This is a genomic window from Quisquiliibacterium transsilvanicum, from assembly GCF_014202215.1.
GTDB classification, from domain to species: domain Bacteria; phylum Pseudomonadota; class Gammaproteobacteria; order Burkholderiales; family Burkholderiaceae_E; genus Quisquiliibacterium; species Quisquiliibacterium transsilvanicum.
Genome location: NZ_JACHGB010000001.1, coordinates 684,845 through 742,200 on the forward strand (window position 1 = coordinate 684,845; position 57,356 = coordinate 742,200).

Annotated in this window: 47 protein-coding genes and 2 tRNA genes (1 of these 49 cut by a window edge); 14 read left to right on the forward strand and 35 right to left on the reverse strand. The window is 70.6% G+C overall.

What is annotated here, in order from left to right:
• From pheT to HNQ70_RS03110, 7 genes are all read right to left on the reverse strand, one after another.
• On the reverse strand, positions 1-1,821 hold the 5' portion of the coding sequence (pheT, locus tag HNQ70_RS03080) for a phenylalanine--tRNA ligase subunit beta (RefSeq protein ID WP_183964101.1). Its footprint begins 585 nt before the window's first position; only the first 1,821 of its 2,406 coding nucleotides appear in the window; its start codon is at positions 1,819-1,821; its stop codon lies off the left edge, out of view.
• An 85-nt stretch (positions 1,822-1,906) separates the two neighbouring features.
• The gene (pheS, locus tag HNQ70_RS03085) at positions 1,907-2,926 is read right to left on the reverse strand and encodes a phenylalanine--tRNA ligase subunit alpha (protein WP_183964103.1); all 1,020 of its coding nucleotides are present in this window, start codon (positions 2,924-2,926) and stop codon (positions 1,907-1,909) included.
• Positions 2,927-3,038: 112 nt separating this feature from the next.
• On the reverse strand, positions 3,039-3,401 hold the full coding sequence (rplT, locus tag HNQ70_RS03090; RefSeq protein ID WP_183964105.1) for a 50S ribosomal protein L20: 363 nt from the start codon (positions 3,399-3,401) through the stop codon (positions 3,039-3,041).
• A gap of 12 nt (positions 3,402-3,413) precedes the next feature.
• Positions 3,414-3,611 carry a 50S ribosomal protein L35 gene (gene rpmI / locus HNQ70_RS03095; protein WP_183964108.1) on the reverse strand — a complete coding sequence of 66 codons (198 nt, stop codon included), beginning with the start codon at positions 3,609-3,611 and terminating at the stop codon, positions 3,414-3,416.
• A 126-nt stretch (positions 3,612-3,737) separates the two neighbouring features.
• Entirely contained in the window at positions 3,738-4,286 is a 549-nt protein-coding gene (infC, locus tag HNQ70_RS03100; protein ID WP_221302628.1) for a translation initiation factor IF-3, read from the reverse strand.
• A gap of 19 nt (positions 4,287-4,305) precedes the next feature.
• Entirely contained in the window at positions 4,306-6,264 is a 1,959-nt protein-coding gene (thrS, locus tag HNQ70_RS03105; RefSeq protein ID WP_183964110.1) for a threonine--tRNA ligase, read from the reverse strand.
• A 338-nt stretch (positions 6,265-6,602) separates the two neighbouring features.
• Positions 6,603-6,679: transfer RNA gene (locus HNQ70_RS03110), tRNA-Val, on the reverse strand.
• A 234-nt stretch (positions 6,680-6,913) separates the two neighbouring features.
• On the opposite strand from HNQ70_RS03110, the gene HNQ70_RS03115 reads away from it, so the two are divergent.
• Complete coding sequence (locus HNQ70_RS03115) at positions 6,914-8,188, forward strand: NAD(P)/FAD-dependent oxidoreductase (protein WP_183964112.1); 1,275 nt, start codon at positions 6,914-6,916, stop codon at positions 8,186-8,188.
• Here the strand turns inward: HNQ70_RS03115 and HNQ70_RS03120 are convergent.
• A complete protein-coding gene (locus HNQ70_RS03120) occupies positions 8,178-9,764 on the reverse strand; it encodes an ABC transporter permease (RefSeq protein WP_183964114.1) in 1,587 nt (528 codons plus the stop codon). The two genes, HNQ70_RS03115 and HNQ70_RS03120, sit on opposite strands and share 11 nt — an antisense overlap.
• 10 nt (positions 9,765-9,774) lie before the next feature.
• Here HNQ70_RS03120 and HNQ70_RS03125 point away from each other — a divergent pair, with 10 nt between their 5' ends.
• Positions 9,775-11,112 carry an ABC transporter ATP-binding protein gene (locus HNQ70_RS03125; RefSeq protein WP_246434567.1) on the forward strand — a complete coding sequence of 446 codons (1,338 nt, stop codon included), beginning with the start codon at positions 9,775-9,777 and terminating at the stop codon, positions 11,110-11,112.
• A 33-nt stretch (positions 11,113-11,145) separates the two neighbouring features.
• Here the strand turns inward: HNQ70_RS03125 and HNQ70_RS03130 are convergent, their stop codons facing one another.
• Both HNQ70_RS03130 and HNQ70_RS03135 read right to left on the reverse strand, forming a co-directional pair.
• Positions 11,146-13,536, reverse strand: coding sequence for a DUF1631 family protein (locus HNQ70_RS03130; RefSeq protein ID WP_183964116.1), 2,391 nt, complete (start codon positions 13,534-13,536; stop codon positions 11,146-11,148).
• Between the two features lie 137 nt (positions 13,537-13,673).
• Positions 13,674-13,949, reverse strand: a complete 276-nt coding sequence (locus HNQ70_RS03135; RefSeq protein WP_183964117.1) for a hypothetical protein — start codon at positions 13,947-13,949, stop codon at positions 13,674-13,676.
• A 700-nt stretch (positions 13,950-14,649) separates the two neighbouring features.
• Between HNQ70_RS03135 and HNQ70_RS20065 the strand changes: the two genes are divergently transcribed.
• The 4 genes from HNQ70_RS20065 (at position 14,650) to HNQ70_RS03155 (ending at position 19,098) form a co-directional block, all read left to right on the forward strand.
• Complete coding sequence (locus HNQ70_RS20065) at positions 14,650-15,354, forward strand: pseudouridine synthase (protein WP_246434569.1); 705 nt, start codon at positions 14,650-14,652, stop codon at positions 15,352-15,354.
• Between the two features lie 50 nt (positions 15,355-15,404).
• Complete coding sequence (locus tag HNQ70_RS03145; protein WP_183964121.1) at positions 15,405-16,544, forward strand: methyltransferase; 1,140 nt, start codon at positions 15,405-15,407, stop codon at positions 16,542-16,544.
• Positions 16,545-16,653: 109 nt separating this feature from the next.
• Positions 16,654-17,358: an FCD domain-containing protein gene (locus HNQ70_RS03150; RefSeq protein ID WP_183964123.1), complete on the forward strand. Its 705-nt coding sequence runs from the start codon at positions 16,654-16,656 to the stop codon at positions 17,356-17,358.
• A 3-nt stretch (positions 17,359-17,361) separates the two neighbouring features.
• The gene (locus HNQ70_RS03155) at positions 17,362-19,098 is read left to right on the forward strand and encodes an N-acyl-D-amino-acid deacylase family protein (protein WP_183964125.1); all 1,737 of its coding nucleotides are present in this window, start codon (positions 17,362-17,364) and stop codon (positions 19,096-19,098) included.
• Positions 19,099-19,159: 61 nt separating this feature from the next.
• On the opposite strand, the gene HNQ70_RS03160 is transcribed toward HNQ70_RS03155, so the two are convergent.
• The gene (locus HNQ70_RS03160; protein ID WP_183964127.1) at positions 19,160-19,867 is read right to left on the reverse strand and encodes an SIMPL domain-containing protein; all 708 of its coding nucleotides are present in this window, start codon (positions 19,865-19,867) and stop codon (positions 19,160-19,162) included.
• A 12-nt stretch (positions 19,868-19,879) separates the two neighbouring features.
• Positions 19,880-21,445, reverse strand: a complete 1,566-nt coding sequence (locus tag HNQ70_RS03165) for a protein adenylyltransferase SelO (protein WP_183964128.1) — start codon at positions 21,443-21,445, stop codon at positions 19,880-19,882.
• Positions 21,446-21,549: 104 nt separating this feature from the next.
• On the opposite strand from HNQ70_RS03165, the gene HNQ70_RS03170 reads away from it, so the two are divergent.
• Positions 21,550-22,422, forward strand: coding sequence for an enoyl-CoA hydratase (locus tag HNQ70_RS03170; RefSeq protein ID WP_183964130.1), 873 nt, complete (start codon positions 21,550-21,552; stop codon positions 22,420-22,422).
• Positions 22,423-22,608: 186 nt separating this feature from the next.
• Positions 22,609-24,780, forward strand: a complete 2,172-nt coding sequence (katG, locus tag HNQ70_RS03175) for a catalase/peroxidase HPI (RefSeq protein ID WP_183964132.1) — start codon at positions 22,609-22,611, stop codon at positions 24,778-24,780.
• Between the two features lie 114 nt (positions 24,781-24,894).
• Here katG and HNQ70_RS03180 read toward each other — a convergent pair whose 3' ends face one another.
• Positions 24,895-25,722 (reverse strand): PEP-CTERM sorting domain-containing protein, encoded by an 828-nt coding sequence (locus tag HNQ70_RS03180; protein WP_183964134.1) that lies wholly within the window; start codon positions 25,720-25,722, stop codon positions 24,895-24,897.
• A gap of 376 nt (positions 25,723-26,098) precedes the next feature.
• A tRNA-Ser gene (locus HNQ70_RS03185) sits at positions 26,099-26,188 on the reverse strand.
• Positions 26,189-26,350: 162 nt separating this feature from the next.
• On the opposite strand from HNQ70_RS03185, the gene pncA reads away from it, so the two are divergent.
• The gene (gene pncA, locus HNQ70_RS03190; RefSeq protein WP_183964320.1) at positions 26,351-27,004 is read left to right on the forward strand and encodes a bifunctional nicotinamidase/pyrazinamidase; all 654 of its coding nucleotides are present in this window, start codon (positions 26,351-26,353) and stop codon (positions 27,002-27,004) included.
• Here pncA and serS read toward each other — a convergent pair.
• From serS to HNQ70_RS03220, 6 genes are all read right to left on the reverse strand, one after another.
• Positions 26,968-28,260: a serine--tRNA ligase gene (gene serS, locus HNQ70_RS03195; RefSeq protein ID WP_183964136.1), complete on the reverse strand. Its 1,293-nt coding sequence runs from the start codon at positions 28,258-28,260 to the stop codon at positions 26,968-26,970. The two genes, pncA and serS, sit on opposite strands and share 37 nt — an antisense overlap.
• A 137-nt stretch (positions 28,261-28,397) precedes the next feature.
• Positions 28,398-29,756: a replication-associated recombination protein A gene (locus tag HNQ70_RS03200; RefSeq protein ID WP_246434658.1), complete on the reverse strand. Its 1,359-nt coding sequence runs from the start codon at positions 29,754-29,756 to the stop codon at positions 28,398-28,400.
• 309 nt (positions 29,757-30,065) lie between these two features.
• On the reverse strand, positions 30,066-31,181 hold the full coding sequence (locus HNQ70_RS03205) for an alanine racemase (protein WP_183964140.1): 1,116 nt from the start codon (positions 31,179-31,181) through the stop codon (positions 30,066-30,068).
• The gene (gene lolA / locus HNQ70_RS03210) at positions 31,178-31,876 is read right to left on the reverse strand and encodes an outer membrane lipoprotein chaperone LolA (protein WP_183964142.1); all 699 of its coding nucleotides are present in this window, start codon (positions 31,874-31,876) and stop codon (positions 31,178-31,180) included. Before lolA ends, HNQ70_RS03205 begins: the two co-directional genes overlap by 4 nt.
• 97 nt (positions 31,877-31,973) lie before the next feature.
• Entirely contained in the window at positions 31,974-34,349 is a 2,376-nt protein-coding gene (locus HNQ70_RS03215) for a DNA translocase FtsK (protein ID WP_425504325.1), read from the reverse strand.
• 13 nt (positions 34,350-34,362) lie between these two features.
• Positions 34,363-35,037: a Crp/Fnr family transcriptional regulator gene (locus HNQ70_RS03220; protein WP_183964146.1), complete on the reverse strand. Its 675-nt coding sequence runs from the start codon at positions 35,035-35,037 to the stop codon at positions 34,363-34,365.
• 127 nt (positions 35,038-35,164) lie between these two features.
• Here HNQ70_RS03220 and trxB point away from each other — a divergent pair, with 127 nt between their 5' ends.
• Both trxB and HNQ70_RS03230 read left to right on the forward strand, forming a co-directional pair.
• Positions 35,165-36,127, forward strand: coding sequence for a thioredoxin-disulfide reductase (gene trxB / locus HNQ70_RS03225; RefSeq protein ID WP_183964149.1), 963 nt, complete (start codon positions 35,165-35,167; stop codon positions 36,125-36,127).
• A gap of 74 nt (positions 36,128-36,201) precedes the next feature.
• Positions 36,202-36,876, forward strand: coding sequence for a Smr/MutS family protein (locus HNQ70_RS03230; protein ID WP_183964151.1), 675 nt, complete (start codon positions 36,202-36,204; stop codon positions 36,874-36,876).
• A 56-nt stretch (positions 36,877-36,932) separates the two neighbouring features.
• Here the strand turns inward: HNQ70_RS03230 and HNQ70_RS03235 are convergent, their stop codons facing one another.
• The 4 genes from HNQ70_RS03235 to HNQ70_RS03250 are packed head-to-tail and all read right to left on the reverse strand — an operon-like array spanning position 36,933 to position 40,705.
• On the reverse strand, positions 36,933-37,730 hold the full coding sequence (locus HNQ70_RS03235; RefSeq protein ID WP_183964153.1) for a sulfite exporter TauE/SafE family protein: 798 nt from the start codon (positions 37,728-37,730) through the stop codon (positions 36,933-36,935).
• 11 nt (positions 37,731-37,741) lie between these two features.
• Positions 37,742-38,662, reverse strand: a complete 921-nt coding sequence (locus HNQ70_RS03240; RefSeq protein ID WP_246434571.1) for an MBL fold metallo-hydrolase — start codon at positions 38,660-38,662, stop codon at positions 37,742-37,744.
• A gap of 7 nt (positions 38,663-38,669) precedes the next feature.
• Complete coding sequence (locus tag HNQ70_RS03245; RefSeq protein ID WP_183964154.1) at positions 38,670-39,446, reverse strand: nucleotidyltransferase family protein; 777 nt, start codon at positions 39,444-39,446, stop codon at positions 38,670-38,672.
• Positions 39,443-40,705, reverse strand: a complete 1,263-nt coding sequence (locus HNQ70_RS03250; protein WP_183964156.1) for a BaiN/RdsA family NAD(P)/FAD-dependent oxidoreductase — start codon at positions 40,703-40,705, stop codon at positions 39,443-39,445. Before HNQ70_RS03250 ends, HNQ70_RS03245 begins: the two co-directional genes overlap by 4 nt.
• A gap of 80 nt (positions 40,706-40,785) precedes the next feature.
• Between HNQ70_RS03250 and HNQ70_RS03255 the strand changes: the two genes are divergently transcribed.
• A complete protein-coding gene (locus HNQ70_RS03255) occupies positions 40,786-41,469 on the forward strand; it encodes a DUF4126 domain-containing protein (protein WP_183964158.1) in 684 nt (227 codons plus the stop codon).
• Here the strand turns inward: HNQ70_RS03255 and HNQ70_RS03260 are convergent.
• Entirely contained in the window at positions 41,420-42,157 is a 738-nt protein-coding gene (locus HNQ70_RS03260; protein ID WP_183964160.1) for an alpha/beta fold hydrolase, read from the reverse strand. The two genes, HNQ70_RS03255 and HNQ70_RS03260, sit on opposite strands and share 50 nt — an antisense overlap.
• 10 nt (positions 42,158-42,167) lie before the next feature.
• A complete protein-coding gene (locus HNQ70_RS03265) occupies positions 42,168-42,506 on the reverse strand; it encodes a P-II family nitrogen regulator (RefSeq protein WP_183964162.1) in 339 nt (112 codons plus the stop codon).
• A gap of 207 nt (positions 42,507-42,713) precedes the next feature.
• Between HNQ70_RS03265 and HNQ70_RS03270 the strand changes: the two genes are divergently transcribed.
• Positions 42,714-43,910, forward strand: a complete 1,197-nt coding sequence (locus tag HNQ70_RS03270; RefSeq protein ID WP_343060609.1) for a GNAT family N-acetyltransferase — start codon at positions 42,714-42,716, stop codon at positions 43,908-43,910.
• A 122-nt stretch (positions 43,911-44,032) separates the two neighbouring features.
• Here the strand turns inward: HNQ70_RS03270 and HNQ70_RS03275 are convergent, their stop codons facing one another.
• The 3 genes from HNQ70_RS03275 to ppa all read right to left on the reverse strand — a co-directional run bounded on the left by HNQ70_RS03275 (position 44,033) and on the right by ppa (position 49,087).
• Positions 44,033-47,167 (reverse strand): efflux RND transporter permease subunit, encoded by a 3,135-nt coding sequence (locus HNQ70_RS03275; RefSeq protein ID WP_183964164.1) that lies wholly within the window; start codon positions 47,165-47,167, stop codon positions 44,033-44,035.
• A gap of 9 nt (positions 47,168-47,176) precedes the next feature.
• Positions 47,177-48,409 (reverse strand): efflux RND transporter periplasmic adaptor subunit, encoded by a 1,233-nt coding sequence (locus HNQ70_RS03280; RefSeq protein WP_183964166.1) that lies wholly within the window; start codon positions 48,407-48,409, stop codon positions 47,177-47,179.
• A 129-nt stretch (positions 48,410-48,538) separates the two neighbouring features.
• A complete protein-coding gene (gene ppa, locus HNQ70_RS03285) occupies positions 48,539-49,087 on the reverse strand; it encodes an inorganic diphosphatase (RefSeq protein WP_183964167.1) in 549 nt (182 codons plus the stop codon).
• A gap of 190 nt (positions 49,088-49,277) precedes the next feature.
• Between ppa and HNQ70_RS03290 the strand changes: the two genes are divergently transcribed.
• Positions 49,278-51,206: a diguanylate cyclase gene (locus tag HNQ70_RS03290; protein ID WP_246434664.1), complete on the forward strand. Its 1,929-nt coding sequence runs from the start codon at positions 49,278-49,280 to the stop codon at positions 51,204-51,206.
• 7 nt (positions 51,207-51,213) lie between these two features.
• Here HNQ70_RS03290 and HNQ70_RS03295 read toward each other — a convergent pair whose 3' ends face one another.
• The 6 genes from HNQ70_RS03295 to HNQ70_RS03320 are packed head-to-tail and all read right to left on the reverse strand — an operon-like array spanning position 51,214 to position 57,237.
• Positions 51,214-52,440 carry a heme biosynthesis HemY N-terminal domain-containing protein gene (locus HNQ70_RS03295; RefSeq protein WP_183964177.1) on the reverse strand — a complete coding sequence of 409 codons (1,227 nt, stop codon included), beginning with the start codon at positions 52,438-52,440 and terminating at the stop codon, positions 51,214-51,216.
• A gap of 21 nt (positions 52,441-52,461) precedes the next feature.
• A complete protein-coding gene (locus tag HNQ70_RS20495) occupies positions 52,462-53,646 on the reverse strand; it encodes a uroporphyrinogen-III C-methyltransferase (protein ID WP_183964179.1) in 1,185 nt (394 codons plus the stop codon).
• A 23-nt stretch (positions 53,647-53,669) separates the two neighbouring features.
• Positions 53,670-54,443, reverse strand: coding sequence for a uroporphyrinogen-III synthase (locus tag HNQ70_RS03305; RefSeq protein ID WP_183964181.1), 774 nt, complete (start codon positions 54,441-54,443; stop codon positions 53,670-53,672).
• Entirely contained in the window at positions 54,440-55,405 is a 966-nt protein-coding gene (gene hemC / locus HNQ70_RS03310; protein ID WP_281381476.1) for a hydroxymethylbilane synthase, read from the reverse strand. Before hemC ends, HNQ70_RS03305 begins: the two co-directional genes overlap by 4 nt.
• Positions 55,406-55,454: 49 nt before the next feature.
• On the reverse strand, positions 55,455-56,255 hold the full coding sequence (locus tag HNQ70_RS03315; protein ID WP_183964183.1) for a LytR/AlgR family response regulator transcription factor: 801 nt from the start codon (positions 56,253-56,255) through the stop codon (positions 55,455-55,457).
• Positions 56,224-57,237 (reverse strand): sensor histidine kinase, encoded by a 1,014-nt coding sequence (locus HNQ70_RS03320; protein ID WP_183964185.1) that lies wholly within the window; start codon positions 57,235-57,237, stop codon positions 56,224-56,226. The genes HNQ70_RS03315 and HNQ70_RS03320 overlap by 32 nt, the downstream gene beginning before the upstream one ends.
• Positions 57,238-57,356 lie beyond the last annotated feature (119 nt).

Sequence of the window (57,356 nt, forward strand, 5' to 3'; positions counted from 1 at the left end):
CTGCTCGTCGGCCGCCGGACCGTAGGCGATTCCGCCGAGCATCTCGGGCTGGCGTACTCCGTTGACCGCCAGCGGCCCCGGCTGCACCGATGGGTCGGCAGCGAACACCCTGCCCGCCTCGAACAGACGCACGCGCGTGGCGCGGCGGTTGAGGTTGGCGCGCAGGGTCTCGATGAGGCCGCCCCACAGCGTGGTGCGCATCACGTCCATCTGCGCGGCGATCGGGTTCAGCAGGCGGATCGGCTCGTGCGTGCCCAGCATGCGGTCGAGCTCCGAGCCGACGAAGCTGTAGCCGATCACTTCCTGGTAATCGCGGGCGGCGATCGCGCGGCGCACGGCGAAGCGGCTGCGGCGGGCTTCGGGCTGCGCAAGCATCGGCAGAGATGCCCGCGGCGGGCGCACCGGCAGGCGCTCGTAGCCCCACAGCCGCACCACCTCCTCGATCAGGTCCTCCTCGATCTGGAGGTCGAAGCGGTAGGACGGCGGAGTCACCACGAAGTGGTCGCCCTCGCGCCGCGCGGGCAGCTGCAGACGCTGGAAGGCCTGTGCGATCTCGGCCTCGGAGATCTCGATGCCGATCACCTTGCGCGCGCGGGCGATGCGCATCGACACCGGCTTGCGCTCGGGAAGCCCGGTGATCGTGTCGTCCACCGGCGCGGCCTGCCCGCCGCAGATCTCGAGGATCAGGCGCGACAGGTACTCCAGGTGATCCACGGTGCTCGCCGGATCGACCCCGCGCTCGAAACGCTGTGCCGCATCGGTGGAGAAGTTGTACCGGCGCGCACGGCCGGCGATCGCCGCCGGCCACCAGAAGGCCGCTTCGACGTAGATGGCGGTGGTGTCCAGCGACACCGCGGTGCTGGCGCCGCCCATGATTCCGGCCAGGCTCTCGACCTGACCGGATGCGTCGGCGATCACGCCCACCTGCGGGTCGAGCTCGATGACCTGCCCGTTCAGCAGCTCGAGCTGTTCGCCATCGCGGCCCCAGCGCACCTGCAGCCCGCCGGCGATCTTGTGCAGGTCGAAGATGTGCGAAGGCCGGCCCAGCTCGAGCATCACGTAGTTGGAGATGTCGACCAGCGCGGAGATGGGGCGCTGCCCTGCCCGCTCGAGGCGGCGCTTCATCCAGTCGGGCGTCGCCGCCCTGGCATCGACACCTCGGATCACGCGGCCGGAGAAGCGCCCGCACAGGTCGGGCGCCTCGATGCTCACGGGCAGCTTCTCGGCAAGCGTCACCGCCACCGGCGCGAACGAGGGCACCGAGAGCGCCGCGCCGCTGAGCGCAGCCACCTCGCGGGCGATGCCCTGCACCCCGAAGCAGTGCGCGAGATTGGGCGTGAGCTTCAGCAGGAAGACCTGGTCCTCGAGCTGCAGGTACTTGCGGATGTCGGCGCCCACCGGCGCATCTGCCGGCAGCAGCAGCAGGCCGCCGTGGTCCTCGGACAGGCCAAGCTCGCGCGCCGAGCACAGCATGCCGTTGCTGTCGACGCCACGCATCGTCACCGGCCTGATCGCGAAGCCCCCGGGCAGCACTGCGCCGGGCAGCGCGCACGGCACGCGCACGCCGGGCGCCACGTTGGGCGCGCCGCAGACGATCGACTGGACGCCGGAGCCGGTGTCCACCTCGCAGACGTTGAGCTTGTCGGCGTTCGGGTGCCGGGTCACCGACAGCACGTGCCCGACCACCACGCCGCTGAACGGCGGCGCCGCAGGAGTCACCTCCTCGACCTCGAGCCCGGCCATCGTCAGGCGCTCGGCCAGCTGTTCGGTGGACCACTCCGGGTTGCAGAAGCTGCGCAGCCAGCTCTCGGGAAACTTCATCGCTCGGTCTCGATTCGAAAGGTTCGTCCGGGGCGCCCGCGCACGCAGGCGCGGGCCGATGGCGGCGTCGCCGCCGAAGCGTCGGTCAGGGGTTGAACTGCGCGAGGAAGCGCAGGTCGTTCTCGTAGAAGAGGCGCAGATCGCCGACGCCGTAGCGCAGCATCGCGAGGCGCTCGACCCCCGAGCCAAAGGCGAAGCCGATGTAGCGCTCAGGGTCGAGCCCGTAGTTGCGCATCACGGTGGGGTGCACCTGTCCGGAACCCGACACCTCGAGCCAGCGCCCGGCCAGCGGGCCGGTATGGAAGCGCATGTCGATTTCGGCCGAGGGCTCGGTGAACGGGAAGTAGGACGGACGGAAGCGCACGTCGAGCTCGTCAGTTTCGAAGAACTTGCGCAGGAAGTCGGTGTAGACGCTCTTGAGGTCGGTGAAGCTGATGTCCTCGTCGACCCACAGCCCCTCGAACTGGTGGAACATCGGCGAGTGGGTCGCGTCCGAGTCCACGCGGTAGGTCTTGCCGGGGGCGATCACCTTGATCGGCGGCGCATGCATGCGCGCATAGCGGATCTGCACCGGGCTGGTGTGCGTGCGCAGCACCAGTCCCTGTCCCTGGGCGTCGGTGCCCTCGACGTAGAAGGTGTCGTGCATCGAGCGCGCCGGATGATTCTCCGGCGTGTTCAGCGCGGTGAAGTTGTAGAAATCCTCCTCGATCTCCGGGCCATCAGCGACGTCGAAGCCGATGGAACGGAAGATCGCCTCGATGCGCTCGATGGTCAGCGTGATCGGGTGCAATCCGCCGCGCCCGCTGCCGCGCCCCGGCAGCGTTACGTCGATCGCCTCCTGAGCGAGCCGGGCGTCGAGCTCGGCCTTGGCCAGCGCCGCCTCGCGCTCGTTCAGCAGCGCCTCGATCGCCTGCTTGGCCTGGTTGAGCTCCTTGCCCAGGCGCGCGCGTTCCTCGGGCGAGAGCTTGCCCAGCGTCTTCATCCGCTGGGTCAGCAGGCCCTCCTTGCCGAGGAAGCGCGCCTTGACGTTGGCCAGCGCGGCTGAATCGGCGGCTGCGATCGCGCTGCGCGCCTCGTCGACGATGTTCTGGAGGGATGCGTCCATCGGCTCGGATCCGGGGAGGGGTACGGTGAAATGAAAACGGGGCCACCAAGGCCCCGTCCGCTTCCGGCTGGCCGCGGCAGCCAGGCCGCCGCGGCAGTGTGCCGGAGTGTGCTCAGGCGGCGCCGAGCGAAGCCTTGACCTTGCCGACGATCGCGGCAAAGCCCGGCTTGTCATTGACGGCGAGCTCGGCCAGCACCTTGCGGTCCAGGCCGATCGCAGCCTTGTTCAGGCCGTTGATGAACACGCTGTACGTGATGCCGTGCTCACGCGCCGCGGCATTGATCCGGGCGATCCAGAGCGAGCGGAACACGCGCTTCTTGGTGCGGCGGTCGCGGTAGGCGTACTGGCCAGCGCGCATGACCGCCTGGACGGCGATGCGATAGACGTTGCCGCGGCGGCCGCGGTAACCCTTGGCCCGCTCGAGAACCTTCTTGTGACGCGCCCGCGCCGTTACTCCACGTTTGACTCTAGGCATTCAAGTTCTCCGTCAGGCGTACGGCAGCATCGAGCGAACGGACTCGACGTTGGTCGAATGGACCTCGGTCGTGCCGCGCAGCTGGCGCTTGTTCTTCGTGGTCTTCTTCGTGAGGATGTGACGCTTGAACGCCTGTCCCCGCTTGACGGTACCGCCTGCGCGCACGCGGAATCTCTTCGCTGCGCCTTTCTTGGTTTTCATCTTGGGCATGTGGGCCCTGCTCTTCCTTCTAATGCCTTGTCGGGTGTCCGGATCACCGCCCGGAACTTCAACGACCCGCTCGGCTTCTTTCGTCGGGGCAAGCCCCGCTCGAATCCAACAGCCTCCCCGGAAGAATCACTTCTTCTTCTTGGGGGAGACCACCATGATCATCTGCCTGCCTTCCAGCTTGGGCATCTGCTCGACCTGGCCGATCTCCTCGAGATCGTCCCGGACGCGCTCCAGCAGGCGATAACCGAATTCCTGGTGGGCCATCTCGCGGCCCCGGAAACGCAGCGTGATCTTCGCCTTGTCGCCTTCTTCGAGGAACCGGATCAGGTTGCGCAACTTGATCTGGTAGTCGCCTTCGTCGGTACCGGGCCGGAACTTGACTTCCTTGACCTGGATGATCTTCTGCTTCTGGCGTGCGTCATGGGCCCGCTTCTGCTCCTGATACTTGAACTTTCCATAGTCCATCAGGCGGCAGACCGGCGGCTGGGCAGTCGGCGCGATCTCGACGAGATCGACGTCGGCTTCCTCGGCCATGCGCATGGCGTCGCGATAAGTGACGACTCCGATCGGCTCGTTGTCGATGCCGACGAGGCGGACCTCTGAAGCGGTGATTTCACCGTTGAGGCGATGCGAACGTTCGGTAGCTATGCTGCGTTCTCCATTGGTTTGGTTCAGGGCAACGCCGCCCCAGGGTTCAGGCCTGCCTGGGCAGGGGCATGGCGCGCCTCGCGTCCACGTCCTGCGCGAGGCGCGCGGCGAACTCCTCCACCGTCATCACCCCGAGATCCAGACCGCCGCGCGCACGCACGGCAACCTTGCCCGCCTGCTTCTCCTTGTCGCCCACCACGAGGATGTACGGCAGCTTCTGCAGGCTCAACTCGCGGATTTTATAGTTGATCTTCTCGTTGCGCAAATCGGTCTGAACCCTAAACCCTTGTTTTCTCAGCGTTTGTGCAACGGATTGCGCATAGTCGGCCTGGGCGTCGGTGATGCAGGCCACCGCAGCCTGCACCGGCGCGAGCCACATGGGCATGGCGCCGGCGTGATTCTCGATCAGGATGCCGATGAAACGCTCGAGCGACCCGACGATTGCGCGATGGAGCATCACTGGCGTGCGCCGGGAGTTGTCCTCGGCGACGTACTCGGCGCCCAGGCGCTCCGCCATGTTGAAGTCGACCTGGATCGTGCCGCACTGCCATTGGCGGCCGAGGGCGTCCTTCAGCGTGTACTCGATCTTCGGGCCATAGAAGGCACCCTCGCCCGGCGACACGGTGAAGTCCAGGCCGGAACGGCGCAGCGACTCCATCAGCGCCTGCTCCGCCCTGCCCCACAACTCGTCGCTGCCCACGCGCTTGTCGGGGCGGGTGGCCACCTTGTAGAGGATGTCGGTGAAGCCGAAGTCGGTGTAGACCTGCTGCAGCTGCTCGGTGAAGGCGACGCACTCGTCGAGGATCTGGTCCTCGGTGCAGAACACGTGGCCGTCGTCCTGCGTGAAGCCGCGCACCCGCAGGATGCCGTGCAGCGCGCCGGAGGGCTCGTTGCGATGGCACTGCCCGAACTCCCCATAGCGCAGCGGCAGCTCTCGGTAGGAGCGCAGACCGGTCTTGAAGATCTGGACGTGACCGGGGCAGTTCATCGGCTTGAGCGCGTAGTGCCTGTTCTCCGACTCGGTCGTGAACATGTTCTCGCGATAGTTGTCCCAGTGGCCGGTGCGTTCCCAAAGGCTGCGGTCGAGGATCTGCGGACCCTTCACCTCCTGGTATCCGCTGTCGCGGTAGACGCCGCGCATGTACTGCTCGACCGCCTGCCAGATCGCCCAGCCCTTCGGATGCCAGAACACCAGCCCGGGCGCCTCGTCCTGCATGTGGAAGAGGTCGAGCTCGCGGCCCAGCCGGCGGTGGTCGCGCTTCTCCGCCTCTTCGAGCATGTGCAGGTAGGCATCCTGGTCCTTCTGGCTGATCCAGGCGGTGCCGTAGATGCGCTGGAGCATCTCGTTCTTCGAGTCACCACGCCAGTAGGCGCCGGCCAGCTTCATCAGCTTGAAGACCTTCAGGCGGCCGGTGGCCGGAACGTGCGGTCCGCGGCAGAGATCGATGAACCCGCCCTCGCGATACAGCGAGATGCGCTCGCCCGCGGGAATCGACCCGATGATCTCGGCCTTGTACTTCTCGCCGATGCCCTCGAAGAAACGCACCGCCTCGTCGCGGTCCCACTCCTCGCGCACCACCGGCTCGTCCCTGGCTGCGAGCTCGCGCATCTTCTCCTCGATGGCAGCGAGATCCTCGGGCGTGAACGGGCGCTTGTAGGAGAAGTCGTAGTAGAAGCCGTTGTCGATCACCGGGCCGATCGTGACCTGGGCGTCGGGGAACAGCGTCTTCACCGCGTAGGCCAGCAGGTGGGCAGTGGAGTGGCGGATGATCTCCAGCCCTTCGGAGTCGCGCTCGGTGACGATCGCGAGCTGCGCGTCGCGCGCGATCCGGTGGCTGGTGTCCACCAGCTCGCCGTCGACCCGGCCGGCGAGCGCTGCCTTGGCCAGCCCCGGCCCGATGGAGCGCGCCACCTCGGCCACCGTCACGGGACCGGGGAATTCGCGCACCGACCCGTCGGGAAGCGTGACCTTGACCGGTGCATCGACAACTGCGTTCTCGCCCATCTGCTGCATCCTCGGAGACCCGGCCTTGCGTGCGTGGCGCCGGCCGGCGGTGTGAACCCGATCACGATCGGATCACGATCGGATCACGGGACTGGAAAAACAAAAAGCGCGGCCGGGGCCGCGCTTTTCGATTGGGGACAAAAGGAAGCTCGACCTGGCGTCAGGACTCCGGCGACGGCTGAGTTCGCGGTGTCATAACCGACATGATCGACGGGCCCTTTCTCTCGCCCTCGCGGCGCCCAGGTCGTTGCCGCCCTGATGCCACGTTGTTGCCACACTGCTGCAGGTTCAGATCGGGAGAACCCGGTCCCGGGAAGCGCGAGGCTTCCCGGGGTATCTGGTAGGCGCGATTGGACTCGAACCAACGACCCCCACCATGTCAAGGTGGTGCTCTAACCAGCTGAGCTACGCGCCTGCAAACCGAGAATATAGCACATCTTTGCAGCCGGTTTTCAAGCCCCACTGCGAGTCACGACGATGGCCGAATGCCCCGGTCCGGCAGCATTGACGGCCCGCGCCGGCGGGCATAAGCTCGTGCGACAGGTATATCGCTTCATAACGATGTAGCGATTTGCACGCCTGGCGCCGATGCATCGGCCGACGCGACGCAGGGCGCCGTCACCCGCAAGGGCTCAAAGGAGCAGCACAGATGGCTCATATCGTGATTCTGGGCGCCGGACTCGGCGGAATGTCGATGGCCTACGAGATGAAGGCGATGGCGCGGCCCGATGACAAGGTCACCGTGATCTCGCGCGACGCGAGCTTTCATTTCGTGCCCTCGAATCCCTGGGTGGCGGTCGACTGGCGCAAGCGCAAGGACATCGAGATCGACCCCGCCGGTCCGCTTGCGCGCAAGGGCATCGACTTCATCGCCGTGGGCGCGAAGCGCGTGGACCCGGAAGGCAACCGCATCGTCCTCGAAGACGACCGGATCGTCGAGTACGACTACCTCGTGATCGCAACGGGACCGAAGCTCGCATTCGACGAGATCCCCGGCCTCGGTCCGCACGAAGGATTCACGCAGTCGATCTGCCACGTCGATCACGCCGAGACGGCCGAGCGGACCTGGCAGCGCTTCGTCGCCGATCCCGGCCCGATCGTCGTCGGCGCAGTACAGGGCGCATCGTGCTTCGGCCCCGCCTACGAGTTCGCAATGATCATGGAGACCGACCTGCGCCGCCGCAAGATCCGCGACCGCGTGCCGATGACCTTCGTGACCTCCGAGCCGTACGTGGGCCACCTGGGACTTGGCGGCGTCGGGGACTCGAAGGGCATGCTCGAATCGATCTTCCGCGAGCGCCATATCCGCTGGATCTGCAACGCCAAGGTCGACAGGGTCGAGGACGGCGTGATGCACGTGATCGAGCACGATGAGGACGGCAAGGAGAAGAAACGCCACGAGCTCCCCTTCAAGTATTCGATGATGCTGCCGGCCTTCAAGGGAATCGACGCCGTCTTCGGGATCGATGGGCTGACCAACCCGCGCGGCTTCATCACCATCGACGCGCACCAGCGCAACGCGAAATACCGCAACGTGTTCGCCATCGGCGTGTGCGTCGCGATTCCGCCGGTGGAGTCGACGCCGGTTCCAGTGGGCACGCCGAAGACCGGCTACATGATCGAGTCGATGGTCACCGCGACCGCGCACAACATCCGCGCGCTGCTCGACGGCGCCGAGCCGCGCGAGCGCGCCACCTGGAACGCGGTATGCCTTGCGGACTTCGGCGACACGGGAGCCGCCTTCGTCGCGCTGCCTCAGATCCCGCCGCGCAACGTCAACTGGTTCTCGCAGGGCAAGTGGGTGCACCTGGCCAAGATCGGCTTCGAGAAGTACTTCATGCACAAGATGCGCAACGGGACCACCGAGCCGGTCTACGAGCGCGTGGTGATGAAGGCCGTCGGGCTGGCGAAGCTCAAGCCCTAGGATCGGGGGCGATGGCGCGGCGCCCCGGACTGTCGCCTGCGGCGCTGCGCCCCGCGAACCGCGACAGCAGGAGCACCGGCAGCAGTCCTGCCAGGACCATCAGCAGCGAAGGCAGCGCGGCCTCGGCCAGGCGCTCGTCGGCAGCGAAGTGATAGGCGCTGACGGCCAGGGTGTCGAAATCGAAGGGGCGCAGCACCAGCGTGGCCGGGAGTTCCTTCAGGCAGTCGACCACCACCAGCAGTGCGGCGCCCGCCAGGCTGGGCCGCAGCAGCGGCCAGTGCACCTCGCGCAGCACCTCCACCGGCGTGAGCCCCAGGCTGCGCGCGCTGTTATCCATCGACGGGCTGATCCGCGCAAGCGCCGCCTCCATGCCCTGGTAGGCGATCGAGAAGAAGCGCACCCCATAGGCGTAGACCACCGCGACGATGGTCCCGCCGAGCAGCAGCATCCCGAGCATCCGGTCGATGCTGCCGATCCAGACCATCAGGCCGACGCCGATGACCACGCCCGGCATCGCGTACCCGGCGCAGGCAAGCGTCACCGCGAGGCCGACGAAGCGGTTGCGCACCAGGCGGGCGGCGTAGGCGGTGACCAGCGCAACGGGCAGGATCAACGCCGCGGCGATCGAGGCAAGCAGCACCGAGTTCAGCACCCACTCGAACATCCGCGGATCGGTCGGCGCGCCGGCCGAGAGCCAGGCACGCAGCAGCAGCAGCGTCGGCAGCACGAAGCCGAGCAGCACCGGCAGCGAGCAGAGCGCGAAGGCCTGCCAGCCCGCGGCGCCCTCGAGCCGCGTGCGGGGGGCCGGCTTGGCGCCGCGGGCGTAGAAGCGCATGCGCTGGCGCTGGCGGCGCTCCAGCAGCACCAGGAAACCGACCATGGCCAGCAGAACGAAGGCGAGGCGGGCCGCCGCGACCCGGTCGCCGAGGCCCTGCCAGGAGCGGTAGATGGCGGCAGTCAGCGTATCCACCCCGAAATAGGTGACGGTGCCGAAATCGGCCAGCGTCTCCATCAGCACCAGCGCGCAGCCAGCCGCCACCGCTGGACGCGCCACCGGCCAGGTCACCCGCCACCAGGCGAGGCGCCCGTGCATTCCCAGTGAGCGCGCCGCCTCGGCAAGCGAGGGGCTGCGCTCGGCAAAGGCATTGCGCGCCAGCATGTAGACGTAGGGATAGAGCGCGAGCCCGAGGACGAAGCCCGCACCGGGCAGCGAGCGGATGTCCGGGAACCAGTATTCGCGCACCGCCCAGCCGGTGATGCCGCGCAGCCAGGACTGGAACGGGCCGGAAGTGTCGAAGAAATCGGTGTAGGCGTAGGCAAGCACGAAGGCCGGCATCGACAGCGGGAGCACCAGCGCCCACGCCAGCCACCTGCGCCCCGGGAAGTCGTAGGCCGCCACCAGCCAGCCCGAACCGACGCCGACCACCAGCACCACTGCAAGCACCACCGCCGCCAGCATCAGCGTGCTGGCGATCGTCGAGGGCAGCACCGTGGCTGCGAGGTGCGCCAGGGTGTCCCAGCCTGCGGAGGGGGATGCGGCCAGCCAGAGCAGCACCACGATCGGCGCAGCCGCCATCAGCGCACCGATGCCGGCCAGCGTCGCGAGGGTGGTCGACGAGGCCCGCTCGATCGTCAGAAATGACGACTTCGGCGCCGGAACGGATGCGGTGGATTCGATGATGCGCTTCGGTAGAATGCGTCTGAACGCGAATTATATGCATTCATCCCCCACTCCCAGTTCCGACGATCCGCAGCGCGGCGCAGCCGTCCAGAGCCCCCCGCAGGGCGATGCAGCGCCCGGTGCGCCCGCTCCGGGGCCCGCACTCGAGGTCCGGGACCTCGCCGTGGCCTTCGACGGCCCAGCCGGCCGGACCCGCGTCATCGAAGGTCTGCGCTTCGAACTGAAACGCGGCCAGATCGGGTGCCTGCTGGGGCCCTCTGGCTGCGGCAAGACCACTGCGCTGCGCACCATCGCCGGTTTCGTGCGGCCGGATGCGGGCGAGGTGCTCATCGACGGCAAGGTGATCGCGTCGCCGCGGGAGTGGGTGGAACCGGAGCACCGGGGCGTGGGCGTGGTGTTCCAGGACTACGCGCTGTTCCCGCATCTCGACGTGGAGGCCAACGTCGGTTTCGGCCTGCGGCGGGTGTCCGCGGCGCAACGACGCGAGCGCGTGGCCAGGATGCTCGCGCTGGTGGGCATGGGCGACTATCGCAGCCGCTACCCGCATGAGCTCTCGGGAGGTCAGCAGCAGCGGGTGGCGCTGGCGCGGGCGCTGGCCCCGGGCCCTGCGCTGCTGCTGCTGGACGAACCCTTCTCCAACCTGGACCCCGACCTGCGCGAGCGGCTGGCGATGGAGCTCCGGGAGATCCTGAACGAGGCCCGCACCACTGCGCTGCTCGTCACCCACGACCAGAACGAGGCCTTCGCCATGGCCGACGTGGTCGGCGTGATGACCGCCGGCTCGATCGCGCAGTGGGACACGCCGTATCGCCTCTACCATCGCCCCTTGACCCGCGAGGTGGCGGACTTCGTCGGGCTCGGCTCCTTCCTGCAGGGCAGGCTGCGCGAGCGCGACGGCATCTCCAGCGTGGAGTTCGAGCTGGGCGTGCTGCCGATCCGTTCGCGCACCGACCAGGCGATCGCGAGCGCGAGCGCGGACGCGCACGGCGAGGTGGTGATCCTGCTGCGGCCGGACGACGTCATCCACGACGACCACAGCCCGCTGATGGCCGAGGTGGTGCGAAAGGCCTTCCGGGGCGCGCAGTTCCTCTACTCGCTGAGGCTGCCCAGCGGCGCGGAACTGCTGGCGCTGGTTCCAAGCCATCACAACCATGCGATCGGCGAGCACATCGGGATCCGCTTCGACGCGGACCATGTGGTCACCTTCCCGGCGCGCGAGCGCGCCAGGGCCGTCCGCGCCTAGAAACCCGGGCGGCAGAGCGCCGCGCAGGCGCTCCTAGAAGAGCCTCACCGCCCTGCCCTGCCGCACCCGCTCGAGCAGCTCGGCGGATCGCAGCGACAGCGCCCGCCGGTCCGGATGGCGAACCAGCAGCACCACGGTGCGCCGGGCGTTGATCCAGGCCACCTTCGCGTGCACCGGGGCGTCCCCGTCGCCGCTCAGGCGCAGCCAGTCGCCACGGCGCAGCGACGCCAGTGCCTGCTCCGCATCCTCGACGCGTTCCCGCGGCGCCTGCGGCAGGTCGCCCAGATCGAGCGAGGACAGCACCTCCAGCAGGCGGCCGCCGTCGGACTCGGCGCGGGCGCCCTCGGCAGCCGCGCCGTCGGCGTGCGCGCCCTCGCCCCGCGCGGCATCGGCGTCTGCTCCGATGCGCGCAGCGGCGTCCGGCACAAGCGCCCCCGCCGCGGTCGGCTTCGGCCCGGCCGGCATTCCCTGCATCGGATGCGCGCCCCCGTCCTCCCCGGCCGCGGTGACGGGCGCCCCGGTCATCGTGTCGCCCCGGATCCGGGTGCGGCGACCGCCGCGGGTACGTGGAGCTTCGCCCGTCCGGGTGTCGCCGCTTCGGCGCCGCCGCTGCATCTTGCGCAGATGGATCAGGAACAGCTCGTCGAAGAAGGGCTTGAACTCGTCGTCGCGCGCACCGATCGCACGCAGACCCTGCGCCAGCAGTCGGATCAGCGGCGGGATCTTCTGCGCGAGCTGGCTGCGGCTCTGCCTCTCCTTGCCCTCGTCGAGGCTCCAGAGCAGATCGTCGACCACCTGCAGCGACACCGTGTACTCGGAGCTCTCCTCGCCGTCGCGCAGGATCGCGGTGCGCAGGTGGCGCAGCCAGACGTTCAGCACGAAGTCGCGCACCGACTCCGGCACCTCGTGCCTGCCCAGCCGCTCGGCGAGCAGCGACGAAAGGCGCTCGGTCACCTCCTGCTCCCGCGCCCGGTCCGGACGGTTCCGATAGTCGCGGCGATTGCGGCGCCCCGGCGTCTCCTCCAGGCTGGTGCGCTCCTGCACGACGCGCTCGATCAGCTGGGACACGTTGCGGGCGGCGCGCTCGTATTCCTGCTCCACCTGGCGCGCCATCACCGCCGAGCGTGTCTGCAGCGCGCCGGCCACGATCTCCACCGCCCGCACCACGGTGTCGAGCCGCCGGTAAAGCTCGCTGCCCCGCGCCAGATCGTCGGCGAAGGCGTTGACGATGGCGCCGACGTTCTCGACGAGCCTGCGCAGCGAGCGGGGCTCGTCGCCCAGGTACGCGGGATCGAGAAGCGACAGCGCCACCGACGGCTGCTGCAGCCGCCAGACCAGCGGCTTTGCCGCTTCCGGGATCCGCTGGTCATCGATGACGTAGTCGAACATCGCGGCGACCAGGTCGACCACCGCGGTCTGGGCGGGCGGAACCCCCGCCCCGTGAAGCCGCGCGCGGGCCTTGCCGAAGAACGCGGCGCGCGCCTCCCGGCTGTAGGGCACCACCCCGATCGAGTGGGCGAAGGCGAGCGCATCGCGCTCGATTTCGACCACCGGCTGCAGCGTGGGGACGACCGAGAGTTTCGGGCGTGCCGAGGGCGCAGCGAACGGCGAGCTGCCGAGCATGGCCGCGGTCCTGGCCGCCTGCTCGGTCGCCAGCAGCTGGTGCGGGGGGTCCCCGACGGACTGAGCGTCCGGCGCAGCGGGCAGGGAGCCGCCGCCACGTGCCGCGTCGTGCGTCTGCACCGGAGCCGGCGACGCGCTTGCTTCGGCGCCGGCCTTCTGCTCGGCGCCCGCCAGCGGCGCCTCGATACCGCGCGACCGCAGCCAGCGGTCCGTCTCTTCGACGACACCGACCAGCGCTGGCGGCAGGTGCGCGGCGAGCGCAGTGCGCATGCCGGCTGCGACAGCCCCGGCTTCGCCGAGCCCGACAAAGGCCGCCTGAGCCGCCGCCGCCAGCGTGCGCGCGCCGAGGGGATTAACCTCGTCGTCCTCCCACAGACCTTGCCTGAGCGCCCGGGTGCGCGCCGCGTATCCGAGGTAATCGTCCGCGCCGAGCTGGCGGACCGCGCGGGCAAGCTCGGCGGCGAGGATCTGCACGCGCAGCTCCTCCTCCTCGATCAGCTCCAGCGCCGCACCTTCGTCGCCTGCCCGCTCGAGCGACTCGATGCACCTGCGCGCACGCTCGCGCAGCATCCGGGAGGCTGCCTGGATCCGCGCGCGCGCCTCGATGCGCAGCATCGCGGCGACCGCATAGAGCGACTGGCGCCCCGCATGGTCACGCTCCAGCTCGCCGAGACGCTCCAGCTCCGCGGCCACGGACGGAATCGCAGCCCGGAGCGCGCGCGCGAACGCCGCCTCCAGGCTGGCGAGTGCCTGGTGGAGCAGCGCGTTGCGATCTGCGGGCGTTTCCGCTGGTGTAGTCATTCCCGGCCATCCATCTTGACCGGGCGATGCTAAGCGATCCGGGGAACGGCTGATGTGACCGTTTGCCCGTCGGAGCGACCGGCACGCCGACCCAGAGGATCCGGAATCCGCCCCGGAGGGCGCATCCGGGCCGGCGCTCAGCCCGGCTTGCCAGCCTCTTCAGCCGGGGCCAGGACGGCGTCGTCAGGCCAGTCGTCGCCATTGCCGTAGCAGGCACGGAACGCGGCGTCTTCCGCGTCGTCCCAGGCCTTGGCGGCGCGGCGGTCGAAACGCTCCCGGCCGGCACGCGCAAGCACGGCGGCGTACGCGGCCTCGACGGTGAGTCCACGGGAGGTGATCAATGCCTCGGCGGCACGGCAGCCCGCCTCGATGTCGGCGTCGGACGCGTCGGCGTCCAGGATCCATAGCTTCATGGGGGCGCACTGTAGCAGCGTCGGGCGCCGGCGTATACCCGTCGCGCCGCTTTCGACTACCCGAGGCCGGGGCGCGGCATCCGCGTGATCCCCTTGGCCGCGCATGGGGCCGGAGGCCATCCAACCGCTATCATGTGCAGGGGCGCCCGTCCGGGCGCCAGGCACTCGCTCCATGAACCGACCCACCCTCAAGCTTCCCAAGCGGCCCGACCGCGCCGCGCCGCAGAAGGCGCCATCTTCCCGCGCCCGGCGCGCACAGCGTGCGAAACCGGTGCAAGCCAACCCGCAGCCGCCGGCGGCGGAAGCGCGGGCCGAGGCGGGAGCGCGGGCCCAGACGGCGGCGGCCCAGACGGAGCCACCCGAATCGGTGCCGGCCCAGGCGATGCCGCGCCAGGACTCTCCTGGACTGACCGCGCCGCGCCAAACTGCGCCGCGCCAGGACTCATCGGGACGGACCGCGCCGCGCCAGGCTGCGCCGCGCGAGGCTGTGCATGGGAGCACGACGCCGGGCCGGACCGCACCCCAGCGGGCAGGGCCTGCCCGGGGGGTACAGCCCTCGCCTGCTGCGTCCACGCTCCCTCAGGCCACGCCCCGTCACGCCACGCCCGCGCAGGCCGCGCCTGCCCGCACGCCTGCCGACCTGCCCGCCACACGCATCCCCCCGCACGAGAACCCCGGCGATCCCCGCCTGTCCAAGCGGATGAGCGAGCTGGGTCTGTGCTCGCGGCGCGAGGCCGACGAGTGGATCGTCAATGGCTGGGTGAAGGTGGACGGCGAGGTGGTCGACGTGCTGGGCGCGCGGGTGCCGCCGCAGGCGCGCATCGAAATCGATCCCGCTGCCCTCGAGCACCAGGGCGAGAAAGTGACGATCCTGCTGCACAAGCCGCTGGGCTATGTGTCCGGCCAGGCCGAGGACGGCTACCAGCCTGCGGTGGTGCTGATCCGGCCCGAGAACCGATGGGCCGATGATCCGACGCCGCTGCGCTTCACGCCGGGGCACCTGCGCGGGCTGGCGCCTGCGGGTCGCCTGGACATCGACTCGACCGGGCTGCTGGTGTTCACGCAGGACGGGCGCGTGGCGCGGCACCTGATCGGCCAGGACTCCGAAGTGGAGAAGGAGTACCTGGTGCGCGTGGAGGGCGAGCTGAACGACGAGGGCCTAGAGCGGCTGCGGCATGGCCTGGAACTCGACGGCGTGAAGCTAAGGCCGGCGCGCGTGTCCTGGCAGAACGAGCACCAGCTGCGCTTCGTGCTGCGCGAGGGACGCAAGCGGCAGATCCGCCGGATGTGCGAGCTGGTGGGCCTGACCGTCACCGGGCTCAAGCGCGTGCGCAGCGGCAGCGTGCCGCTGGGCCGCCTGCCCGTTGGGCAGTGGCGCTACCTCGGGCGGAACGAGAAATTCTGAACGCGCCGCCAGCACCCGGGGCGCCCGACGCCCGGCCGCCGGCGCCGCCGATGGCCCGCTGGACCGAGAACGGCGAGGAGCGCTCGGCGCTCTGGCGCTCCGAGCGCGGCGCCCCTCCGCCCGTGCGCATACTGGTCGTGGACGACCGTAGCCGGGCGGACGACGCCTATGGCGCCGCCTGCCAGGGCACCGCGCTGCTCTGGCGCGGCGACTTCCAGAACGCGCGGCAGCTGCTCAAGGCCCTGGCCAGCCGCGTCGACCGCAAGCCACGCGTCGCAGCCGGCGCCGGCGCCAGGCGCCCGGCCGGATCGCTGGCGGATGCCTTCAACCGCGAGCGCCAGTCCCGCGCGCAGCGCGCCCGCACCCTCGGCATGTTGCTGATTCCCCTCGATGCCGACTACGCGATTCCCTTGCGGCGCGCGCCCGACCTGCGGCAGGCCTGCCAGGAGGCATGGGGACCGGCGCAGGCTGCTTCCGTGGTGCCACTGCGCGAGCTCCTCGGAGTGATCGGCGCACACGAATGGCGCAAGCGCGGCATCGAGACGCCTGCCGCGGGCGGACGAATCCACCCGCACTACGGCGTGTTCGCGCCGGTCCGCAGCGAATACGTCGGCCTGGTGGCGCAGGCGCCGCTGCCGGCCGCTGCTGCCACGCTCACCGCCTTCGACATCGGCACCGGCACCGGCGTGCTGGCCGCGGTGCTCGCGCGGCGCGGTGTTGCCCGCGTCATCGCCACCGACCTGAATCCGCGTGCGCTGGCCTGCGCGCGCGACAACATCGGGCGCCTGGGCCTCGCCGAGCGCGTCGAGGTGCTGCAGGCAGATCTCTTCCCGCCGGGCCGCGCGGGACTGATCGTCTGCAACCCGCCCTGGCTGCCGGCGCGCCCGGGCTCGGCCCTCGAGGAGGCGGTCTACGATCCTGGCAGCCGGATGCTGCTCGGCTTCCTGGCCGGGCTCGCAGCGCACCTGGAGCCCGGCGGCGAAGGCTGGCTGATCCTGTCGGACCTCGCCGAGCATCTGGGACTGCGCAGCCGCGAGGAGCTCCTCGCCGCCTTCGAAGCGGCCGGCCTCGCGGTCCTGGGGCGGCTGGACGTGCGTCCCACCCATCCCCGGGCATCCGATCCGGCGGATCCGCTGCACGCGGCCCGCAGGGCAGAACTGACCTCGCTCTGGCGACTGTCGGCACGCTGAAACCCGCGAACCGGAACGACGTGCCAGCGCAATTCTTGCCCTGGCAAGGAGCTCCGTACACAATCTTGTCGACAATCCTGGCGACGATCGCTCGTCGCCGCGCATCTCCGTGACCATCGAAGCCCTCTCCCTTCGCCCCCAGTCCGCCCCGGCCCAGCCAGGCGACGCCCGCACCTGCGCTTCCGCGCAGCTCGCCCGCGCCATCGTCGATGGTCTCGAGGCAGGCGGCTTCGCCCCCGGCCAGCGCCTCGTCGAGGCCGACCTGTGCGAACGCTTCGGTGTAGGCCGCAGCGCGGTACGCGATGCGCTGCAACGGCTTGCCGCGCGCGGCGTGGTCACGCTGAGCCCGAACAAGGGCGCGCGGATCAGCGAAGTGACGCTCGCGGACGCGCTCGACACGCTGGAGCTCACCGAGCTGCTGCTCGGGCTCGCGGCGCGTACCGCGGCGCGCTCAGTCAGCGGCCAGGGCGTGGCCGAAGCGGTCGGCAACGCATTGCGGCAGCTCGAACAGGCGCGCGAACTGGACGACCCTCGGCGCTTCGCCGCCGCGCGCAAGGCCTTCTACGCAACGCTGATCAGGGCCGGCGGCAACCAGGCGCTGCGCCGGGTCCTGCCCAGCGTGCAGGTGCATGTGCTGCGCGCCCGGTTCGGCTTCAGCACGATGCAGGCCGAAGTCTTCGACGAGTTCCGCGCGATCGGCGCCGCGGTGCTCGCGGGCGATCCGGAGCGCGCGGAGCGGCTGGGACGCGAACACGTGCGCCGCATCCGCGAGCGCATGGAACAGAACACCACAACGATACGCACCAGGGAGTGACGCATGGCTGACTACGACCTCATCATTCGCGGCGGAACCGTCCACGATGGACTCGGCGGCGCGCCCCGCATCGCCGACGTCGCCGTCAAGGACGGCCGCATCGCCGCCATCGGCAACGTGTCCGGCGCTGCCGCCGAGGAGATCGACGCGCGCGGCCTGCTGGTCACGCCGGGCTTCGTCGACGTCCACACCCACTTCGACGGCCAGTGCACCTGGGAGAACCGCCTCGCGCCCTCCTCCAGCCACGGCGTCACCTCGGTCGTGATGGGCAACTGCGGCGTCGGCTTCGCCCCCTGCAGGCCCGAGCAGCGCGACATGCTGGTCAAGGTGATGGAAGGCGTCGAGGACGTGCCCGAAGTGGTGATGACCGAGGGCCTGCCCTGGAACTGGGAGACCTTCCCCGAATACCTGAACGCGCTCGAGGCGCGCCGCTTCGACGTCGACGTGGCCGCGCAGCTGCCGCACTCGGCGCTGCGCGTCTACGTGATGGGCGAGCGCGCCGCGGCCCACGAGCCGCCGTCTGCCCAAGACCTCGCGACGATGCGCGCACTCACCGCCGAGGCGGTGCGCGCCGGCGCGCTGGGCGTCACCACCTCGCGCAACATGCTGCACCGGACCAAGGCCGGCGAACTCGCGCCCAGCCTGTTCTCCGAGGAGGACGAGCTGGCCGCCCTCGCCGACGGCCTGAAGGACGCGGGCCGCGGCGTGTTCCAGATCATTCCGGCGCCGATGGGCGACGCCGCCTCGGAGTTCGCACTGATGCGCCGCCTGGCCGAGCGCAGCGGCGCGCCGCTGTCCTACACGCTGATCCAGATGCCCACCGGCGACGAGAACGCCTACCGCACCTCGCTGGCCGCGCTCGACGAGGCGGCCGAAGCCGGCCTGCAGATGCGCGCGCAGGTGGCGCCCCGGCCCGTGGGCATGTTCTACGGGCTGGACCTGAGCTTCCACCCCTTCGCCTTCCACCCGAGCTACAAGGCCATCAAGGACCTGCCGCTCGCCGAGCGCGTCGCCCGGATGAAGGACCCGGTCTTCCGCGCCCAGCTGCTGTCCGAGCAGCCCGAGGACGGCAACCCGATCAACGTGAAGACCGCGCGGGCCTTCCAGTTCTCCTTCCCGTGGAGCGACGAGCCCGACTACGAGCCGGACCTGGCCGAAACCATCGGCAAGCGCGCCCGCGCGGCGGACCTCCCGGTGGAGGAGTACGCGTACGACCTGCTGCTGGCGAACGACGGCAAGGCGGTCTTCTACCAGCCGGCGGCCAACTACCGGGAAGGCAACCTGCGCGCAGTGCGCGAGATGCTCGGCCATCCGCACACCGTGGTGGGCCTCGCCGATGGCGGGGCGCACTACGGCATGATCTGCGACGCCAGCTTCCCCACCTACTTCCTGCAGCGCTGGGCGCGTGACGCCGCGCCCGCGGAGCGGATCCCGCTGCCGCAGGCGATCGCGGCGCTTACCAGCGAGCCGGCCGCACTGGCGGGCCTGCAGGACCGCGGCCGCCTGGTGCCCGGCTGCAAGGCGGACCTCAACCTGATCGACCTCGAGCGGCTCAGGCTGCACGTCCCCACGGTGCGCCACGACCTGCCTGCGGGCGGACGCCGGATGTACCAGGGAGCGGACGGCTACGTCGCCACCATCGTCTCCGGCATGGTGACCTACCGCAACGGCGAGCCCACCGGCGCGCTGCCGGGCCAGCTCGTGCGCGGGCAGCGCGAGGCGTCGCTGCTCGCCGCCTGATACCGGCGGACGCCGGGCGCCGGGCGGGCACCCGCAGCCTCGGCGCCCGGCGTTCGCCGGATCAGCGCAGTTCGTACTCGAAAGTGCTCACGACGCGCAGCCGCTTGACGCGCGCGCTGCCGTCGTCAAAGTCTCCGCCGTCGTCGCCCGAGATGCGGATCACACCCTGGTTGGCGCTCTTGAGGGCCCCAAGCGTGGCGCCGGCCTCGGCCGCGAACTTCGCCGCCTGCTCGCGCGCATTGCGCGTCGCCTCGGCCAGCAGCGGCGCCTTCACCTCGTTGAAGCCGCGCAGCTGGTAGCGCGGACCGCTGCCGCCTTCGATGATCAGCCCGGCCTGGATCAGCGGGTCGATCGCAAGCGCCGCCTTCCCCACCACCGCCACCCGGGCGGACTTCACCAGCACCTGACCGCTGCCGGTGAAGCGCACCGGCTGGTTGGGCTGCGCGTACTCGCGCGAGTAGACGTCGACGACCTGCAGCGGCCTCACCTCCACCTCGGAGTCCTCGATGCCGGCCTTGCGCAGGAACTCGGCGACCCGGTCGCGGTCACCGGCGAGCGCCTGCTGCACCTCGCCGAAGACATTGCCGGCCCTGCGGAAGGTGAGCGTCCAGACCACGAAGTCGCTCTCCACCTCCCGCTCGGCCAGGCCCTTGACGCTGACCGTCCGGTCGGACATCCGGAAGCGCTCCAGGCCCTGGGACACGGCCCAGCCCGCGGCTGCCAGGCCGGCAGCGACCAGCAGCGCGGCGATGACGCGATCGATCGACATGGTTTGCTCCGGTCAGGTGCCGCAGAAGGTGCGGTAGCAGGCGGTGAGTTCGCGCGGCGCCGGCTGCGCGAAGCGATCGAGCGACGGGTCGTCGTCGAAGGGCCGGCGCAGCGCGGCGAGAAGTTGCGTGAACGGGGCGAGGTCGCCATGGTCGGACGCCGCGTCCAGCGCGGCCTCCACCTGGTGATGGCGCGGGATGATCCTGGGGCTGGCGCGGCGCATGGCGCCGGCGCGCGCGCGCATCGAAGCGTCGGTGGCACCGCCGGCCTGTGCATCCTCGCGCCCGCAGCGCGCGCGCCAGCGGGCCAGCCAGGCCTGCGGCGCCTGCGGATCAGTGAACAGCGCGCGCAGCGCGCCGTCGCGTCCTTCGGCGGCGTCCGCCAGGAAACGCCACGCCAGCGTGAAGTCGACGCCTTCGCGGTGCAGCAGCGCGAGCCAGTCGTCCGCGAGGGCGGCATCCCCTGCGTCGTCCGCGAGCGCGGCAGCCTTGGCGTCGTCGGCCGCAGCCTGAGCATCGTCGGCGACAGCCGCGCTGCGCAGCCCCAGCCTGGCGCGCTGTCCCTGCAGCAGGCAGGCGCGATGCAGGTCCGCAAAACGCCCGAGCACCTCGGTGGCCAGCGCCGCCGCACGCTCGGGCTCGTCGGCGATCAGCGGAAGCAGGCATTCGGCGAGCCGCGCCAGGTTCCAGCGCGCGATCTGCGGCTGCCGGCCGAACGCGTAGCGGCCGCCCTGGTCGATCGAGCTGAACACCGCATCGGGGTCGTAGGCCTCGAGGAAGGCGCAGGGGCCGTAGTCGATGGTCTCGCCGGAGATCGTCATGTTGTCGGTGTTCATCACCCCGTGGATGAAGCCGACGTTCATCCATTGCGCGAGCAGCGATGCCTGCCGCCGCGAAACCGCGTCCAGCAGTGCCAGGAAGCGGCCGGGCTCGCCGGCCAGCGCCGAGTCATGCCGCGCGATCGCGTACTCGGCGAGCTGGCGCACCCGCTCCTGCTCGCCGCGCGCCGCGAAGAACTGGAAGGTGCCGACCCGCAGGTGGCTGGCCGCCACCCGCGTGAGCACCGCGCCGGGCAGCGCGGTCTCGCGCAGCACCTGCTCGCCGGTGGCGACCACCGCGAGCGCCCGCGTGGTCGGGATGCCCAGCGCATGCATCGCCTCGCCGATCAGCACCTCGCGCAGCATCGGGCCCACCGCGGCCTTGCCGTCGCCGCCGCGCGAGAACGGCGTGCGCCCGGATCCCTTGAATGCCAGGTCCCGCCTGCGGCCCTGCGGGTCGATCAGCTCGCCGATCAGCAGCGCCCGGCCGTCGCCGAGCTGCGGCGAGAAGCCGCCGAACTGATGACCGGCGTAGGCCTGCGCGATCGGCTGCGCGCCCTCCGGCAGCGCATTGCCCGCGAACAGCGCCGCCCCTTGCGGGCCGGACAATGCCGCTGCGTCCAGGCCGAGCTCGCCGGCGAGGGCCTCGTTCAGGAACAGCATCCGCGGCGCGGGCGCCCGGTCCGGCTGCCAGGAAACGTAGAAACCCTCCAGCTCGCGGGCATAGCTGTTGTCGAAGCGGAAAGCGGGCAAGGCGGTCATGGGCGGCGCGGTATCCTCTGATGAGCCCTTCAGTGTGCACCGAGTCCGCGGAGCGTGCAGCGCAGCCGCTCCACCGTCCCTGCCCCTTCCCCGCCGGAGAACCCATGGCCGACACCGCCTTCGAGACCCTGATCTACGAGATCCCCGAGCCGGGCATCGCCCGCATCCGACTGAACCGCCCGGAGCGCGCCAACGCGCAGGACACCCAGCTGCTCTACGAGCTGAACGAGGCCTTCGACCGCGCCGCGCACGACGAGGAGGTGCGCGTGATCGTGCTGGCCGCCGAAGGCAAGCACTTCTCCGCCGGACACGACCTCTCCGAAACCGACAGCGCGGGCAACATGAAGCGCTACCGCACCGTCAGCACCACCTGCGGCTTCGGCTGCGCCGGCGCCGAGGCGCAGATGTCGCGCGAGGAAGAGGTCTACATCGGCTTCAGCGAACGCTGGCGCAACATTCCCAAGCCCACCATCGCCGCGGTGCAGGGCAAGTGCATCGCCGGCGGCCTGATGCTCGCCTGGCCCTGCGACCTGATCGTCGCCAGCGACGACGCTTCCTTCGCCGACCCCGTCGTCAGCTTCGGCGTCGGCGGCATCGAGTGGTTCCATCACGTGCACGAAGTCGGCATGCGCAAGGCCAAGGAGATGCTGTTCACGAGCGAGGCGATCGGCGCGGCCGACGCGCTGCAGCTGGGAATGGTGAACAAGGTGGTGCCGCGCGCCGAGCTGCAGGAAGCCGCGATGGAGATGGCCCGCAAGATCGCCACCAAATCCCGCTTCGCGCTGAAGATGACCAAGCTGGCGCTCAACGGCGTGGCCGATGCCGGCGGCCGCGACATCGCGATGCGCAACGCCTTCCACCTGCACCAGCTCGCGCACACCCACAACCTGAAGGTATTCGGGATGCTGATGGACCCGACCGGGCTGCCCGAAGCCACGCGCAAGGCGATGGCGGCGCGCGCCGCCGCGCAGGAGTAGCGCAAGGGCCGGCCGCCCCGAGAGACTCACCCTATCGGACGTATCGGAAGAAGGAATTGGCCATCCAGGCGCCGCGCACCTACAGTGGGCCTGCGCGGTGAGTGCTTCCTGCCGCACGGCCGCCTCCGGGCGCCCGCGGCGGAAGGCCGACCAGCCCCAGACACGAAGGCAGCACAGGAGATGAACATGGACCAGAACACCACGAATTCCGCCGGCAAGTGCCCGGTGATGCACGGAGGCGCGACCTCGGCCGGGTCCAACAAGGACTGGTGGCCGAAGTCGCTGAACCTCGACATCCTCCACCAGCACGACACCAAGACCAACCCGCTGGGCCCGGACTTCGACTACCGGAAGGAGCTCGCGAAGCTCGACGTCGAAGCGCTGAAAAAGGACCTCGTCGCCCTGATGACCGACAGCCAGGACTGGTGGCCGGCGGACTGGGGCCACTACGGCGGTCTGATGATTCGGCTCGCCTGGCACGCCGCCGGCACCTACCGGATCGCCGACGGCCGTGGCGGCGGCGGCAGCGGCAACCAGCGCTTCGCCCCGCTCAATTCCTGGCCCGACAACGGCAACCTCGACAAGGCGCGCCGGCTGCTGTGGCCGATCAAGAAGAAGTACGGCAACAAGGTCAGCTGGGCCGACCTGATCATCCTCGCCGGCAACATGGCCTACGAGTCGATGGGACTGAAAACCTTCGGCTTCGGCTTCGGCCGCGATGACATCTGGCAGCCGGAAAAGGACGTCTACTGGGGCTCCGAGAAAGAGTGGCTCGCCCCCAGCGGCGGCGAGGGCAGCCGCTACTCGGGTGAGCGCGACCTCGAGAACCCGCTGGCCGCGGTGATGATGGGCCTGATCTACGTGAACCCGGAAGGCGTGGACGGCAAACCGGACCCGTTCAAGACCGCGCGCGACATGCGCGTGACCTTCGCCCGCATGGCGATGAACGACGAGGAAACCGCAGCCCTGACCGCTGGCGGCCATACGGTCGGCAAGGCCCACGGCAACGGCAGCGCCGCCAATCTCGGCCCGGCTCCCGAAGGCGCCGACGTCGAGGAGCAGGGCCTGGGCTGGATCAACCACAGCAGCCGCGGCATCGGCCGCGACACCGTCACCAGCGGCATCGAAGGCGCCTGGACCACCCACCCCACGAAATGGGACAACGGCTACTTCGAGATGCTCTTCAAGCACGACTGGTGGCTGCAGAAGTCGCCGGCCGGAGCCTGGCAGTGGGAGCCGGTCGCCATCAAGGAAGAGGACATGCCGGTCGACGTCGAGGATCCCTCGATCCGTTGCAAGCCGATCATGACCGACGCCGACATGGCGCTGAAGTTCGACCCCGAGTACCGCAAGATCGCCGAGCGCTTCCGCGACGACCAGGCCTACTTCACGGAAGTCTTCGCGCGTGCCTGGTTCAAGCTGACCCACCGCGACATGGGACCGAAGGCTCGCTACTTCGGCCCGGACGTCCCCCAGGAAGACCTGATCTGGCAGGACCCGGTGCCCGCCGGACGCAAGGACTACGACGTCACTGCGGTCAAGGCGAAGATCGCGGCCAGCGGGCTGGGCATCGGCGAAATGGTGTCGACCGCCTGGGACAGCGCCCGCACCTTCCGCGGTTCCGACATGCGCGGCGGGGCCAACGGCGCGCGCATCCGGCTGGCCCCGCAGAAGGACTGGGAAGGCAATGAGCCGGCGCGCCTGGCCAAGGTGCTCGGCGTGCTCGGGAAGATCGCCGCCGACACCGGCGCCAGCGTGGCCGACGTGATCGTGCTGGCAGGCAACCTGGGCGTCGAACAGGCGGTCAAGGCCGCGGGCTTCGACGTCGCCGTTCCATTCGCGCCGGGCCGCGGCGATGCCACGCAGGAGATGACCGACGTCGAGTCCTTCGAGCCGCTCGAGCCGCTGGCCGACGGCTATCGCAACTGGCTCAAGAAGGACTACGTGGTCAGCGCCGAGGAACTGCTGCTCGACCGCACCCAGCTGATGGGGCTCACCGCGCACGAGATGACCGTGCTGGTGGGCGGCATGCGCGTGCTGGGCACCAACCACGGCGGCACGAAGCACGGCGTGCTCACCGACCGCGTAGGCGCACTGACCAACGACTTCTTCGTCAACCTGACCGACATGTCCTGCACCTGGAATCCTGCCGGTCGGAACCTGTACGAGATCCGTGACCGGAAGTCCGGCCAGCTCAGGTGGACCGCCACCCGGGTGGACCTGGTGTTCGGGTCGAACTCCGTGCTGCGCGCCTATGCGGAGGTCTATGCGCAGGACGACAGCAAGGAGAAGTTCGTGCGCGACTTCGTCGCCGCGTGGACCAAGGTGATGAACGCGGATCGGTTCGACTTGGTCTGATTGTGCTGCAGCGGCCTGGCGGGCGCTCAGCCTCGCCTGGCCGTGACAGGGCCGGGCGCAGGCCCCGCACGCCAGAAACCCGCCGCAGCGGGCCTGTCGTGCGGTGGTTATTGGCTACCGCTCGCGGCGCCATGCTGCAGCGAATCCCGCGAGGCCGAGGCCGAGCAGCGCGAGGGTGCCGGGTGCGGGCACGGCGGCCAGAGGCTCGCCGTAGATGAAGTCGTCCATCGCCACGACGTCGACCCCGACGCCGTCGTTGGGTCCGAGCGCCGAATTTCCGGTCGTGATCCGGGCGCGGGCGATGCGCTCGCCCCCGTTGAACACCACCCCGAGAAATGAAAGACTGCCGTCGGCGACCGTGCCCGCTTCGACCGATGCGCTGTACAAGGAATTTCCGTATGCGTCGAACAGGGCGATGGTCGTGCTGTTCGCGAGATCCACGTCGGTGAATACCGCGCCGAAGCCGCTCACCGTTGCCGCCACGGCGCCGTTGCTGCCGGGCAGGAAGAACAGGACGTCGGTGATGTTGCTGCCAACCGGCACCAGCAGGCGAGCCGAGCTGAACGGGCCGAACGTCTCGCCGTAGGTCGGATTGCTGAAGAGCCCCTCCAGCCCGTCGGGCGTAGCCTGGGAGAGGCCGGTCCCCGGTGTGCTGAGCTGCACGCCGCGCGTATCCAGGAACGTGTTGAATGGCGTGATCGCGGCAGTGGTGTTGGTACTCCCGCCACCGTCCCAGTTGATCTCGCGGCGACCGCCGGCAAGCGGCCCCGGCGCGTCGCCGTTGCTGGGAGTGCCCAGCGCCAGCCGGAAGGAATCGACCGTGGACTGGATGGAGGCTGCACTGCCGTCGCCACCCGCCGAGAACGTGATGGGCGCCGCAGCAGCCAGGGTCGACAGGGAGATGGCAGCGAATGAGAAAACGAGCCTGACAGGTAGCAGCATTTCTTCACCCCCCGAGTCCGTCGCTCCGCCGAAACAGCGCCTTGAGGCACACGTGGGGCATGCAAGCGATGTGCCCGTCGAGGAATGTTTCGCGGAATCAGCGACATCCGTTCGACCGCGCGTGCGCGCCGACTCCGGGATGTAAAGCCAGCCGACACTTCGGCAGCCGCCCGCGGGAGTTGCGACGGGGATCGACGCGTGTTCCGGCAGGGCTCTCCGACAGAAACGGGAGGCTCCTGCGCGCTTCACCTGCCGTAAGGAATCTCCACTTCGGCATCCTTCGACCGAGCCAGTAGCGAAACTGGAATGCCCGGGAGGTGCCAGGAGAGCCTTCGATGGGCGGCTTTCCTTGAGAATCAGCTGCGGGGGGTGCAGCTGGCGGAGAGGGTGGGATTCGAACCCACGTTAGGGTTGCCCCTAAACCAGATTTCGAGTCTGGCGCATTCGACCACTCTGCCACCTCTCCGCGATCGAAGCTCGAAACTATATCAGAACTCGGCCGCGCGTTCATCGGGACCCGCCACGCGCGGCTCGTTGTACCCTGGAGCGTGGGCCTCGAGGAGACGATTTTGTGACAACGTTGCGTGGAGCGCGGGCGACCGTGCCGGGGGAGGATCGGCCGGTCTTTCTGGTCGGACCGAAGGACTGCCTGCTCGTGGTCGATGTGCAAAAGGACTTCACCAGGGGCGGCAGCCTTGAGGTGCCCGACGCCGACGCCGTGGTGCCGCTGATCAATCTGCTCGCGCGTCGCTTCGTCAACGTGGTGATCACGCAGGACTGGCATACCCCCGGGCATTCCTCCTTCGCGTCCTCGCACGCGGGCCGCAAGCCCTTCGACACCATCGAACTTTCCTATGGCACCCAGGTGCTGTGGCCGGATCATTGCGTGCAGGACACGCCAGGCGCCGCGCTGCACGAGCGGCTGGACGTGCCGCATGCGCAGCTCACGCTGCGCAAGGGCTTCCATCCGCAGATCGACAGCTACTCGGTGTTCCTGGAGGCCGACCGCCGCACGTACACGGGGCTGTCAGGCTACCTTGCGCTGCGCGGCATCGACCGGGTGTTCCTCGCCGGGCTGACCACCGACTTCTGCGTCGCCTGGAGCGCGCTGGACGCGCGCCGTTTCGGCTTCGCCGCCGTGGTGCTGGAGGACGCCTGCCGGGCAATCGACACCAACGGCTCGCTGGCGAGCGCCTGGGCGGCGATGAAGGCGGCGGGCGTCGAGCGCGCCCGTACCTTCCAGGTTCAGGCCGAGCCGATGAACTCCGCGCCGCCCATGTAGGCACGCAGCGCCTCGGGAACGCGCACCGTGCCGTTGGGCTGCTGGAAGTTCTCGAGCACCGCCACCAGGGTGCGGCCCACGGCGAGGCCGGAACCGTTGAGGGTGTGCACCAGCTCGGGCTTGCCCTGTGCGTTGCGGAAGCGCGCCTGCATGCGGCGCGCCTGGAAGGCCTCGCAGTTGGAGCAGGACGAGATCTCCCGGTAGGCGTTCTGCGCGGGCAGCCAGACCTCGAGGTCGTAGGTCCTGGCGGCGCCGAAGCCCATGTCGCCGGTGCACAGCAGCATCACGCGGTACGGCAGCCGCAGCTTGCGCAGGATGTTCTCGGCGTGGCCCACCATCTCCTCGAGCGCCTCGGTGGAGCGCTCCGGGTGCTCGATGCGCACCATCTCGACCTTGTCGAACTGGTGCTGGCGGATCATCCCGCGGGTGTCGCGGCCATAGGAGCCGGCTTCCGAGCGGAAGCACGGCGTGTGCGCGGTGAGCTTCACCGGCAGCGCGTCGGCGGCGAGGATCTCGCCGCGCACCACGTTGGTCAGCGGAACCTCGGAGGTGGGGATCAGGTAGAGCGCCTCGCCATCGCCTTCCTGGCCGCCTTTCTTGGTGGCGAACAGGTCGGCCTCGAACTTCGGCAGCTGGCCGGTGCCGCGCAGGGTTTCGGCGTTGACGATGTAGGGCGTGTAGCACTCGGTGTAGCCATGCTCGACGGTCTGGACGTCGAGCATGAACTGCGCAAGCGCGCGGTGCAGCCGCGCGATGGGGCCGCGCAGCATCGAGAAGCGCGATCCGGACAGCTTGGCGGCGGTCTCGAAGTCGAGCCCGAGCGGCCCGCCGATGTCGACGTGGTCGCGCGGCTCGTACTCGAAGCGCGTGGGCTCGCCCCAGCGGCGCACCTCGACGTTGTCCGCTTCGGAGCGCCCCTCGGGAACCTCCGCCTGCGGCAGGTTGGGCAGGGCCAGCAGCCACTCGTTCAGCTCGGCCTGCACTGCGTCGTTGCGCTCGGCGGCGCGCGCGAGTTCGTCACCCAGCCCGGCCACCTCGGCCATCACCGCGGAGACGTCGCCGCCCTTGCCCTTGATCGCGCCGATCTGCTTGGAGAGCGCGTTGCGCTTCGCCTGCAGCTCCTCGGAGTGCGTCTGCACTTCCTTGCGGCGCGCCTCGAGCGCGCGGAAGGCCGCGGTGTCGAGGGTGAAGCCGCGCGCCGCGAGCCTGGCGGCGACGTGGTCGAGGTCCTTGCGGAGAAGCTGGATGTCGAGCATTTGAGCGCTTGGGGGCGGCTGCGCGGGCTGGTCGGCTGCCGCGCGGGGGCGCCCCGGTTCGGTTTGGGACAGCCTGCGATGTTAGCAGGCGACAGGCCCGCGAAGATGTCCGCCCCGGCAGGCGCCCGGGGCCTGTCTCAATCGCCCTTGCCGGCCTGTTCGTCCAGCGAGCGCAGCCAGTCGAGCTTCTCGCGGATCTTCGCCTCCATGCCGCGCGCCACCGGCCGGTAGAAGCCGGGCTCCGGGACGCCCTCGGGCATGTAGGTCTCGCCGGCGGCATAGCCATGCGGCTCGTCCTGCGCGTAGCGGTAGGCGCGGCCGTAGCCGAGTTCCTTCATCAGCCGCGTGGGCGCATTGCGCAGGTGGATCGGCACCGGCGCCGAACCGTGCGACTTCACGAACTCGCGCGCCTCGTTGTAGGCCTTGTAGACCGCGTTGGACTTGGCCGCGCATGCCATGTAGACCACCGCCTCGGCCAGCGCGAGCTCGCCCTCTGGCGAGCCGAGGCGCTCGTAGACCTCGGCGGCGTCGAGCGCGATGCGCAGCGCGCGAGGATCGGCCAGGCCGACGTCCTCGCTGGCCATCCGCAGGATGCGGCGCGCCAGGTAGCGCGGGTCGGCGCCGCCGTCGAGCATGCGGCAGAACCAGTACAGCGCGGCATCCGGGTGCGAGCCGCGCACCGTCTTGTGCAGCGCCGAGATCTGGTCGTAGAAGGCCTCGCCGCCCTTGTCGAAGCGGCGCAGGTTCTGGCTGAGCGCCTGTTCGAGATAGGCCGCGTCGACCGCCGTGCGGCCCTGCGCCCGCGCGGCCTCGACCACCACCTCGATCGCGTTGATCAGCCGGCGCGCATCGCCGTCGGCCCAGCCGACCAGGCGCTCGCGGGCGGCCGGATCGAAGCTGGGCACGGCTTCGACGGCGGAATCGGGCGTGCCGGCGCCGGCGGTGGCCGGCGGCGCGAGATGCCCCGGCGCCCCCCGGGACGGGGCGCCCGGTTCCTGTCCGGGCTCGGCCAGCCGCTCCAGCGCGCGCTCGAACAGCGCGCCCATCTCCTCGGCGCTGAGCGGCTGCAGCACGTAGACCCGGGCGCGCGACAGCAGCGCGCCGTTGACCTCGAAGGACGGGTTCTCGGTGGTGGCGCCGATGAAGGTGAACAGACCGCTCTCGACGTGCGGCAGGAAGGCGTCCTGCTGCGCCTTGTTGAAGCGGTGCACCTCGTCGACGAAAAGGATCGTCGCCCTGCCCTGCTCGCGCGCGACCTGCGCCGCGACAACGGCTTCGCGGATGTCCTTGACGCCGCCAAGCACGGCCGAGATCACGATGAACTGGGCGTCGAAGGCGTCGGCCATCAGCCGGGCCAGCGTGGTCTTGCCAACGCCTGGCGGGCCCCAGAAGATCATCGAGTGCGGCCGGCCGGTCTCGAACGCGACCCGCAGCGGCTTGCCCGGACCCACCAGGTGAGCCTGGCCCACCACCTCGTCCAGCGTGCGCGGCCGCATGCGCTCGGCCAGCGGCGCACCCGCCGTCACGTGCTGGGCCGCGCCGCGTGGGGTGGCGCCATGTGCGGCAGCGCCGTAGGCGCCGGCCGCGGGTTCCGGCGTGTCGGCACCGGCGTCGGAGAGGAGGTCCGCCTGGCGGGGTTCGGTAGGGTTCATCGGATCCTGGTCGCGCCGCGATCGTCGCGGCAGCCCTGCGATGTTGCCATAGCGGCAACAGGGGCGACCGGCACGGCTGGCGCGGCCAGCGGCACGACTGGAACGACTGGAACGACTGGAACGGCTGGAACGGCTGGAGCTGCCATCGTCAGGCTAGAACAGCGCGCCGCGCGCCTCGATCGGCCAGGCCTGCTCCACGCGGCCGCCCCGGTGAGCGACGATCCAGTCGTGCAGGTTGACCGTGGGGTCGCAGTGCCCGGGCACCGACCGCAGCTTGTCGCCGACCGCGAGCGCTCGCGCATCGTCGCCGGGGACGATCACCGCATGCTCGTCCGACAGCCCGCGCACCCGCCAGCCGCTGCCCGGCAGCACCGGCAGGCCGCTGTCCACCGCGAAGGCCTTCAGCCCGCCGTCGAGCACCGCGTGGGTGTCGCGCGCGGTGATCACCGTGCACAGAACTTCCAGCGCCTGGCGCAGCGCAGGCGCGCCGTGCGCGGGCAGGTTGGCTGCGTAGTCCGCGTCCATCAGCACGTAGGAGCCGGGCTGCACCTCGGTCCACGCGCCGCCGGCCAGCTCCAGCGGATAGGTGCCGGTGCCGCCGCCGGTGACCTCCGCGCAGCGATGGCCCGCGGCCTCAAGCGCCGCGCGGAACAGCGCGACACGCGCGCCGGCCCGCGCGATCGCGTCGGCGCGCTCCTCGGGCGAGCGCAGGTGCTGCGCCCTGCCCTGGTAGGCCTGCAGGCCGCGCAGCGACAGCCAGGGGCGGTGGGTGTCGATGGCACGCGCCAGCTCGAGCGCCTCCGAAGTGTCGCGCACGCCGCAGCGCATCATCCCGGTGTCGATCTCGATCAGCAGCTCCAGCGGCGCCTGCGCGTCGCGCGCGGCGGCGCCGAGCTGGGCGACCTGCAGCGGCGAATCGACGCAGACGCCGATGCGCGCCCCGCGCGCCAGCGCCGCGAGGCGGCGCGCCTTGGACTCGCCGACGATCACGTTGCTCACCAGCACGTCGCGGATTCCCGCGCGCACGAAGACTTCGGCCTCGCCGACCTTCTGGCAGCACAACCCCACTGCGCCGGCCGCCACCTGGCGCCGGGCGATCTCCGGGCACTTGTGCGCCTTGCCATGCGCGCGAACCCGGCCGCCGCACGCGGCGACGAAGGCGTGCACCGCGTGCAGGTTGGCCTCGAAGGCATCCAGGTCGAGCAGCAGCGCCGGGGTGTCGACGGCCTCGATGGGATCGCCGGGGCGGGCCGGCGGCGGAGGCGTCACTCCTGGATCACGTCCGCGCCCTTGGGCGGGACAAAGCGGAAGGTTTCGGGCGCCACCGCCGCATTGCGCTCGATGCCGGTGAACGCGAAGACCGTCGTGCGTCCGAATGCGTCGCGCACCTCCATCGCCCCGGGCAGGCCGTCGCGGAAGCCGATGCGGATGTGGTCGAAGCCTGCATCACCGCTGCGGGGCTTGGCGTCCAGCCAGTCCATCCCGTCGAAGGGACCGGCGTCGGTGAGCGTGAAATCCTTCTCGAGATCGTTGGAGCCGAACAGGATGGCCGCGGGACTCGCGCCCAGCGAGTTCGCCAGCTTGCGCACCGTGACCTGCGCGAGGTCGCGATCGTAGAAATGCACGCGCTCACCGTCGGCGACCATCAGCTGTTCGAAGGGCTTGAGCACCTCCCAGCGGAAGCGCCCGGGACGCGAGAAGGCGAAGCGCCCGCTGGCGGTCTGCGCGGACTGGCCCGCGCCCTTGAGCGTGCGCTGGGTGAACTCTCCGCGGGCCGAACGGGTGTCGGCGACGAACCTGCGCAACTGCTCGATGGCGCCCTGCGCATGGGCGCGAAGCGGCAGCGCGCCAGCGATCGCCAGTCCTAAGGGCATGACGAGAGAGCGCAGCGCGCGGCGGCGCGCCTTCGACACGCCGCCGGCAGGGCGGGCAGCACTGGGGCGGAAACGGGAACTGAAGGGCATCGTACGGATTCCACGCAGCGGCGGCCGTGGGCCGGGATTCATACAACGCACGAGGCGACCCCGCGGAGGACCTGGAGGCGGCGCGGCCCCCAGGCGATCACTCCTCCTGGCTGCCGGGCACCAGGATGTCGCGGTTGCCGTTGGTGGCCATCGACGACACCAGGCCCGATTTTTCCATCTGCTCGAGCAGGCGGGCCGCGCGGTTGTAGCCGATGCGCAGGTGGCGCTGGACCAGCGAGATCGAGGCGCGCTTGTGCTTGAGCACCACCGCCACGGCCTGGTCGTACATCGGGTCCGCCTCGCCGTCGACGCCCGCCTCGCCCAGCGTCTGCTGCAGGCCGCCGAAGCCCACCGCGCTGCCGGTATCCACCTCCTCGGGAACGCCGCCCTCGAGGATGCCTTCGACGTACTGCGGCTCGTCGACCGAACGCCAGTGGTCGACCACCTTCTGCACCTCGTCGTCGGCGACGAAGGCGCCGTGCACCCGCATCGGCAGGCCATTGCCCGGCGGCATGTAGAGCATGTCGCCCTGGCCGAGCAGCGACTCGGCGCCCATCTGGTCGAGGATGGTGCGCGAGTCGATCTTCGACGACACCTGGAAGGCGATGCGCGTGGGGATGTTGGCCTTGATCAGCCCGGTGATCACGTCGACCGATGGCCGCTGGGTGGCGAGGATCAGGTGGATTCCCGCCGCGCGCGCCTTCTGCGCAAGCCTGGCGATGAGTTCCTCGACCTTCTTGCCCACCACCATCATCAGGTCGGCAAGCTCGTCGATCACCACCACCACCTGCGGCAGCCGGCGCAGCGGCTCGGGCGCGTCGGGCGTCAGCGAGAAGGGGTTGGCGACCAGCTCCTCGCGCTTTTCTGCATCGGCGATCTTGGCGTTGTAGCCGGCCAGGTTGCGCACGCCCAGCTTGCTCATCAGCCGGTAGCGGCGCTCCATCTCGGCGACGCACCAGTTGAGCGCGTTGCCGGCATGGCGCATGTCGGTGACCACCGGCGCGAGCAGGTGCGGGATGCCCTCGTACATCGCCAGCTCGAGCATCTTTGGATCGATGAGGATCAGGCGCACCTGGGACGGGTCGGCCTTGTAGAGCAGCGACAGCAGCATCGCATTGATGCCCACCGACTTGCCCGAGCCGGTGGTGCCGGCCACCAGCAGGTGCGGCATCCTTGCCAGGTCGGCCACCACCGGGTTGCCGGCGATGTCCTTGCCCAGCGCCATGGTCAACGCGGAAGCGCTCTCGGCATAGACCTGCGAGCCGAGGATCTCGGACAGCCGCACCGGCTGACGCCGCGGATTGGGCAGCTCGAGGCCCATCAGGCTTTTGCCCGGGATGGTCTCGACCACCCGCAGCGAGACCAGCGACAGCGCGCGTGCCAGGTCCTTCGACAGGTTGACGATCTGGCTGCCCTTGACGCCGGTGGCGGGGTCGATCTCGTAGCGGGTGATGACCGGGCCCGGGTAGGCCGCAACCACGTTCGCGGCGACGTTGAAATCCGCGAGCTTCTTCTCGATCAGGCGCGAGGTGTACTCGAGGGTGTCCTGCGACACCGACTCGGTGCTCACCGGCGGTGGCTCGAGCAGCGAGAGCGGCGGCAGCTGGGTGTCGGCGGGCAGGTCGACGAACAGCGTGGCCTGGCGCTCGGCCTCGGCACGTTCGGAGCGCTCGACCCTGAGCACCGGCGCCTGGATGCGCACCGGCACGGGTTCGTCGTCGAGGATCTTGCGCAGGCCCTCGACCTGCTCCTTGCGCTCGGTGGCCGCGACCTCGCCGATGCGGCGGTCGCGGCGCGCAGCGAAAGACTGGACCAGCCGGTTGCCGGCGCTCTCGATCGCCAGCCCCACGTTTTCGAAGATGGACAGCCAGGAAAGCCCCGTCCAGAGACTGAAGCCCGCAGCGATGACGACGAACAGCAGCATGGTGCCGCCGATCGGGCCCAGCGCAGCGAACAGGGGCCCGCTGGCGAGCTCGCCGATGATTCCGCCCGGAGCCAGCGGCAGCTCGACGGACAGGCTGTGCAGCCGGGCGGCTTCGAGCCCGACGCAGCCGAGCATGAAGAGAGCGAAGCCGAGCCAGCGCTCCCAGGCGAAGCGGTCGAGGTCGTTCGCGGCCTCGGCCGGCACGGCGAGCTTCGACGAATGCAGGCGCCGGTAGCCACGCACCACGCTGGCCACGCACAGCGCCACCAGCAGATAGGCGGACACGCCGAACAGGTAAAGCAGCAGGTCCGCGAACCAGGCGCCCACCCGGCCGCCGGCGTTCTCGATGTGATTGGTGACCACCGCGTGCGACCAGCCGGGGTCGGCCTTGTCGTAGGTGGCGAGGATCAGCAGCAGGAAGAGCCCGAGGGCGATCCGGACGATCCATCCGGTCTCGCGGAGCAGTTGGACCGCCCGCTCGGGCAGGCCGAAGCCTGCAGCGAAGGGCCTGCGGCCGGCAGGCGCGGCCGCGGCGGAAGCACGTGACACTGTTGCGGGTTCCTCAGCTGATGTAGGAAGCGAGCTTCTCGCGAAGCACGAGCTTGCCCTCGGGCAGGGGGAGGATGTAGCCATCGATCTCCAGCCCCTTCATCACGCGCGAGACCATCTCGCGGGAAGCGCCGATCATCTTGGCGATGTCCTGCCGGGGGAGCTTGTTCTTCACGATCCGCTCGCCGTTGACGTCCTCGGAGAAGTCGAGCAGCACCCGGGCGACGCGACCGTAGACGTCGAGCAGCGCCAGGGTCTCGATCTTCTTGTCGGCCTCGCGCAGGCGGCGCACCAGGCCGCGCATCACCGACATCGCCATGTCGGGGCTCTGCGCCAGCATGGCCTTGAAGGCCTCCTTGCTCACCGCGATGAACTCGGAGGTTTCCAGCGTGATCACGCTCGCCGAACGCGGGGCGTCGTCGATCAGGCTCATCTCGCCGAAGTATTCTCCGGAGCCGAGCACCGCCAGGATGACCTCCTTGCCCTCGGAGTCCGAGCGCTGCACCTTGGCCCGGCCCGCCAGCAGGATGTACATGGACTGCGAGGGTTCGCCCTCGGACACGATGGTGCGGCCCTTCGGATAGCTGCGGCGCGCGCTGCCTGCCGCGAGCTGCTCGAACTGTGGCTCGGTCAGCCCGGCGAACAGCGGCACCCTGCGCAGGAATGCCTTGATATCTTCATGCGCCATACCCACCTCGAACGGTTGCACTCCCTATAATTTACACAAACCGCATGACCGGTCACCGAATCGGGTGAAAATGACTCCGTAACCCGATGATTTTCTTCGCTTTTTTACAACGCAACAGGTCTGCTCCATGTCCAACCCGAAACACGCCCGCCTGCTGATCCTCGGCTCGGGTCCCGCCGGCTACACGGCTGCCGTCTACGCGGCGCGCGCCAACCTGAATCCCGTGCTGATCACCGGCGTGGCCCAGGGCGGCCAGCTGATGACGACCACCGACGTGGACAACTGGCCGGCCGATGCCGAGGGCGTGCAGGGCCCGGACCTGATGGCAAGGTTCCAGGCGCATGCCGAGCGCTTCAACACCGAACTGGTGTTCGACCACATCCATACGGCGAAGCTCGACGAGCGGCCGCTGCGCCTGATCGGTGACTCCGGCGAATACACGGCGGACGCGCTGATCATCGCCACCGGCGCCTCCGCCCGGTATCTCGGCCTGCCCTCCGAGCAGACCTTCATGGGCAAGGGGGTGTCCGCCTGCGCCACCTGCGACGGCTTCTTCTATCGCAACCAGGACGTGTGCGTGGTCGGCGGAGGCAACACCGCGGTCGAGGAGGCGCTCTACCTGTCGAACATCGCGCGCAAGGTCACCGTGGTGCACCGGCGCGACCGCTTCCGCGCCGAGCCCATCCTGATCGACAAGCTGATGGAGAAGGCGCGCAGCGGCAAGATCGAGATCCGCTGGCACTCGGTGCTCGACGAGGTGCTCGGCGACGACGGCGGCGTCACCGGGGCCCGGCTGCGCGACGTGCGCGACGACAGCACCTCCGAGATCACGGTGCACGGCGTCTTCATCGCCATCGGCCACTCGCCGAACACCGCGCTGTTCGACGGCCAGCTCGAGATGACCAACGGCTACATCGTGACCCACAGCGGGCTGCAGGGCCAGGCCACCGCCACCAGCATCCCCGGGGTGTTCGCGGCAGGCGACGTGCAGGACCATGTCTATCGGCAGGCGATCACCAGCGCGGCCACCGGTTGCATGGCTGCGCTGGACGCACAGCGCCACCTGGAGGCGGAGGAAGGAAGCCGCTGACGCGGCAGCTTCCGGAGCGGCCTGGCCGTCCCGGAGCGCCCGCGCAGGCATCCACCCTCCCCCGGCCCGCCGACATGATCCGTCCGGTCAAGAGTTTCGATGCGCTCGGCGGGCTGCGCGAGGCGCTGCGCGCCCGGGACCGCGCGCGCGAGGCAGAGCGCGAACGGCTGCGCCTGGAGCGCGCGCGCGCCGAGCGCGAGGCCGGGCTGTTCCGCGCGTCGATCGGCGAGGCCGTGCCGCTCAAGCCCACCGGCCGGGTCGATCCATCCCTTCCCTCGCCGCCGCCGCATCCGCGCCAGCGCGAGCTCGACGAGCGTGCGGCGCTGGCCGCCTCTCTTTCGGACGAGATCGGCATCGAGCAGCTGCTCGACACCGACGAGGAACTCTCGTTCCGCAGGGAGAACGTGGGCCCCGACGTGCTGCCCAGGCTGCGCCGCGGCCACTGGGTGGTGCAGAACCAGCTCGACCTTCATGGGCTGAGGGTCGATGAGGCCCGCGAGGCGCTGGTCGCCTTCATCGCGCGCGCGCTCAAGCGCGAGCAGCGCTGCCTGCGGGTGATCCACGGCAAGGGCCTGGGCTCGGCCGGCAAGGAACCGGTGCTCAAGGGCAAGGTGCTCAAGTGGCTGGTGCAGCGCGACGAGGTGCTCGCCTTCTGCCAGGCGCGCCCGACCGATGGCGGCGCCGGGGCGCTGATCGTGCTGCTGCGCCCCGCGGCGCGCAGTGCGACGGCGCGTCCGCCGAGGCGCTGACGAGCCAGCCGCGGTCGACGGCCGGGCCGCAGGGTAGCGTCGGCCGCCCGCGCGGATCAGCCGAGCGCACGCGCCAGCAGCAGCACGGACACCACCAGGCTCACCCAGGCGAAGGCCTGCCGCAGCCGCCCAGGGTCGAGACCGCGCGCGAAGCGCCGCCCGATCAGCAGGGCCGCAGTGGCCCCAGCCGCGAACGGACCGGCCACCCGCCAGTCCAGCGTGCCCTGCACGATGGCTGCCGTCACTCCGCTGACCGACACCAGCGCGATCACCGCGAGCGAGGTGGCGTGGATGCTGCGCAGGTCGAGATCGGTGTTGCGGGACAGGGACGGCACGATCACGAAGCCGCCGCCCACGCCCAGAAGTCCGCTGAGCAGGCCCGACAGGCTGCCGGTCGCCGCGAGCGCCCGCGCGCACGGCCAGGTCCATGCCAGCCGCCCCTCGGCCGGGTTCACCTGGCACGGCAGCGGGCGCCCTGCGTCCGGGTCGACCGGCGCGGGCGGCTTGAGCGATCGCCAGGCGACGAAGGCCAGCAGCAGCGCGAAGGCGACCAGCAGCGGGCGGTTGGGAAGACGCTGCGCCAGCGCCACGCCCAGCGGGGCGACGAGGATGCCGGCAAGGCCGATCATCGACGCTGCGCGGTAACGGACGACACGCTCGCGCAGGCCGAGCAGCGCGCCGACCGCGGAGGCGATGCCGACCGCCGCGAGACCGACGGGCGCCGCCTGCTGCACCGGCAGGTGCAGGCCGAACACCAGCAGCGGCATCGCGAGGATGCCGCCGCCGGCGCCGGTGAACGCGAGCACCAGCCCGATCAGGGAGCCGAGCGCGGCGGAGAGGGCCAGGGTCTCCATGGTCGGTCAGGTCAGAGCAGGTCGAGCGGGATCTTGAGGTAGCGCACGCCGTTGTCCTCCGGCGGCGGCAGGCAGCCGGCCCGCATGTTGACCTGCACCGAGGGCAGGATCAGGGTCGGCATCTCGAGCGTCGCGTCGCGCTTCTTGCGCATCCCGACGAACTCGGCCTCGGTGACGCCGTCATGCACGTGGACGTTGCCGGCACGCTGCTCGGCCACCGTGCAGACGTGGCGCAGCGGGCGCCCCCCGGGACGGTAGTCGTGGCACATGTACAGGCGGGTGGCCGGCGGCAGGCGCAGCACGCGCGCGATCGAGCGGTAGAGCGTGGCGGCATCGCCGCCCGGAAAGTCGCAGCGCGCGGTGCCGTAGTCCGGCATGAAGAGTGTGTCGCCGACGAAGGCGACGGTCTCGTCTCCCTCCCCGACAACGTAGGTCATGCAGGCCGGCGTGTGACCCGGCGTGTGCATGGCGCGGGCCGGGATGCCGCCGATCGAGAAGCGGTCGCCGTCCTCGAACAGCCGGTCGAACTGGCTGCCGTCGCGCGCGAACTCGCTGCCCGCGTTGAAGAGCCTGCCGAAGGTCTCCTGTACGACGGTGATGCGCGCCCCGATCGCCACCAGGCCGCCGAGCGCCTTGCGCAGGTGCGGGGCCGCCGACAGGTGGTCCGCATGCACATGGGTCTCGAGCAGCCACTGCACCGTCGCGCCAAGCTCGCGCACGCGGGCGATCACGCGGTCGGCCCCGTCGGTGCTTGTGCGCCCGGACTTCGGGTCGAAGTCCAGCACGCTGTCGATCAGTGCGCACTGCATCGTCCGCCGGTCAAGGACCAGGTAGGTGAAGGTGGACGACGCCTCGTCGAAGAAGGTCTCCACCTGCGGCCGGGCATCTCCGCCCGCGTGCGCGGTCGGGGGCATGCCTGCGTTCTCGCTCATGCCGTGCTCATTCCTCGGCCTGCGGCCGGCCGATGGGGCGGCCCAGCCTGCGCTCCAGCCGATCGATGTCCTCGGGAGTGTCGAGATCGACCGTGAAGTGATCGCTGCCGGCCTCGTGGCGGCAGACCTCCTCTGGATGGGTCCGCAGATAAGCGCGCAGTCCGCCGACGGCGTCGTCCTCGCAATCGGGAGCCGGTGCCGATTGCCGGGCCCCGCCGGCACCCCCGGCACCCCCGGCACCCCCGGCACCCCCGGCCGCCGCGTCGGCGACCACCCTGGCCGCGACAGCGGCGCTCACGATCACCGGATTGCCGCGCTGCCCCTGGAAGAAAGGCACCAGCGCATTCGTTCCCGCAGGCCGGACGGCGAACGCGTCGATCAGCGCGCGCAGGTCCCGCGCATCCACCAGCGCCAGGTCGACCAGCGCGACCAGCGCCGCATCGATCCCCGCCGGCAGTGCGGCGAGCCCGGCAAGCACCGAGGACTGCTGACCACGCCGATGATCCGGGTTGCTCACCACGACCGCCCCCTGCCCTTCGACCAGCGGCAGGATCAGTTCGCGCCGGTGGCCCAGCACGACGACCACGTCGCGGATCCCGGCCTCGCTGAAGATGCGCAGCCATCTGCGCACCAGCGGCTCGCCGTCCAGCTCCAGCCTGCGCTTGTCGATGCCGCCCATCCGCCGCGACTCGCCGGCGGCGAGCAGCACGGCGCCCACCCGCAGCGCCGGCGCCGGCGCCGGCGCCGGCGCAGTCTGCCCCGCGCCAGCGTCCCAGCCGCTCATTCGCTGACCGCCATCCCGGCGGCAAAGCCCGAGGACCAGGCCCACTGGAAGTTGTAGCCGCCCAGCCAGCCGGTGACGTCCACCACCTCGCCGACGAAGTGCAGCCCCGGAACCTCGCGGGCCTGCATGGTCCGCGGATCCAGCGCGGCGGTGGCCACTCCGCCCGAGGTCACCTCGGCCTTGCGGTAGCCCTCGGTGCCGGAGGGGTGCAGTTCCCAGCGCTGCACCGAGCCGGCCAGCTCGCGCAGCGCGCGCTTGCCGACCTCGGCCACCCGGGTCTCCGGGCGCACGCCGGGGTGGTTCGCGCCGAAGCGCTCCACCCACAGCGCGGCAAGGCGCCGCGGGAGCGAGGCCGCCAGCAGCGTCGCCAGCTGCTGGCGCGCCTCGGGCTGGGCATCGATCCAGACCTGTTCGAGGCGGCGCGCGGGGGCCAGGTCGATCTCCAGCGGCGTGCCCGGCCGCCAGAAACTGGAGATCTGCAGCACCGCCGGGCCCGACAGGCCGCGATGGGTGAACAGCAGGTCCTCGCGGAAACGCGGCGCATCCGGCTGCGCGGGCGCGGCGATGTCCACCTCCAGCGCCACGCCCGCCAGCGCGCCGAAGGGCGCCCAGTCGGCGGCATCGAAGGTGAGCGGTACCAGCGCCGGCCGCGTCTCGACGATGCGCAGGCCGAACTGCCGGGCGATCCGGTAGCCGAGGTCGCTGGCCCCGGTCTTGGGGATCGACAGGCCGCCGGTGGCCACCACCAGCGAGCGCGTCCGCACGACGCCCGCGTCGGTGTCGACCTCGAAGCCGCCCTCTCCCGGATCGGCCCGGCGCACCCCGTGCACCCGGCAGCCCAGGCGCCAGGCCACGCCGCCGGACTCGGCCTCCTCGCGCAGCATGCGGACGATGCGCAGGCTGCTGTCGTCGCAGAACAGCTGCCCGCGGTGCTTCTCGTGCCAGGGGATCCGGTGGCGGGCCACCAGCTCGAGGAATCGTTTCGGCAGGTAGGCGCGCAGCGCGTGCCGCGCGAAACGCGGCTCGGAGCCCGCGTAGCGCTCGAGCCGACCGGCATCCACGTTGGTGAAGTTGCAGCGCCCGCCGCCCGAGATGCGGATCTTCTCGCCGGGCTGCGCCGCGTGGTCGATGACCACGACCCGCGCGCCGCGCTGGCCCGCCACCCCTGCGCAGAACATCCCCGCAGCCCCGGCCCCGAGCACGGCGACGTCGAAGGACTGCGGCCCGGCTCCACCCTCTGCTCGACAGGGGCGGCTCATGCTGGCAAGCTCGAAAGAGACATCTTCTCCATGATCCGGCAAGACTTTAACAGCCGGCCGCACCGGCACTGCGCCTCGCGATGATCGACACCTTCCTGCTCCACGTTCCCGAGCTCGCACTGGCGGCGGCCCTGGCGTGGGGCGCCGGGCTGCGCCTGTACCTGGTGGTCTTCGTGCTGGGGCTGGCCGGGTACGCCGGCTGGTGGCCGCTGCCCGAGCACCTGCAGGCGCTGTCCCATCCGATCGTCATGGCCGCCTCGGGCTTCATGGCGGTGGTCGAGCTGTTCGCGGACAAGCTCCCCTGGCTGGACAGCCTGTGGGACCTGCTGCACACGCTGATCCGAATTCCCGCCGGCGCCGCGCTGGCGGCGGGGGTGTTCGGCGACGCGGGCACTGCCACGACGCTGGCGGCAGCGCTGCTGGGCGGCTCGCTCACTGCCGCCACCCACCTCACCAAGTCCGGCACGCGCGCGGCAGTCAATGCCTCCCCCGAGCCATTCTCCAACGTCGCGCTGTCGCTGTCCGAGGACGCGCTCGTGATCGGCGGCGCCTGGCTGGCCTTCGAGCATCCGCTGATCTTCCTGGCGCTGCTGCTGGTCTTCCTGGTCGTCGCTGCGCTGCTGCTGCGGATGATCCTGCGCGGGCTGCGCCGCATGCTCGGCGCCTGGCGCGGCGAGCCCCGCCGCGGCGATGCACCGCACGGCGGCGCGGCGCTCAGCCCGCCAGCTCGAGCAGCAGATCCGCCAGCAGACCCGGGGAGATGATCATCGCGTCGTGGCCGCTGGCCAGGGTGCGATGCCGCCAGGACGCGTCTGCGCGCATGCGCGCATAGGTCGCCCGCATCGGCGCGTAGGGCGGATCGGTGACCTCGACGTAAGTGCGCGCCAGCCCGGCGCTGCCGCCGTGCTCGAAGAGGATTTCGTGCAGGTAGGTGCCGGCGGGCATCGGGCCGAGGCGCTCCCGCAGCAGCTGGCGCTGCGCCGGATCGGAGACGCCCAGTGCCTCGGGCGGCGGCGGCGGCAGCGCCACCCCGGCGCCCGCGTCGGCGATCGCCAGCAGGCGCGCCTGGCGGTCGGCGACCTCGTTGAAGTCGGCCCAGCGCCAGCGCACTGCGTCGTCGGGCGGCGCCACCGCGTCCAGGTAGACATAGTGGGCGACCCGCTCGCGCAGCCGGTCGGCCACGCCGGAGACGACGTTGCCTGCGTAGCTGTGACCGACCAGCACGCAGCCATCGAGCCGCTCCCACTCGATCAGCCTGGTCACGTCCTCGACGTGCGTGGGCAGCCCCACCTGGGCGCCGAACAGGTGCGCCCGGTCGGCCAGCCCGGTGAGCGTGGGCGCGAACACGCGATGGCCCGCGGCCTGCAGGCGCGCTGCCACCTCGGCCCAGCACCAGCCGCCATGCCAGGCCCCATGCACCAGCACGAAGGGGCGCTTCACTTCAGGCCTCACGCCTCAACTCTCAGATCGCGGACTCGCCGGTCTCGCCGGTGCGGATCCGGATCACCTGCTCGACCTCGTTGACGAAGATCTTGCCGTCGCCGATTCGACCGGTGCGCGCAGCGGCGCAGATGGCCTCGATCGCGGGCTCAACGGTGGCGTCCGGACAGATCACCTCGATCTTGACCTTGGGGAGGAAGTCGACCACGTACTCGGCGCCGCGGTAGAGCTCGGTGTGTCCCTTCTGGCGGCCGAAGCCCTTGCACTCGGTGACGGTGAGGCCGGTGATGCCGACCTCGGCGAGCGCCTCGCGCACCTCGTCGAGCTTGAACGGCTTGATGATCGCGGTGATGCGTTTCATTGATGCTCCTGATGGCATTCGCACGGCGCGCCCGGCGAGCCCGCGCACGCGCCGAGCGGGGCCGGACTCCGGGGGATCGAGGGTCGACTATAGAATGAGCCGGGCGCCCACGGGCGCCCACGGGCGCACATCCGCGGGCAGCGCGGCGCCCGCGCCACGCGCGCCCAGGGAACCTGGAATGCGGACCCTGGAACCGACTGTCGAACAGTGAACGATTATCGCACGCGCATCCTGCGCAACCTGGACGAAGTGCACGCTCCCGCATGGGACGGACTGGTGCGCGCCAGCACCGGCGCCGACGCGCCCACCTTCCTTCGCCACGACTTCCTGGCTGCGCTCGAGCGCAACGGCTGCGTTGGCCCGGGCACCGGCTGGCAGCCCGAGCACCTGTGCCTGTTCGACGGCGAGCGGCTGGCCGCCGCCGCGCCGCTCTACCGCAAGCGGCACTCCTGGGGCGAGTACGTGTTCGACTGGGCCTGGGCGGACGCCTATGAACGGCACGGGCTGCGCTATTACCCGAAACTGGTCTGCGCCGTGCCCTTCACGCCGGTCACGGGCCCGCGCCTGCTTGCCCCGGACCGCCCTGCCCGCGATGCGCTGGCCGCGGCGCTGGTGGCCCATGCCCGCGCCACGCGCGTATCGTCGCTTCACGTACTCTTTCCCGACCACGCCGACGTCGAAGCGCTGCAGGCGCAGGAGCTGTCGATGCGGCGCGGCGTGCAGTTCCACTGGCGCAACGGCGGCTACCGCAGTTTCGACGATTTCCTCGCCAGCCTTGCGCAGCCCAAGCGAAAGAAGATCCGGGCCGAGCGGCGCAAGGTGCGCGAAGCCGGCGTGAGCTTCCTGCGGCTGACGGGCGGCGAGATCGGTGCGGCGCAGCTGGACTTCTTCGTGCGCTGCTACGACGCCACCTACGCGGCGCACGGTTCCACGCCCTACCTGGGCCGCGGCTTCTTCGGCGAGATCGCCCGCAGCATGGGGGACCGGCTGATCCTGGTGCTGGCGATTCGCGACGGCCGGCCGATCGCCTCCAGCCTGCTGGTGCGCGACGAGGACCGCCTGTACGGCCGCTATTGGGGGGCGGTGGAGCACGTGCCCTGCCTGCACTTCGAGACCGCCTACTACCAGGCGATCGAGGCGGCGATCGAACTCGGCGTCCAGGCGATCGAAGGCGGCGCGCAGGGCGAGCACAAGATGGCGCGCGGCTTCCTGGCCGAGCAGACCTGCTCGCTGCACTGGCTCGCCGAACCGGCATTCGCCGACGCGGTCGACCGCTTCCTGGCGCGCGAGGGACAGGCGATCGACGGCTACCTGGACGAGCTCACCGAGCGCTCGCCGTTCCGCGCGGAGGCGCCGCCAGCGCCGCCAGCGCTGCCGGCCACGGGCGCCGGACCAGCGGCCTGACCCGGGGAACCGTCCCAGGGGACGTTGCCTCGGGTCAACGCTGATCTGGACAGGGGCTGTGGGCAGCGCGCGCACGCACGCCGCGCCTAGGCGTCGGTCCCGCCCGGCCCATCCTTCGCCTGCTAATCCTTCGCCTGCTCATCCTTCGCGTGCTCGCCGGAAGCCGCCCCGGCGGGCGCGCCGCGGCGGCTGCGCGCGGTGAGGACGAAGAACAGCGGGATGAACAGCGTGGCCACGAAGGTGGCGATGATCATTCCGCCGAAGACGCCGGTGCCCATCGACCGGCGCGCGGCCGCGCCCGCGCCGCCGGCAATCACCAGCGGCAGCACGCCCAGCGCGAAGGCCAGCGAGGTCATCACGATCGGGCGGAAACGCAGCCGCGCCGCCTGCAGCGCGGCCTCCACCGGCTTCATTCCCGCCAGGTAGCCCTGCTGCGCGAACTCCACGATCAGGATCGCGTTCTTCGAGGCGAGCCCGATCAGCACCACCAGGCCGATCTGGAAGTAGATGTCGTTCTCGAGCGAGCGCAGCGCGACGAAGCCCAGCGCGCCCACGACTGCGAAGGGAACGGCCAGCAGCACCGCCACCGGCAGCGCCCAGCGTTCGTAGAGCGCCGCGAGGATCAGGTAGACCATCACGAGTGCGAGGCCGAACGCATAGACCGAGGCGCTGCCGGTGCGCTTCTCCTGGAAGGCCTGGCCGGTCCATGCGATCTCGTAACCCCGCGGCAGCGTACTGCGCGCGACCTCCTCCACCGCCCGGATCGCGTCGCCCGAGCTGACCCCGGGGCGGCCGCTGCCCAGCACCTTCGCTGCGACGAAGCCGTTGAAGCGCTCCAGCTGCTCGGGGCCGACCACGCCCTCGACCGCGATCAGCGCCTTGAGCGGAATCATCTCGCCCGAGGCTGCGCGCACGTGGACCGCGCCGAGGTCCTCCGGCTTCGCCCGGTAGGGCGCGTCGGCCTGGATCTGCACGCGGTAGGTGCGGCCGAAGCGGTTGAAGTCGTTGACGTACAGCGCGCCCATCGTGCTCTGCAGCGCGTCGAAGACGTCCTGCACCGGCACGCCCAGGGCCAGCGCCTTGTCCCGGTCCACCTCGACGCGCAGCTGCGGCACCGACGGCCTGAAGAATGTGTTGATCCCCTGCAGCCGCGAATCCTTGCCGAGCGCCGCGACGAAGTCCTGGACCACCAGCGCGAGCCGCTTGGGGTCCGCATCGCCGCGCCCCTGCAGGTAGACCTCGAAGCCGCCCGCGGTGCCGAGCCCGCGGATCGCCGGCGGGTTGAATGCGAGCGCCATGCCGTCGGTCAGCGCCATGCCCTTGCGGAAGATCTCGGCGGCCAGCTCCGGCGCGCTCTGGGTGCGCTCGGACCAGTGCTTCATCGGCACGAAGATGGTCGCCGCGTTGGTCTTGTTGCCGCCGCCGATCAGGTCGAAACCGTTGACGACGAACATGTGCTCGATCGACGGATGCCCTTCGAGCATGCCGCGCAACTGCGCACCGCTGCGGCCGGTGCGCTCGAGCGTCGCGCCGTCGGGCAGGATCACCGCGCCGATCACGTAGCCCTGGTCCTCGGCGGGCACGAAGCTGCCGGGCACGCGCATGAACAGCCAGGCGCCGAGGCCGATGATGCCCAGGAAGACGAGCACGGCCGGCAGGCGCCTGCGCAGCGCCAGCCCCACGCCGCCCAGGAACAGGCGGGTGAGCGCGTCGAAGCCGCGATTGAAGGGCATGAACAGCCGCGAGCCGTGGTCGGCCGAGCGCAGCATCAGCGCGCACAGCGCCGGTGTCAGCGTCAGCGCGACGAAGCCCGACAGCGCGACGGCGATCGCCACCGTGACCGCGAACTGCTTGTAGAGCTGCCCGGCGATGCCGCCCAGGAAGGCCACCGGCACGAACACCGCGCACAGCACCAGCACGATCGCGACGATGGCTCCGGAGACCTCGCGCATCGCCTCGATCGCAGCCTCCCTCGGTCCCATGCCGTTCTCGCGCATCAGCCGCTCGACGTTCTCGAGCACGACGATCGCGTCGTCGACCACGATGCCGATCGCCAGCACCATCGCGAACAGCGTCAGCGTGTTGATCGAGAAGCCGAACAGCCAGAGCCCGGCGAAGGTGCCGATCAGCGACACCGGCACCGCCACCATCGGGATCAGCGTCGCCCGCCAGGTCTGCAGGAACACGAAGACCACCGCCACCACCAGCAGCGCGGCCTCGAAGATCGTCTTGGTCACCTCGGAGATCGAGGACTCGACGAAGCGCGTGGTGTCGAAGGGGATGACGTAGTCCAGCCCCTCGGGGAAGCGGGCCTTGAGCTCCTCCATCTTCGCGCGGACCGCGTCGGCCACGTCCAGCGCGTTGGCGCCCGACTGCAGGAACACTGCGGTGCCGATCGTGGGCTTGCCGTCCAGGGTGTTGAAGGCGTCGTAGCTCTGCGCGCCGAGCTCGATGCGGGCGATGTCCTTGAGCTTGAGCACCCCCGAGACCCCGGCCGAGCGCACCGCGATCTCGCCAAACTCCTCGGGGCTCACCAGCCGCCCGCTGGTGGTCACCGTGTAGACCAGCGCCTGGCCGGGCAGCGCAGGTTCCGCGCCGATCTTGCCGGCCGCGTACTGCGCATTCTGGGCACGGATCGCGGCGGCCACGTCGCTGGGCGTCACCCCCAGCCGGGCCATCCGGTCGGGCAGCAGCCAGACCCGCATCGAGTAGTCGCGGGCGCCGAAGATGGTGACGTCGGCGACCCCGGGCAGGCGCTTGAGCTCGTCGACCATGTTCAGCGACGAGTAGTTGGAGAGATACAGCGTGTCGTGCCGGTTGTCCGGCGAACTGAGCGCCACCACGAGCAGGATGTCGTTGGAGCGCTTCTGCACTGTCACGCCGTTGCGCCGGACCTCCTCGGGCAGGCGCGGCGCGGCCAGCTGCACCCGGTTGTTGACGTTGAAGGTGGCCTGGTCGACGTTGGTGCCCACCTCGAAGGTGGCAGTGATGCTCACCGCACCGCTGGAGGAGGAACTGGAGTTGAAGTAGATCAGCCCCTCGACGCCCGAGAGCTGCTCCTCGATCGGCGCGGCGACCGTCTTGGCGAGCGTCTCGGCGCTGGCGCCCGGGTAGCTGGCGTTGATCACCACCGTGGGCGGCGCGATCTGCGGGTACTGGGCGACCGGCAATGCGAACGCGGCGACCAGCCCCGCGATGACGATGATGATCGAGAGGACGGCAGCGAAGATCGGCCGGTCGATGAAGAACCTGGACATGGCGGACGCCTAGCGCTTCGACGCGGATGCGTCCGCGCCGGCGGCCGCGGGTGCCGGCCTCGCCTGCACCGCCGCGCCCGGCCGGATCTTCATCAGGTTGTCGACGATCACCCGGTCGCCGGCCGCAAGCCCGGACCTCACGACCCAGTCCTTGCCCGCCCAGCCCGCAGTCCGGACCGGACGCGCGGCGGCCTTGCCCTCGGCGTCGACGATCCAGACGAACTGCCCCTGGTCGCCGCGCATCACTGCGGCATGCGGCACCAGCACCCCCTCCTGCTCGCCGGCCTCGACCCGGGCGCGCACGAACTGGCCCGGAAGCAGCGCCCCGTCGGGGTTCGCGAACTCGGCGCGCAACTGAACGGTGCCGAGCTTCGCGTCAACGGTACTACCTGAGAAATTGAGCCTGCCCGCCCGGGGGTGGGCGCTGCCGTCGGCGAGCACCAGCCGCACGCCGCTGTCCCCGCCGCCGCGCCGCAGCATCGCGTACTCCGGCTCGGACAGCGAGAAGCGCACCCAGACCGGATCGGTGCGCACCAGCGTGGTCAGCAGTCCGCTGTCGACGCCCGCGGCCACCAGGCTGCCCTCGGAGCGCAGCGAGCGCCCGGCGACGCCCGCGATAGGCGCATCGACGCGGGTGTAGGAGAGGTTGAGTTCCGCCTCTCGCACCTTGGCCTGCGCAGCCAGTGTCGAGGCGCGCGCCTGCTTCAGCGAGGCGGTCGCGTCGTCGTACTCGCGCTGGCTGATCGCCCGCTGGTCGACGAGCTGCTTGAGCCGGCCCGCCTCGATCTGCGCGCGCTCGAGCCGGGCGCGCTCCTGTTCCAGGGCCGCGCGGGCCTGGGCCAGCGCGATCTCGAACGGCGCCTTCTCGATCCGGTACAAGGGTGCGCCGGCCCGGATCGGCTCGCCTTCGCGGAACAGCTGTTTCTCGAGAATGCCCGTGACCCGCGCCCTGACCTCCACCTCGCGCGAACCTTCGGCACGCGCAACCGCCTCGAGCGTGACCGGAAGCCGCTGCGAGCGGGCCTCCAGCACCGCCACCGGCAGCGCCTGCGGAGCGCCCGTCTGGGGCGCGGCAGCCGACTTGTCATCGCGCGCGCCACAGGCGGCGAGCACCAACGCCGCCAGCAGGCCTGCGCTCAGCGCGCGCAGCCGGCGCACGGCGGCGCCATCCGCCGGCAGGCGCAGGATCGGGGGGAAACGGGCAGCGAAAACGGCGGGCCGGGCCGGGCGGCGAGTGGTCATCGTGCGGGCGCCGCGCGCAGCGGCCGGGTGGATTCGGAGCGCCGCAGTATTGCACGCGCCCGCGTCTTGCCGAAGGCCCGCCGGGCGCGTTCCGGACCGGAGGCCAGGCCGGTCCGACCGCCCCCTTGATCAGAAGTTGGGCTTGACCTTCGCGGCCTTGTAGCGGGCGATGCCGTCGACGATCTCCTGCGCTGCGGCCTCCGGCCCGTCCCAGCCGACCACCTTGACCCACTTGCCGGCCTCGAGGTCCTTGTAGTGCTCGAAGAAGTGGCGGATCTGCGCAAGCCGCTCGGGCGCGATGTCGTCGGGCTTCTTCCAGTGCTTGTACCAGGGCAGGATCTTGTCGATCGGCACCGCGAGCAGCTTCGCGTCCCCGCCCGCCTCGTCCTCCATCTTGAGGATGCCGATCGGCCGGCAGCGGACCACCACGCCCGGCTGCAGCGGGAACGGCGTGATCACGAGAATGTCGACCGGGTCGCCATCGTCGGAGATGGTGTGCGGAACATAGCCGTAATTGCACGGATAATGCATGGCCGTGCCGATGAAACGATCGACGAACAAGGCACCGGTCTCCTTGTCGACCTCGTACTTGATCGGGTCGGCGTTCATCGGGATTTCGATGATGACGTTGACGTCGTTCGGGATGTCGCGTCCGGAGTCGACTCGATCGAGGTTCATGGCATTCCTGCAGGAGTGGTCTTGTGAAGGGTGCGAATTCTACTGGAGTGGCGCTACGGGCATGCACGGCCGCAGCGGGACGCCGCCCATGCGCAACACCCAACCGACCGGCGCCGCACGGGTGATGGCCTCAGCCCAAGGCGCTACGCTCCCGGAGTCTGTCAATGGAGACTTCAAACCCGTGCCCAAGATGCGGCGGCCCGCGGCAGGGCCCCACGATCGTGCCGCAAGGCGGCTGCCGCTGGCGCGCGCGCTGATCCTGGCGCTGCTGTCGCTGGCCATCCTGTTCGGGACGCTGGCGCAGGGGCGCGAATCGGCCGCGGCCCAGAACGCGGCCCAGGCGGCCCAGGCGGCCCAGGCACTCCAGCCTGCCGGGGCGGCGATCTCCTGGCTGCGCGACCCCTCGGCCCGGCTCCAACTGCCGGAGATCCGCCGCCTGGCCGAGGCGGGCGCCTTCCGGCCCGCGAATCAGGCAGGTCGCTCCCGCGAGGAGCGGCTCAACTTTGGAATGACCCAGGACGCCGTCTGGCTGCGAGTTCCGCTGCACAACGCGTCGGACCGCAACGCCGAGCGCCTGGTCGAGATCGACTATCCCTACCTCGATGACCTCGAATTCCACGTTCCTGCCGACCTGCCCGGCGGTCCGGCGGAGGTGCTGACCGGCGACCGCCGGCCCTTTGCCGCGCGCGGCTTCGAGCACCGCAACTTCGTGCTTCCGGTGTCGCTTGGCCCCGGCGAGTCGACCGAGGTCTTCATCCGCGTGCGTTCTTCGACTGCGATCCAGCTGCCGGTTCACGTGCGCAGCGCCGGCGAGTTCGCCGCAGTCGAGCAGCTTCGACTGCTGCTGCTCGGCTCCTACTTCGGCGTGGCGCTGGTGATGGTGCTTTACAACCTCGCGCTCGGGCGGGCGCTTCGCGAGCCGACCTACCCCTGGTACGTGGCCTTCGTCGGCCTGTTCGGGCTGTTCCACTTCTGCCTCAACGGCTTCGCCTACCAGTACCTGTTCCCGGCCTCGCCGCACCTCGGCAGCCAGGGCGCATATCTGTTCCTCGGCGCCGCGGTGGCTGCGGCGCTTCAGTTCGCGCGCGCCTTCCTGGGCAGCCGGGCCCGCATGCCCAGGCTCGATCGGCTCGCCGCGCTGCTGATCCTGCCGCTGGTCGCCATGTCACCGGTCGCCCTGCTGTTCGACGCCCCCTGGGTCGCCCGGGCCAGCCAGATGCTCGCCCTGGCGGGCAGCACGCTCGGCCTGAGCATGGGCATCCTGGCCTGGCGCCTCGGCTACACGCCTGCCCGCCTGTACGTGCTCGCGTTCGTCACGGTCATCCTCACCGGCGTTGCGATGGTGATCCGCAACGTCGGCCTGCTGCCCTGGACGCCGCTGACCGCCTACGGTACCCAGATCGGCGCAAGTCTGGAAGCGCTGTTCCTGGGACTGGCGCTCGCCGACCGCATCCGCACCATCCAGCTCGACGCACTGGAGGCATCGCGCCGCGCCGGGCAGAACCTGGAGCACGAAGTGGCTGCGCGAACTGCGGAGCTCGCCGCCGCCAACGGACGGTTACGCGACGAGATCCGCGAGCGTGAGCGCGCCGAGGGCCGGCTGCGCGAGAGCGAGGAGCGGCTGCGCCGCCTCGCACAGCACGACGCGCTGACCGGAGTGGCCAACCGGAACCTGCTGGCCGACCGCGGCGCCGCCATCCTGGCCTCGGCGCAGCGGCACGGCCGCCCCTTCGGCGTGATCGGCATCGATCTCGACGGCCTCAAGGGCATCAACGATGCGATGGGCCACGGCGCGGGGGACCGGCTGCTGGTGGCTTGCGCACGGCGGATGGGCGCGCGGCTGCGCCGCTCCGACCTGCTCGCTCGAACCGGCGGCGACGAATTCGTGATCCTGCTACCGGACGTCGGCGGCCGCGTGGAGCTCACGCGGGTGTCGGCACAGCTCAGGGACGCCCTCGAGCAGCCACTGTCGCTGCCGGACGGCAAGGTGACGCCGCGGGCGAGCTTCGGCGCCGCCCTCTTTCCCGACGATGGCGCGGACCTGGACGCCCTGATGGCCCATGCGGACCTGGAGATGTACCGCGACAAGCAGGCACGGCGCATCCGCTCGGAAGACTGAGCGGGCCCTAACCGGCCAGCGTGGCGTCCGGCCGCATCCCTGCCGCCTGCCGCGAGAACGACGCAAGCCGCTGCCCCTGGTCCGCCAGCCGTGCGGCGCTGCGGAAATGCGAGGCCGCAGCATCCGGCCGCGACAGCGCCTCGGCGAGTTCGCCCAGCGCCACGTGGGCGGCGACGCTCGCACGCGCCTGCAGGCTGCGCTCCAGGTACTCCTCGGCCTTGCCCCACAGCGACTCGGCCATGCACATCCGCCCCAGCGCCAGCAGCAGGTCCGGGTCATCGCCATGCGACAGGCGCCACTGCTCGGCGCGCTGGATCCGTTCGCGGGCGGGGACGGCGTCGAGCGCCGCGTAGAGCGGCAGCAGCATCGGCGAGAACTCCTTCGCACCCGCCTGCTCGATCAGCCGGCGCGCGGCCTCCTGGTCGCCGCTGGCCGCATGGGCGGCCGCCGCCGACTCCACCGTCTCGGGAAGCTCGCGCTCGGCAGCGCGCAGCGAGGACCACAGCTCGCGCACGCCCGCGGCGTCGCCAGCACTGCGCGCGAACAAGGCCCGGCAGGCGCGCACCCTGAGCCCGCGCACGGCCGCGGACGGCAGTGCATCGCGCTTCTCGAGTTGGCGCAGGACCTGAAGCACGCGCACCCAGTCCTCGGACTGCTCGTAAGCCCGCAACGCGACGCGAAGCGAGTGGATGTGCCGCAGCCCCTTGCCATGCAGCCGCTCGATCGCCGCGATCGCGCGCACCGGATCCTGCTCTTCGAGGGCGAGCTCGGCGGCGGTCATCAGCCCCGCGTGGGCACTGCCGGGGTCGACCTCCGCCAGGTCCAGCCAACGGTCGCGACGATCGAACTCGCGCATCCGGTGCGCGGCACGCGCCGCCACCAGCGCGGCCGGCCCTGCCATGAGATCGTCATCCCGCGCTGCCTGCGCCAGCCGCTCCGCCCGTCCGAAACGCCCTTCGAACAGTGCCAGCACACCGTCGCGCAGCGCCATCCTGGCGCCCTCGTGCTGGCGCCGCTGGCGGTAACCCCGCACCCGCGAGGGCAGCGCGAGCGCCTTGGCCAGAGCGACCAGCAGCAGGTGGAACAGCAGGAAGGACAGCACCAGCACCAGCACCGCCAGGTTGACCGAGAAGTCCACCCGATAAGGAGGCCAGAGCACGGCAACGTTGCCGTGATTGAAACGCATCAGCAGCGCCAGCCCGACGGCCGAGCTGAGGATGAGGAGGAGCCACACCAGCCAGCGCATCGTCCCGCCCTATTCCGTCGAGGTCTCGCGCGCCACCCGCGCCGAGCGCACCGCGGCGAGCGTGTCGCTGAGCGAGGGGAGCTCGGTCGAGATCGCACTCGTGCGCAGCTGCTCGATCATCGCCAGCTTGCCCGACACCCTCCGGTCCTCGACCTGGAAGTAGTCGCGCAGCCAGCCGGCGGCCCGATCCAGGTCGCTGCGGAACACCGGCTCGGACCGACCGAGCAGCGCCAGGCGCGCGGAAAGCAGGGTCAGCCTCAGGTTCTGGCGCACGAAATACTGCTGTTCGGGCGCCAGCAGAACTGCGTCCGGCCGATCGATCCGGTTCACGCGGAACAGCTGCGAAAGCTCGGCCAGCAGCGCCTCCCAGCCCTTGCGTCCGGTGCTGGCGAGCTGCTCGAAGGTGAACCGGGCTCCCTCCGGCGCCTCGTGGCCCGCCAGCGGGTCCGGACTCGCGACCGGCGCAAGCCCTGCCACCAGAGGCAGGTCTTCGAGGCCGGCCGCCACCGTGTCCAGCCGCAGCGCGAGCGCCGCCACGTCCACTGCGGGCAACGCGGAGAGCCGCTCGATGTCGCGTGCGATCAGTCGTCGCAGTCCCAGCGCCTCGGGCTGGTTGATCCGCTGAAGACGGTCATCGGCATCCTGCAGCGCGACGATCGCGCCGCGCACGTTGCCGCTGACCAGCAGCTGCTGGGAGGCAAGGCCCACCGCGCTCTCGACGTCGCCGAGAACGGCGGCAACGCTCTCCACCGCCATGTCCTTGTACATCCGCTCGAGTTGCGCCTGCTGCCCGAGCGCCTCGGTGAGCTTGCTCTCCAGCACTGCCGAGCGCGCCTGCAGCTCGCGCACGGTTTCCTGGGACTGCCGCACCTGTGTCTCGAGCTGCTCGGTGCGCGCGTCGCCGGCCTGCAGCCGGCGCGCTGCCTCCCGGCCCACCGTGTCGGACCGCTGCCAGAGCACGCCGGCAGCGGTGGCCGCGCCCAGCGCCACCAGCAGGGCGAGCAGCGCCAGCAGGCTGCCGGACCGGCCGGCGGACGCCGGGGGCCGGCCCGAAGCCGGGGGCGGGGGCGGGGGCGGGCCCGAAGCCGAAGCCGGGCCCGAAGCCGGGGCTGCCGCCGGGCCCGAAGCCTGCGCGGCGGGCGCAGGCGCCGGGGAACCGGTTGCCGAAGAGGTGGAGAATTCTGGAGCGGACACCGCGATTGGCTCGATGACGGGGATCACGGCGATTCTATCCCGGCCAGCAGCGCCGGTTCACCCGGCTCGATCAGCCGCACCGCCTGCCAGCCGAGTTCCGAGAGCGCGGCCGCGATGCGAGGGTGGACCGCGAGCGCGCGCTGCCCGCAGGCCCAGCGGGCAAGCGACTGCGTCGCCAGCAGCCGCGCGCAGTCGCGCACCCCGTCCACGCTGGTGAAAACGAAGGTCGCGGGCGCCCCGCCGGTCGCCCAGCCGCGCAGCAGCTCCACCGTCGCGGTGGCAGGCGGCACAGGCTCGCTGCGATACAACACCAGGCGGTCGACCCGGGCGCCGCGAGCGCGAAGCTCGTCCAGCCAGTCGCTGCGCCCCTGCTCGCCATGCACCACCAGCACGGCAAGCCCTGACGGCACAGAGAACGGCGCGCTGGCCAGCAGCGCATCGGCATCATAGGGGGCCCGCTCTGGCGCCACGATCCGGATTCGCGGCGACGCGAGCCCTGCCTCCGCGAGCGCCTGCCGGCTGCCCGGGCCCACCACCGCGATCCCGACCGAGTCCGGCCAGCGCCGCGCAGGACCGTGGGCGCCGCCCAGCCCGAGCGCGATCGCGCCCGGACTCACGAAGATCACCCAGTCGTAACGTCCGTTCAGCGCATCAACCAGCGCCGCCGGCTCAGGCGCGTCGGCGCAGCGCACGAGCTGTCGCAACGGCAGCGCAATCGCCTCGTGGCCTCGCTCGCGCAGGCGCGCGGCGAGCCGATCGACCCTGGGTGCGGGCTGCGTCAGGACGACGCGGGTCACTGCGCCTGCAGATGCGCCTGCGCGCCCTGGTCGAGCAGCGCCTGCGCCACCCGCTCGCCGAGCGCATTCGCGCCTGCGCGGTCGGCATGCTCCAGACGTTCCTGGGCCTCCAGCAGGTGGACACCGTCCACGCTGGCGACGCAGGCGCGCAGCCGGAGAGCACCATCAGGCTCGGTCTCGCAGTAGGCGGCCAGCGGCACCCGGCAGCTGCCGCCCAGCACGCGCGACACCGCTCGCTCGGCGGTGACGTGCAGCCAGGTCTCAGCGTCGGCGAGCGGCGCGAGCCAGCGGACGAACTCCGGACGGTCGGCGCGGGTTTCGATGCCCAGCGCGCCCTGCCCCGCCGCCGGCAGGCTCACCGACGGCGGCAGCAGGCCGCGGATTCGATCGACCAGGCCAAGCCGCTTCAGGCCGGCCGCGGCCAGCACGATGGCGTCGTACTCGCCGCGATCGAGCTTGCCCAGACGGGTGTCGAGATTGCCGCGCAGCGGCCGGACGTCCAACTGCGGATGGCGGCGCCGGATCTGCGCGGCGCGGCGCAGGCTCGAGGTGCCCACCACCGCGCCCGCCGGCATCTCGTCGAGCGAGCCGAAACGGGAACTGACGAAGGCGTCGCGCGGATCCTCGCGGCGCATCACCGCGCTGAGCGCAAACGCCTCCGGCAGCTCCATCGGCACGTCCTTGAGCGAGTGCACGGCGAGGTCGGCGCGGCCGTCGAGCAGCGCCACCTCCAGCTCCTTCGTGAACAGCCCCTTGCCGCCGATCTCGTTGAGAGCGCGGTCGAGCACCCGGTCGCCTTCGGTCGTCATGCCGAGGATCTCGACCTCGCAGGCGGGATAGGCATCGCGCAGCCGCTGCTGCACGTGCAGGGCCTGCCACATCGCGAGCCGGCTCTCGCGCGAGGCGATGACGAGCCGCTGCGGCGGCGCAAGGGCGTCGGCGGGAAAAGGATCGGTAGCCAGGAGAAGAACCTCGGGAAGGATCGGGGGCAGATGCGCGCGGGCCGGATGTTCAGCCGACCAGGTTCTTGACGGTGGACCACTGCCGCCGACTGACCGGCAGCCGTTCCGCGACGTCGCGCAGCACCACCTGCCAGTAGGGATCGCCCGCCTCCTCCTCGCCGGTCGGCGTGACCCGCTCGAAGCCGGCGATCGAAGATCGTGCGACCAACGCGTTGCGATGGATGCGCACGAAACGGTCGACGAATTCCTCCTCGAGGGAAGTCAGGGACTCCTCGATCAGATACTCGCGCTCCGCGGTGCGCACCGTGATGTACTTGAGCTCGGCCTTCAGGTAGGTCACCTGCTCGAGCGGCACCAGGATCACCCGGCCGCGCTCATGCACCGAGAGGTGGCGCCGGCGCGTGTTGGTGGCCTTGGCGAGCTGGTCGATCGCCTGGACCTGGTCCGCGGGCAGACGAGTCAGCGCCCGCTGCAGCGCCTCGAGCAGGCGCTGCGCGCGCACCGGCTTGAGCAGGTAGTCGATCGCCCGGACCTCGAACGCGTCGACCGCGAACTCGTCGAAGGCAGTGATGAAGATGACCAACGGCATTGGCCTGGCGGTCTCGCCCGAGGCTGCACGCGCGGAGATGTGGCGGGCGAGCTCGATGCCGGTCATGCCCGGCATCTGCACGTCGAGCAGCACGATCTGCGGCTGGGCGGCCTCGATCTGCGACAGCGCTTCCGGAGCGTTGGCGGCTTCGCCGACGATCCGGTGCGGCAATTGCGGAGCAAGGTCCGCGAGCAGCTCGCGGACGCGCATTCGGGCGACGGGTTCGTCGTCAACGATAAGGATTGAAATGGCGTCGGACATCGCGACGTCGCCTTTCCTTGCGGTAGGGAAATTCGAGAACGAGCCGGAACTGATCTTCCTCGACGAGGGTCTTCAGTTCGGCCTCCATATCGTACAGCAGCATCAGGCGCTCCCTGACGTTCGACAGCGCCATCTGGTTGCCGGGCCGCACCGGGGCGCCCTCGGACGCCGGGTTGACGATCTCGACGCGCACCCGGTCGCCCGGCCGCGTGATCGCAATGATGACCTCGCCGGGGGCGTCGCGCGGCTCGATCCCGTGGTGCACGGCGTTCTCGATCAGCGGCTGCAGCAGCAGCGAGGGCAGCAGCGCATCGCCGGGCATCTGCTCGACATGCCACTGCACCTGCAGCCGGTCGCCCAGGCGCAGCTGTTCGATTGCCAGGTACTGCTGGCAGGTCACCACCTCCTCGTCCAGCGGCACCAGCTCGCGCGTGTCGCGCATGAAGACGCGGAACAGGTCGGCCAGATTCTCGAGCGTGTACTCGGCGCGGCGCGGATCGCTGCGCATCAGCCCGAGCACAGTGTTCAGGCTGTTGAAGAGGAAATGGGGCCGGATCCGCGCCTGCAGCGCCTGCAGCCGCGCCTCCGAGAGGGACGGCGAGAACGACAGCGCGCGCAGCCGGAAGAACTCGAAGGCCAGCGCCGCGAGCGCGCACGCGGCCAGGCCGCGCACGCCCGCCCAGAGTGCAGTGGCCAGCGGCCCGGCCTCGGGAATCAGCACGGACGCGCTCAGCAGCGAGATGACCAGCGTCACCAGCGCGGGCACGCTCAGGCCGACCGCCCATTGCACCGGACGCGCACGCCCGTTGACCCAGCGGCGCAGCGCGCAGAGCGTGGCCAGCGAGACCAGCACTGCGGGCTCGAGCACCATCAGGATGTCGAGCAGGCGGTCAGGCGCGGTGGCGTCCGCTGCGCCGAGTGCCAGTGCCAGCAGCACGGCCGCCGCGTTGAGCGGCACCAGCACGCGCAGCGCAATGCCCATGTTGCAGCAGTCGGGGATGACCGGCGACTTCGCGCCGTCGGAGACCCGGCGGCCGGCAGCCGCAGCGGCGCCCTGCGATGGAACGGCGGGAGCAGGGGGAACAGCGGAAGGTACGGGCG

Coding starts and splice junctions, on each gene's coding strand:
- pheS (WP_183964103.1), bottom strand. CDS start 2,926: ATGGACGCATCCCTCCAGAACATCGTCGACGAGGCGCGCAGCGCGATC.
- rplT (WP_183964105.1), bottom strand. CDS start 3,401: ATGCCTAGAGTCAAACGTGGAGTAACGGCGCGGGCGCGTCACAAGAAG.
- rpmI (WP_183964108.1), bottom strand. CDS start 3,611: ATGCCCAAGATGAAAACCAAGAAAGGCGCAGCGAAGAGATTCCGCGTG.
- thrS (WP_183964110.1), bottom strand. CDS start 6,264: ATGGGCGAGAACGCAGTTGTCGATGCACCGGTCAAGGTCACGCTTCCC.
- HNQ70_RS03115 (WP_183964112.1), top strand. CDS start 6,914: ATGGCTCATATCGTGATTCTGGGCGCCGGACTCGGCGGAATGTCGATG.
- HNQ70_RS03120 (WP_183964114.1), bottom strand. CDS start 9,764: ATGGCGGCTGCGCCGATCGTGGTGCTGCTCTGGCTGGCCGCATCCCCC.
- HNQ70_RS03125 (WP_246434567.1), top strand. CDS start 9,775: ATGCCGGCCAGCGTCGCGAGGGTGGTCGACGAGGCCCGCTCGATCGTC.
- HNQ70_RS03130 (WP_183964116.1), bottom strand. CDS start 13,536: ATGACTACACCAGCGGAAACGCCCGCAGATCGCAACGCGCTGCTCCAC.
- HNQ70_RS03135 (WP_183964117.1), bottom strand. CDS start 13,949: ATGAAGCTATGGATCCTGGACGCCGACGCGTCCGACGCCGACATCGAG.
- HNQ70_RS20065 (WP_246434569.1), top strand. CDS start 14,650: ATGAGCGAGCTGGGTCTGTGCTCGCGGCGCGAGGCCGACGAGTGGATC.
- HNQ70_RS03145 (WP_183964121.1), top strand. CDS start 15,405: ATGGCCCGCTGGACCGAGAACGGCGAGGAGCGCTCGGCGCTCTGGCGC.
- HNQ70_RS03155 (WP_183964125.1), top strand. CDS start 17,362: ATGGCTGACTACGACCTCATCATTCGCGGCGGAACCGTCCACGATGGA.
- HNQ70_RS03160 (WP_183964127.1), bottom strand. CDS start 19,867: ATGTCGATCGATCGCGTCATCGCCGCGCTGCTGGTCGCTGCCGGCCTG.
- HNQ70_RS03165 (WP_183964128.1), bottom strand. CDS start 21,445: ATGACCGCCTTGCCCGCTTTCCGCTTCGACAACAGCTATGCCCGCGAG.
- HNQ70_RS03170 (WP_183964130.1), top strand. CDS start 21,550: ATGGCCGACACCGCCTTCGAGACCCTGATCTACGAGATCCCCGAGCCG.
- katG (WP_183964132.1), top strand. CDS start 22,609: ATGGACCAGAACACCACGAATTCCGCCGGCAAGTGCCCGGTGATGCAC.
- HNQ70_RS03180 (WP_183964134.1), bottom strand. CDS start 25,722: ATGCTGCTACCTGTCAGGCTCGTTTTCTCATTCGCTGCCATCTCCCTG.
- serS (WP_183964136.1), bottom strand. CDS start 28,260: ATGCTCGACATCCAGCTTCTCCGCAAGGACCTCGACCACGTCGCCGCC.
- HNQ70_RS03200 (WP_246434658.1), bottom strand. CDS start 29,756: ATGCGGCCGCGCACGCTGGACGAGGTGGTGGGCCAGGCTCACCTGGTG.
- lolA (WP_183964142.1), bottom strand. CDS start 31,876: ATGCCCTTCAGTTCCCGTTTCCGCCCCAGTGCTGCCCGCCCTGCCGGC.
- HNQ70_RS03220 (WP_183964146.1), bottom strand. CDS start 35,037: ATGGCGCATGAAGATATCAAGGCATTCCTGCGCAGGGTGCCGCTGTTC.
- trxB (WP_183964149.1), top strand. CDS start 35,165: ATGTCCAACCCGAAACACGCCCGCCTGCTGATCCTCGGCTCGGGTCCC.
- HNQ70_RS03230 (WP_183964151.1), top strand. CDS start 36,202: ATGATCCGTCCGGTCAAGAGTTTCGATGCGCTCGGCGGGCTGCGCGAG.
- HNQ70_RS03235 (WP_183964153.1), bottom strand. CDS start 37,730: ATGGAGACCCTGGCCCTCTCCGCCGCGCTCGGCTCCCTGATCGGGCTG.
- HNQ70_RS03240 (WP_246434571.1), bottom strand. CDS start 38,662: ATGAGCGAGAACGCAGGCATGCCCCCGACCGCGCACGCGGGCGGAGAT.
- HNQ70_RS03245 (WP_183964154.1), bottom strand. CDS start 39,446: ATGAGCGGCTGGGACGCTGGCGCGGGGCAGACTGCGCCGGCGCCGGCG.
- HNQ70_RS03250 (WP_183964156.1), bottom strand. CDS start 40,705: ATGAGCCGCCCCTGTCGAGCAGAGGGTGGAGCCGGGCCGCAGTCCTTC.
- HNQ70_RS03255 (WP_183964158.1), top strand. CDS start 40,786: ATGATCGACACCTTCCTGCTCCACGTTCCCGAGCTCGCACTGGCGGCG.
- HNQ70_RS03265 (WP_183964162.1), bottom strand. CDS start 42,506: ATGAAACGCATCACCGCGATCATCAAGCCGTTCAAGCTCGACGAGGTG.
- HNQ70_RS03275 (WP_183964164.1), bottom strand. CDS start 47,167: ATGTCCAGGTTCTTCATCGACCGGCCGATCTTCGCTGCCGTCCTCTCG.
- HNQ70_RS03280 (WP_183964166.1), bottom strand. CDS start 48,409: ATGACCACTCGCCGCCCGGCCCGGCCCGCCGTTTTCGCTGCCCGTTTC.
- ppa (WP_183964167.1), bottom strand. CDS start 49,087: ATGAACCTCGATCGAGTCGACTCCGGACGCGACATCCCGAACGACGTC.
- HNQ70_RS03290 (WP_246434664.1), top strand. CDS start 49,278: ATGCGGCGGCCCGCGGCAGGGCCCCACGATCGTGCCGCAAGGCGGCTG.
- HNQ70_RS03315 (WP_183964183.1), bottom strand. CDS start 56,255: ATGTCCGACGCCATTTCAATCCTTATCGTTGACGACGAACCCGTCGCC.
- HNQ70_RS03320 (WP_183964185.1), bottom strand. CDS start 57,237: ATGGGCATTGCGCTGCGCGTGCTGGTGCCGCTCAACGCGGCGGCCGTG.